The organism is Duganella violaceipulchra, assembly GCF_019166075.1.
Classification (GTDB): domain Bacteria; phylum Pseudomonadota; class Gammaproteobacteria; order Burkholderiales; family Burkholderiaceae_D; genus Rugamonas; species Rugamonas violaceipulchra.
Map to the genome: position 1 here is coordinate 55403 of NZ_JAHTGR010000008.1, position 57671 is coordinate 113073.

A 57671-nucleotide genomic window follows, 5' to 3' on the forward strand; every position below is an offset into this window, starting at 1 on the left:
CCTTACCCAGCGGCTGCGCACGCATGCGCAGGTTTTCCTTCGCCTTCGCCAGCACCCAGGGATGGGAAGTGAGTTTGCTGTTAAAACTCTCTTCCGCAGCTTGCAACTCCGCACCCGGATTGATGCGCACGCCGCGTCCCACATTCATGTAGCTGCCGGACAGGCCGCCCCAGTCTGCCCGCTCAAGAAATTCATCGACACGGTCACCGTATTTGTTTGACGAAATATTACTATTGTCGCCAGCAATGACATAATGGCGCGGCGTATCCATCTCGTCCTCGCTCATGCCGTTCGCGACAAGGATCGCGGCGGCGGCCCGCGACCGCTCGAACTGCGGGGGTGTGCCGGACGCGACTAGCAGGCGCTCGCCCGCATAATTTAGCAGCGCCTGAGCACGCTCCCGCCAATCATTCCCGACCAGCCGTTCGTGCAATACGCCTGCCTGACGCAACTCAGTGGCAAATGCGGAGATGGGATCGTTAGCTGCACTAGCTTCGTGCAAGGTATCGAAAAGCGACAATAACGCCTGCGTGTAGGCCGTCGGCCCTCGTTGATCCCACGGGTTGACGCCGTCCTTATTCCAGCGCGCCAAGTGATCCGCCATCCATCGTAGCGGAACTACGTCATTCAGCTCGACGCGTGCCCCTACACGAGGCACCACCTGCTGATCGTACGTCTGTCGCAGCTTGGCGGTTGTGGTCAACTCAACGCCGCTCGATTGTGCCAGATGCAAAGCGAACATCAGGCGCGGATGGATCGGATAGTCGCGCCCATCGGGCTTCCAGGCGGATTCGATCCGCTTGAACTCGCCCAGCAGTTTTTGCTCGCTCTCGAAAGACGCCGGAACGGTACGGCCCTGAAATTTCAGTATTCGAATCACGGCGGAAGCGAGGGAGTGCTCCGGCGTACCTACGCGGTATTGCGTACTTTCCCCCATCTCCCTGAATTTTTCCTGGACAAACTGGTGCCGCTGCTGGGGAGTCAACGTCTGAAGCATGGGAAACTGGGTGATATCCACAGAACTCAGCAGCTCGTCGAATGTTTTCCCCAAAGCGTTGCGGAAGGAAAAGCCGTCGAAAAATGCCGTGGTTTGGGTTGGCTGAACGGGTGCAAACAACTTGCCTAACACCTGCTGCTTTTCCCAATCCGGACGCAAGGCCTGCAGGAAACGCGCGCGGAGCTGTTCCAAAACCGGCGGCGCAGCAGTGCTGCCATTGCCAGGCGTATCACTGCCCTGCAACTGATGATATAACAACGCGGCTTCATCCAACAGGCTCTCATCCCGCAGGGCTAGCACATTCTGGGTGCTCTCAAACCCAGGCGGAATGGTTTGGCGATGATGCTTGAAGACGGCCTGGAGCAACCGGCTGGGGCTGCTCGCGAAAGACTGGGCTTTCGCCCGGTCAACCCAGCCGTCCAGCCCGTCCGCCAGCAACTGTAGGTAGCCTGCATCGCCGGTGTCATCGCTCTGGGTAATGTCAAGCACGACGGGATCCGAAGACATAGCCGGGGCTGGCAGTGCCGAGCGTCGTTGCCGATGCGTTCCTGCTGCTTGGGCTGCGGACTCGCCCCGCGCTTCATCCAGTGCGGCGTGAGACTTGGCAACGACAATATTCCGTATAGCGCTTGCCGTTCCTCCCTTGAGGTCTGACGGCGGCGCGGCCGGGTTGACGGGCGGCCCCGCAGGTTTGGGGGCGGTCTTGGCTTCCCGCCGAAATTGGTCGCGGTATCCCCAGGAATACGCATTGAAGGAAAAAGACCCCACCGGATGCTGGGTCGGGACTGGCGAGGCCAGCAACCTATCCACACCAGCGCCGCGTGCTACAACATGCAGCGCCAATCTCCCTGCGGAACGGAAGGGCGGGGTTTGCGCTCCAGGCAACCTGGACTGACTGTCGATCACAGCCTGCCGGTCCTTGAGCATAGCCTGGACGGCGGGATCTTGCGCCAGCACGGCCTTGAAAGTGGAGTCCCCCAGCGACGGCGTCAATTCCCTGGTGGCCTGCCTCGTCGATGCGCGCTTGGCGGCGGCGGCAAAGCCCCAGTGGTCGTAGGCAAACTTACTCTGAGCAGCATTTTCCGGGTCTGGCGCTGCGGACGGTTGAGCAGGAAGTGGAACATCGGCACCCAACGGCACATCGGCAACGACATTGGGTCTGCCAAGCTCTGCTTTAGTGCCGGTATTCATTGTCGGAGTCAAGTTTATATCGATCTTCATTCTTTGACCTTTGTTGACAAGCTTCATCGCGACATGCGAGGTTTTGCTTGGGAAAGGGAATCGAGCGATTCCCGGACGATACGTCTGAAGTGGCGGTTCGTCCACAAACCAGTGTCAAGCCGGCCGAAATAAGTTCATACAATACTCGGCAATGCCGATCGAACTGAATGCGGGATCAACATCACTATATGGCCATATGTGGGCGCCCATCGTGCTCATGATACGAATGGAGAATCGATATGCGCGCTTCACGGCCACACCTCAACCTGCATCTGGACTTACCGCCGATTCAAACGGGAATCCAAACTCAAACACCGGCGCAACCGGCCTGGCAAGCGGCCACAGACCACTTGCTCGCGAAACAGGACGAACTTCGCGACGAGATGCGAAAGATGGATGAGTTCGTATTCAGGCGCGAGTGCAATGCGCCAACGTATGACGATGGTCGTCTGGCCGGATTCATCCAGGAGAAATGTGGACATAGATTGAGCAATCCAGGTGCCGATGCCTTCATCCACGTTCGTCGAACCGGCGGCGGGCAGCCCGATCAATACGCCGGCGATAAGATCCATATCAGCGTCCGTCCGGAGCAACTGCCAGCGGCATTCAGTGCCGTAGCCCCGCTGCTATTTTCCATGGATAGCCCGATAGATAGCTGGAAAGTCACCGACATGGAGCGCTGCTCCCGGCAGTCGCGACTCTATCGAGGGGCGCAATTTACCCTTTACATCAAACCGCAGGGAGCGGAGTGCCGTTACGAAGCGGAGGGGCTCAAGAAGCTCCAGGATTTCGTGCAAAACCTGGAAACGGCATTGCTGGAGTCCGGCGTGCCCGCCGGCCGGCGTCCCGATTCCGATGTGTCGGCGCCGGGCTGGCAATATGCGTCTTACCGCAATGAATACTCCAGCGATCGCGAAGGCGGAGAAGCTCAGCAGCGCCGACAGCGCGAGGAGCCCTTCTTCAAATTGATATCGAATTCGGCCGGTCCCAGCCATCCGCTGCTCGAACGTTATGCGCAAGAATTCACCTTACCTTTTAACCACAAGACCTACGAAAACAGGGACTTGCTCAAGACCGCCAACAGTGCCGGCGAGCGCGCCTACCATTTGTATGACCGCGGCCAAAATCGATTCGTCGAACTATTCAACTATGCAGGGACGGACAACAAATCGAACGCCGCTGAAAAAATGGGCCAGGGCGCATACGGTGGCGTGTACGCACGCAAGAACCCCAACGCCCACTCTTTGGTGGTCAAGCATTTGAAGGAGCCGGTTCCGGACTGGGAGCGCATGAACCAGGTATTTTTGAAAGTGAAACAGCTGCCCGAAGCGCTCCAGAAGCATTTTAATGTGCCTGTATTCGCGTCTTCGACGAAACAGCTCTTACAAAAAGTGAACGGACTCAACCTGTTCCAGTTGTACGAATCCAGCGACTCCTCGATGCGCGACAAATTCAGGCACCAGCTTCCTGCCAACATCTTTGACGAGGGGAAAATGCGCGAGCTCTTCCATCGAATGAACGAGGCATTAACCCGGGTCGACTTCAGGCACGGTGACATCGGGAACCAGAACATCATGTACGACGTTTCAAGCGACTGCCTGGTATTGGTGGACTTCGACGCCGTGCGCGCCGAAGGCCATCCCCTGTCCAATCAGGCGGACAATATCAAGGACATGAACAACGTCGAGCGCTACTCCCTGATCTGCGCGGCAAAGCGCAGGGCGCCATCGACGGCCCGGACCGGCCAGTAAGCCGGTCCCCGTCTGGCTTAGCAAGCGTTCAGGACTCGGCCGTCTGCAAACGCCACAACTTGGCGTACTGCCCTTCATTACCCAGCAGCTCCTCATGCCGCCCCAGTTCGACCACGCGGCCATCCTCCATCACCAGAATCGCGTCGGCGTGACGGATGGTGTTGAGCCGGTGCGCAATGCTGATGACCGTGCGCCCGGCCGTGATCTCCGGCAAACGGCGCATGATCGCGGCCTCGGACTCATAGTCGAGCGCGCTGGTGGCCTCGTCCAGGATCAGTATCCGTGGATCGGTCAGCAACGCGCGTGCCAGCGCCACCCGCTGGCGCTGGCCGCCCGACAGGTTGCAGCCACGCTCGCCGACATCGGTCTCAAAACCCTGCGGCAGCGCGGCGATGAAGGCGTCGGCGCCAGCCAGGCTGGCGGCGGCGCGGACTTCCTCATCGCTGGCGCCCGGTTTGCACAGACGGATGTTGTCGGCGATGGAACCGGCCAGCAGCACGCTCTCCTGGGGCACGATGCTCATCTGACGGCGCAGCTCGACCGGATCGGCGATCGCGATATCGCCGCCATCGATCAGGATCTGCCCCTGCTGCGGCGTGTACAGGCGCTGCAGCAGGCGCACCAGCGTCGATTTGCCCGAGCCGGAGCCGCCGGTAACGCCGATGAAACGGCCTGCTTCGATGTCGACATTCAAGCCCTTCAACACTTCCTCGCTGTCGGCGCCGTAACGGAAGCGCACCTGCCGGAACGCGACCTTGCCATCCAGCGTCTGCAAAGCGCCAACGCCCTCGCCGGCCGCCTCGGCAGGTTCATCGAGAATATCGCCGACCCGCCGCAACGCGATCTGGGTGTGCTGGAAATCCTGCCAGATCTGCGCCAGGCGCAGGATCGGCTCCACCACATGGCCAGCCCACAAGTTGAAGGCGACCAGCTCGCCAACGCTCATCTTGCCGGCCAATACGGCGTGCACACCGAACCACAACATCAGGGCGGAGGTGCTCTTTTGCAGGAAGCCGATCCCCTGGCCGACGGCAATGCCCATGAGCTTGGTGGCGAACTGCCCGCGCAGATAGGCCGCCAGGCGGCGCTCCCACTGGGCCGCGACGCGCTCCTCGACGGCGCTGGTCTTGATGGTCTCGACGCCGCTCACCGCCTCCATCAGGAAGGCGTTGGCTTCGGCGTTGCGTTCGTAGGCGCTCAATGCGCGTTCGCGCAGCAAGGGGCCAATCACCATCCACAACACAAAGCACAACAGCAGGGACAAGGCCAGCACCCCGGTCAACACCGCGGAATAACACAGCATCACCGCCAGGAAGATGACGACAAACACCATGTCGAGCAACAAGGTCAAGCCCGAACCAGTCAGGAACTGGCGCACATGGTCCATCTCGCGGATGCGGGCGATGATCGCCCCGGCTTGGCGGTGACGGAAGTAGCTCAGTGGCAGAGCCATCAGGTGGCCATAAACCCGACCCTCCAGTTCCGCATTGATCTTGCTGGCCAGATTGCCATACAACCAGCTGCGTATGAAACCATACAGCGGCTCGAACAGCGCCAGCGCCAGCAGGCCGATCCCCAAGACCTGCAGGCTATCGATGCCGCGGCTCACCAGCACCTTGTCGACCACGCTGGAAAAGAACAAGGGACTAACCAGCGCGATCAATTGCAGCACCAGCGACACCAGCAACACCCAGACGAACTGGCTGCGGTGGCGCTGCAACGACGGCAGGAACCAGCGCAGCCCGAACGGCACCCGCCCGGCGGGATTGCGGGCCTCCCCCAGCAGCAGCACCGTGCCGTCGTGCATGGCATGCAGCTCGGCCAGCGTGAGCCGGCACTCGCGTCCCTGCGCCGGCATCCACAGCGTGGCGCTCTCCGCCTCGACCGCCAGCAATACCACGAAACCGAGCCGGGTTCCAAGCAACGCCGGGGTCGGCAAGGTGGCCAGATCGGCGCGACGATACAGCGCGACCCGGGCGCGCAGGCCGATCCAGTGCGCCAGCCGGCACAGCTCGCCGACGTCGGCCTGTCCATCGGTCCGGCCCAGCCGGTGGGCCAGCCGGCGCGGGGCGACCGCGACATCGAAGTGTTCAGCCGCGCGCGCCAGCGCCAGCAAGCCGGGATCCATCATGGGGTTGGGCAAGTTCGTGTTCATGTTAACGCTCCCGCATCGCCGTGGCTTGATACTCGCGCACCGGACTCAGTAAATAATCGATCACGCGCCGCGTGTCGGTCTTGACTTCGGCGACCACGCTCATGCCGGGCTGCAGCGGCATGCGCCGGCCATCGACCATGATGTAATCCTGCGTCAACCGCACGCGCGCCGGGAACACATAACCCAGCCGCTCGTCCTTGACGGCGTCGTGCGAGACAAACGACAGGGTGGCCGGCACCGTGCCATAGCGGCTATACGGAAAGGCATCGACCTTGACGGCGACCGGCTGGCCAGGCACGGTAAAGCCGACGTCCTGGTTAAGCAGGTTCACTTCCGCCTCCAGTTCGGTGGCATCCGGCACCACGATCATCAGCACCTGCGCCGGCGTCACCACGCCGCCGACGGTGTGCACCGCCAACTGTTGCACCACGCCGTCGACCGGCGAACGCAGGCTTTGCAGGTCCTGCCGTTCCACGGCCTTGGCCAGTTTCTGCTGCAGATCGATGATCGCGTTATTGGCTTGGGTCAGCTTGTCGGCGTAGTCGCGCCGGGTCTGCGCCAGATAGGTTCGCTTGCGGTCGGCGAGGTTCAACTCCTGTGCCCTCAGCACTTTCTGCTGCGCGCTCTGCTGCACCTGCCGCTGCTCGATGTCCAATTGCTCCTTGTCCTTTTCCAGCAAGCCCACGCGCGACACCATGCCCTGCTCTTCCAGCTTGCGCAGCGAATTCATGCGGGTGGCCACGTTGGTATGCACCTTGTCGAGCGAATCGAGGTCGCGGACGGTCGCCTGCTGGTTCGCGGTGTTGACCTGGATTTCCGATTCCAGATCCTGCATGCGCGCGCGCAGCACCTGCCATTCGTCGGCAAGATGGAGACGGGTGTTCGCCACCTGCGCCGGATCGGCCCCATCAGGCGGCACGAAGGCGGCGATCGGGTCATTCGCCAGCAGGGCGAGAAAGCGGCTTTTTTCCAATTGATTGAAAGCCAGTTGCTCATGCAGGCGCACCGTGTCGGCGCCGGCGCCGACCAGCTTCAAATCAAGCAGGACCTGGCCCGCCTTGACGCGCTGGCCATCGCCGACCCGGATCGCCACCACTTCCGCCTGCTCCAGCGGCTGGATGACCTTGGAACGCGAGGAGGCGATCACCTGGCCGGCGGCGCTGGCGTGGATGTCCAGCCGGCCGACTATCGCCCACACCAGCGCCAGCAACAGCAACAAGGCCAGCGACAGCGCGACGCCGCGCGCCCATGGTGAAGCGGGCCGGTGCAGGATTTCCAGGTGGCCCGGCAAAAATTCATAAGAGCTGTCGGGCCGCGCGCGGTCGCCAGCGTTCCTGAGACGGTCCGCCCATGCGGCGCAGAATGTTTTAAGCTTCATGTTCGTTCTCCGTAGAAAAATCTTGTTGCAAGCGCCACAGGCGGCGGTAAGTGGCGCCCTTGGCCAGCAATTCGGCGTGGCTGCCGCTTTCAATTACTTTGCCGCCTTCCAGCACCGCGATGCGGTCGCAGTCGCGGATCGTCGACAGGCGGTGCGCAACGATCAGCACCGTGCGCCCGCGCGCGATGTCGGGCATGTTGTCGCGGATGACCTGCTGCGACTCCTCGTCGAGCGCGCTGGTGGCCTCGTCGAAAATCAGGATGGCGGGATCGCTCAGCAGCGCGCGGGCTATCGCCAGCCGCTGTCGCTGGCCGCCGGACAGCGAACTGCCCCCTTCGGCCAATACGGTGTCGTACCCCATGGGCAGCTTCAGGATGAAATCGTGGGCGCCGGCCAGTTGCGCGGCGCGCATGACGTCTTCCAGCGGCGTGGCCGGCTCGCGCAACGCGATGTTGTCGCGCACGCTGCGGTGGAACAGGAAGTTTTCCTGCAACACCACGCCTATGCGTTGCCGCAACTGGCTCGGATTCAAGCCGCTCAGCGGCTGGCCATCGATGTATATTTCGCCCTGCTGCGGCAAATAGAGCTTCTGCACCAGCTTGGTCAGGGTCGACTTGCCGGAGCCGGACGGCCCGACGATGCCCAGCGTCTGGCCGGCAGGAATGGTCAGCGAAACGCCGTCGAGCGCCGGCGCCAACTCGGGCCGGTAGCGGAACGCGACGTCGCGCAACTCGATCTCGCCGCGCAGGCGCCCGGACAGCGCCAGGCTGCCGGCGTCCTGTTCGACGGGCAGGTTGAGCATCTCGCCGAGGCGATCGACCGCGACCCGCGCCTGTATGAATTGCTGCCACAGGTCGACCAGGCGGGTCACCGGCTGGCTGGCCTGGCTGGCCAGCATGTTGAAGGCGATGAGTTGTCCGACCGTCAGTCTGAGTTGCATCACTTCGTGCGCCCCCAGCCAAAGGATCAGCACCGAAACGACCTTTTGCACCCATTGCACCGACTGGCTGATCAGCACCTGCCGGGTCTGCGCTGAAAAACCGCTGGCCACCTGGTCGCGCGTGGTTTCTTCCCAGCGGCGGCTCATGCGCGGCTCCACCGCCAAGCCCTTGATGGTCTCCACCGCCGCCAGCGACTCGGCCAGCAGCGAGGCGCTGCGGGCGCCGTGCAGAAACATGGTCTCGATGCGCGCCTGCAGGCCCGGCGTGGCGCGCCAGGCGATCAGCGCATACAGCGGCAGCGAGAGCAGCAACAGGCAGGTCAGCTTGGGCGACAGCAGCGCCATCACGCCCAGCAGCACCAGCGTAAACACCAGGTCCACACTCAGTCCCATCGCGGCGCCGGTCAGGAATTCGCGGATGGTGTCGGCCTCGCGGACGCGCGAGACGATGGCGCCGACCTGGCGGCTGCGGAAATAGGCCAGCGGCAGTCCCAGCAGATGGCGTACCAGGTCGCCCCCCAGGCGCTCGTCGATGCGCGTCGAGGTATGGCTCAGCAGATATTCCCGCAGGCCCTTCAGCAAGGCTTCGACCAGCGCGGCCAACACCAGGCCGAGCACGATCACATCCAGCGTCGCCAGTGCATTATGCACCAGCACCTTGTCCATCACCACCTGGAAGGCCAGCGGCGGCAGCAGGGCCAGGAACTGCAGCAGAAAGGAAAACAGCAGCACTTCGCCGAGCAGTCGCCGGTGCCGCGCGAACGCCGGCACAAACCAGCTCAGGTCGAAACGCAGTGCGGCGCCGGCCAGGCACAACACCTCGCCGCGCCAATCGGCCTCCAGCTCGGCCAGGGGCATCACCATCGGCCCGGCCTGGCCTGGCGATTGGATCAGCGCCTGGGTCTGATCCATCCTGGCCAACACGGCGAAACCGCCGTCGCCACGCCGGTAGGCGCACGGCAGCATGTCCGGCCTCAGTTTGCGCCAGCCCAGCTTTTTCAGGCGCAGCTTGACTTGATTGCGGCGGCCGAAGTCGGCCAGCTCGGCGGCGAGCACGCGGCCCGCCTGCGGTTCGGCAGCCAGTGCTTCGACGCCCGCCAGATCGAGCAGGCAGGTGGCGCAGTACAGGGCTGATGCGACCTCGTCTGAGGTGTCGGGTATCATAAATTCATTCCGAAAAAAGTGCGGCGATTGCGCGCGGTGCGTCAAGGAATTCAGGGCGATCGAGGCGCAGTTCGCCTGCGGCCTCGCCCTTCAGTGGTATAGAGGGATGTTATATCGGCATTGCTGCGGCGAAATGTTTGGTGCCGTTTTATCAGACCAAGTTACCGCAATGACGCGCCCAGGTGTCCCCGCCCAACGAGACCGGCCTGGCGCCCGCCGGTTTTTCGGATCATTTTGCCGCCGCGACCGGTCCGGCGCGCCGGCCGTCCTCGCTCTTGGCCTTGACCACCAAGGCATCCAGCACCGCGATCATGGCGTGCTGCGCCTGCGCCTCGCTGTGCCCCGCCCCCCAGGTCAACGACGGCGACGTCATGTACCTGCCATCGACCACGACGCTGGGCGCGCCACGGATCTTGTAGGTGCTGGCTAACTCCATGGCGCGTCGAATTCTCGACTGGACCGCAAAGGAATTGAAAAATTCCCCATACGCCGCTTTGTCGACGCCGAACCTGCCCACGAATTCAAGCAGCGCCTCGTCCTCGCCGAGGGGAATGCGCTCCACCTGGACCGCGCTGAAAATTTTATCGTGGATCGCGTCGAGCTTGCCCATCGCCTCCAGCGTCACGTAGGCATGCGCCTGCGGGTCAGCGGGGTCGCCTGCCAGGTACACGCGGCGGAAGGAAATCTTGTCTCCCTGCTTTTTGACCCAGTCGGCCAGCAATGGCTCAAGCGTGTAGCAGTGCCGGCAGTGATACATAAAAAATTCAACCACCTCGACTTTTGCGCCGATGCCGGCGCGGCTGGGCGCGAAGGCCTTCAGCGTCAGATAGTCGACACCGTTTTTCGGTTCGGTGGCCCAGGCGCCGGAGACGGTAGCCGCCAGGGTGACGGCGGCGAGCAGAAAACGCATAATAATCCTTGATCGTAAATGTGGTGGTAGAGGCCGCGAGGAGAACTCCTCCCGGAAGCGGCCGATGCCCTTACCGGGCTTTCATGAAACGGGCGGTGGTCGCCCACCGCCCGTCGGCTACGTCAGGTCATGTTCCCGGCCTACGCCAGGCCAGAACCCGGTCGCACCGATTGCAACGGCGAGGCCAGCAATATGTCCGCAGGCGCGGACCGCACATCCACCGCCTTGCCGACGGCGCCATCCTGCACGAAGACACTCATCGTCTGCGCCAACTGCCCCCGGTTTGCCTGCGGCCAAGCGGCGGCGGCCAGCGGCAGCTCGGTCTGGTCCTGGGCACTTTTCACATCCCATACCTTGCCCTGTTCGTCGGTGCCGAGCAATTTTCCGGTCTGCGCGTTGTAGCGCCCCGACACCTGATGACCGCCCTTGATCGGCATGCCGACAACGTCGAACTCGATGGTGCCTAAGCTCTTGGCGGTCCGCACCATGCCGTCCAGTGTCGCCCTCGGGTTGTGCTGGAAATAGACGGCGCCGTAACCCAGCATGGCCGGGTCCTGGCCGGCGCCCAGGCGCCAGCGGATGCCGCGCTCGTCGGCTCCGGTCACCGCTCCTTGCTGGCCATCGTAGCGGCCGGACAGGATGTGACCGTCCATGAGCACGATGCCGGCCACGTCGAAAGCGCTGGTCGCGTATCTTTCAGCGCAATCCGCCAGATTCGGCAGAACGACATGCGTCTTGTTCTTCGCGACGCCATCGTCCAGCGCTTTTTGGCTGGCGGCGAGCTGCGCACGCACGTCCTTCTGCGCGGCATCCACGACAAAATAGTGATCGGCGCCGCGGCTCCTCAGCGCATCCAGGGCGGCCACGACGTTGCCTTGGTAGCCGCGCCCGGCGCGGCCGATGCCCAACTGGTCGCCGACCGCGTGCACCACGGCGTCGACCGCCTCGGCATCCTTGCAAGCGCTTACCCAGGCGCCGAACTTGGCGAAGTCGATCTGCTCCATTGCCGCGCTGACGCGCGTGTCGCGCTCGACCCGCGCACGCAAAGGCGACAAGTCGACCGCCATGCCTGGTTGCACGTGCGCCGCCATCCAGTTGGCGTCGACCGCCAGCAATTGGGTCTTGCCGTCCTTGATCCGCACCGACAGCCCCTCGTCGAGGTTGACCACGTAGGTATCGACCCCGTCCAGCGCAGGCAAGCGCAAGCGCCCCAGTTGCGCCTCGCTGATGCCACCGTCCAGGCCGACGACATTGCCCTCGCGCGCCACATGCCGGACAACCAGGCCGGCGGGATCGGCCGAGCCGTCGTCGGCGAACAGCATCTCCTTGTCCGGATCGAACAGGTAGCTCCGCTTCCCCGCTGTATCGTAGCCAACGTACTGCACCGCCGCCGCGCGCTCCGAGGTGAACGTGCCGTTCGTCCGGCTGTACCAACTATAGCTGGCATGCTCGCCTTGGCCGTTCCGCACGTGCACCACGTCGCCGCCCTGCGCGTAACCATACTTGTCCAGCAGTCCCTTCAGGCCGGCGCCATGGTCCGCCTCGCCCCTGCGGACCTCCAGCAATTCGATGTCGGCCCGGTCCGCAGGGTTCAGACGCAAGGTCATGCCGTCGTCGGTTTCCACCACGATCGCCGCGCCGCGCCGGAACGCCGAAGTCAGCTTAGGCAGATTTTCATACTGCGCATCGGCAGTTCGCGCCTGCGCGAGCGCCGTCAGCGAATCAGCCTGGTCGAGCGGCGCGGTGGACAGCAGTTGGCCGCGTGCGGCGTCGAACAACCACGCCTTGCCATCGCTGATGCCCAGGTAGTTGAGCATGCCGCCGGCGGCGGATTTCCCCACCACCAGTTTTTGCGCGGCCACGTCGTACCAGGCCGATACCGGCGTGCCCTGCGCGTCCTGCACGCCCACCAGCACCAGTACGCTCGCCTTGCCTGCCGCCAGCTTTTTCAGCGCCGGCCACATGCCTGCGCCTTGCGGCAGCTTGCTCATGTCCGCGCCGAGCAAGGTGGCCTCCTGCGGCGGGGTCACGACATAGATCGCACCGTCCTTGGTCCCGCCAGTGAACATCCGGGTCTGTTGGTTGTAACGGCCGCTCAGCAATTGGCCGTCCGGCAGCGCCAGGCCATCTATTACGAACTCCGCCGCACCATCGACCGCGGCCGTGTGCGCCATCTGCGCCAGCGTGGCCTGGGGATGCTGCTTGAAATAGTCGGCGCCAAAGCCCAGCATGATCGGGCCGCCATCCATGCCGACTTCCCAAACGGCGCCCTGCCCGTCGACGCAGGACAGTTTCGCTGTCGTCGCATCGTAATGGCCGGACATGGTCCGTCCGCCCTTCAACGGCATGCCGAGCACATCGAATCCATTCGCGTCATACGCGTTGGCAATTGCCAGCATCGCCTTCAGGCTAGTCCCGGCGGACTGGAAGTAGTCCGAGTCAAAGCCCAGCATGACCGGGCTCCGGCCACGCTGGGCTTCCCAAATGAGTCCTTGCGCGTCAGTCCCGACCAACTTCCCGGTCTTTGCGCTGTAGTGGCCGGACACCGGCTTACCCTCGATCGGCAACCCGGCGACGTCGAATTCATCCGCGCCATACCGGCTGGCGGCCGCCGCGACCACGCTATCGAGCGTGGCGTGAGGATTCAGTTTGAAATAGGCGGCGCCAAAGCCCGCCAGCGACGGCGTCAGGGTCGGCGACATCGTGACGATGGCCCCGTACGAATCGGTGCAGCTCAGTTGTCCGGTCTTGCCGCTGTAATGGCCAGATGCGGTGCCGCCATCCTTCAGCGGGATATCGACCACGTCGAATTCGTCGGCGCCGCCAAACGCCTTGGCGCTTGTCACCATGCCATCCAGCGTGGGCTGGGGATTCAGCTTGAAGTAGGCCGCGCCAAAGCCCAGCAGGGTCGGCGCCAGGGTATTCGACATTGCAACGATGGCCCCGTGGGTATCGGTCCCGATCAATTTCCTGGTCGTTGCATCGTAGTGGGCGGACGCCGTGCTGGCGCCGCCGATCGGTATCTCGATCGCGTCGAAATCGCCGAGGCCGTGCGCCTTGGCCAAGGCCACCATGCCGGCCAGTGTCGGCCGCGCAGGAGGCTTGAAATATGCGGAGCTAAACCCCAGCATAGCCGGAGCCCGCTCCGATGTGATCTTCCAAACAATCCCGTCCTCGTCGGGACCGACCAATTCCCTGGTAGTCGCATTGTAGTGCCCGGACATCGGGCGGCCATCCTTGCGGGGCATGCCGCCCACATCGAAATCGCTGACGTCATAGCCCTTGGCCATCGCCGCCATGTCGGCGAGCGTGGCCTTGGGATTTTTCTTGAAATAATCGACGCCAAAACCCACCAGGGTCAGGGTGAGGTCCTCCGCGATCTTAACGGCCGCCCCCTGCTCGTCGATGCCACTCAGCTCGCCGAGCTTCGCGTCGTAGCAGGCGGACACGGTGTGTTCGCCCTTGGCGGGCAAGTCCCAGACCTGAAAATCACCCAGGCCGCCCTGCCTGGCCGCCGCCACCAAGGCACTCAACGTGCGGTGAGGATGTTCCCTGAAGTAGGGGGCGGCAAAGCCCAACATGGTCGAGGAATTGAAACGGCTAACTGAAGCATACTTAACTTCCCGGATAATCCCGTGCTCGTCGACACCGATCATTTTCTGCTGTTGCGCATCGTAGTGGCCGGACATCGTGTGGCTGCCGTCAATCGGCATGTCGAGAACAATGAAATCCTTTTCGCCATAGTTAGAAGCCTCGCCCGCCAACGTCTTCAGCGTGGCCTTTGGATTGCGTTTGAAATATTCGCTGCCAAAACCCAGCAAGGTCGGGACCAGGTCCCCCGTCACCTTGACCTTGAGCATGACGCCCAAACTATCGGTCCCGCTCACCTCGCCTGCCGCTGAGTCATAGCGGCCGGACAAGGTATTGCTGACGAGGGAGGGCTGAGAGCCCGAGACATTGTCACCGGAGACCTCGCGCCCCTTGATCGGCATGCCGCTCACATCGAAATCTTTTACACCATACTTGTTGGCAGCTGCCACCATCTGGGAGAATGTCGCGCCCGGGTTCTTAGTGAACCATTCAGCGCTCAGAGCTGCGCCCACCATTTTTTGCTCCTTGAAATCCGCAGTCCTTATCACACCGTCTTTTTGCATCACCCTCACGATCGTGCTGTCAGGGTACTTAATGGAAACGGTCTCGCCGCCGACGTTCAGTGAGTGGTCAGAGACGGATATCTCTTCGCTCAGCTTATCGCTCGGCATGAGCGTCCAACTTGAGTGGCTGTGGCTGTTACTGTCGCCGTCCTCTGACAAGGTGACACCGCCGTAAGTGCTCAACGTCAGTCCATACGAGCCGCCGCCGCCGGTGATGTTGTAGTTCATGGACCAATCCAACGAATGATAGGCTTCGGCAGTGGGTACTTCGCCTGTCATATGCGCCATATCCGGCATGACCAGTTGTTGCGAGACCTTGCCCATCACCACCTTGACCGTGCTGTTGGCATATGCACGCTTCAAATTCTCATACTTTGTGCCGCCGTGGTGCGTGACGAATTTAATGGTCTCGCCATTCGCCTTCTTTTTGCCGTTGATACCTTCGATGGCCGTACTCTTGCTGCCGAAGGCCGTACCGGAAGTGAAATAGCCAAGGCAAATCGGCATGTAAGGCAAGACGACCACATCGCTAGACTTATCCAGATCCACAGTTTGACTCTTGATGCCAAACCCCTCCCACAGGTCAAAGACTCCGCCCGTGCCGTGAGTCGCGTCGAACTCATCCACCAAGCCGTTGAGGCCGCCGCCCTTACTCATCTCATGCATGCGGTTCGTACCGAAGGTGACCTTGCCATTTTTCAGATCGAGCGTGTCGATCACCACACCTGTCTGCGGCACCAGGATGCTGTGCTTGTCGTCGCTCCAGTTGTAGCCGGCGCTTTCATAGCCTTCTTTAGCTCGATTAAAGTAATCGTTGATCTTATCGGTGTGCTCAGCCTTTCCCATCCATTGCTTGGCCAGTGCGCCGATGCCGATGCCGAGGCCGGCGAGCGGAACGGCGAGGGCGCTGATGACGCCGGCCGCCGTCGCGGCGCCAGCCAGGTCCGCCGCGAACGCAGCTCCGCCCATCGCCACCGTGGTGAGATCGTTCCCCAGACGGGTACCGTACTCGACCTTTTCCTCCAGTGTTTTGGCATTGACGATCTCATAGATGTCGAAGCCGGTGTTAGCGCCATCCAGCAACAGACCGCCCACTTCGAGCGCTTTCGACAGGTTGCCGGCGACGCTGAGCAACCGTTCGCCCTCGGTCAGCGCGCCCACCATTTCACCCACTTTGACGATATCCTGCAGGCCGGCCACGCCGGTTCTGGTGAAGCCGACGTAGCTGTGCGCTTTCAATTCTGCGGAAAGGTCCTCATCTGTTTCCGTGAGTTTCTTGATGATCTCCTGAAGGGCCAGTCCTGCGAACAGGCCCTCGGCGCCGCTAAAGCTGCCCTCGATCTCGACCTCGACTGGATGGAATTTCCCCTCCCCGTCCACTGTATAGGCGCCCTTCATCTGCGCCGGCAAGCCTTCGACATAGTCCAACGCGCTACCCAACTCGTCGGAACCCACCTTTACAGTCTTGACTTGATGTCCGGGCGAGTTCATGTCGAGGAAGCTGATTTCCCGCTTCGCCCCGTCATAGCTGCCGAACAGCGGCACATAGCGCTTCGCATCCAGCCCCGATTGCCTCATCAGATCGCCCAGGCCCTTGCCCAACGCGTCGGCCTGGCGCTGCGCCTCCAGCTCGGCGCGCACGCCGGCCTCGGCAAACTGGGGGGGCAGCGGCGGCGCCGTCCCCGGGCGCGGCCCGGACAAGGAAAGGGGCGCTATCGTCTTTCCACCCAAGCTGGTTTCATCATGGCTGTTCATTCTGCACAACTCCTAATTTAATGAAGTGAGGTAACAAGATCTGGCGCGCGATATGCATAGGCGGCTCCAGGCCAGGACGAAGGCGCAACGCCGATGACGCGGCAACGGCGACTGTCCGGTCCCGTACGAAGTGTATTGAAAGGAAAATGCATGGCGATTGTCCGATCCATTACTCGGACCGAATTACCCTTGCCGCCGGCACCAGCCGACTGGGCCGGCGCGCTCACGCCCTGCCGGCGATTGCCCGGGGGCGAACGTAAAAACGGGCGGTGGCCGCCCGCCGCCCGCAGGCTACTTGACCACCGCATACAGCAGACCAGCCAGAAGGATCAGCTCAAGCTGCTGCTTGGCCGAATGGATTGCAGTGGCTGGGCCAGGAAGCCAGCCGCCGAGGCGGGCGACGCGGCCGCCGCCTTGCCGGCAATGCCGTCCTGCACGAAGGCGCTCATCGCCTGGCCCGGTTCATTTGCGCCACCGCGTTGAGATCGCTGGGGTAGGTCATTGGAGGTTGATTGCTGAAGCGCTTGCCCATATTCAGGCTATTGTCACTTTTCACATCCCACACGTTGCCATATTTATCATTCTCCAACAGGCCAGGAAATATTGCAGGGATTCGGACAGATCCTTGGCGGCCACCTTCACGACTTTCACCTGGTGGCCGGCCGACCCGGTATCCAGAAAACTCAATTCCTTCGTTTCTTCGTCATAGCTGCCGAACAGCGGTACATAGCGCTTCGCGTCCAGCCCCGATTGCCTCATCAGGTCGCCCAGGCCCTTGCCCAGCGCGTCGGTCTGGCGTTGCGCCTCCAGCTCGGCGCACACGCCGGCCTCGGCAAACTGGGGGGGAGGCAGCGGCGTCATCGTCCCCGGGCGCGGCCCGGACAAGGAAAGGGGCGCGATCGTCTTTCCACCCAAACTAGTTTCATCATGGCTGTTCATTCTGCACAACTCCTAATTTAATAAAGTGAGGCAACAAGATCTGGCGTTCGATATGTATTGGCGGCGCCAAGCCAGGACGAAGGGGCAACACCGTTGACGCAGCAATGAAAACTGCCCGGTCCCGAACGCAGTGTATGGAAAGGAAAATACATGGCGATTGTCCGATCCATTACTCAGACCGAATTACCCTTGCAATCGGCACCAGCCGAGTCGGCCGGCGCGCTCACGCCCAGCCGGGGAGTGCCCGGGGCCGAACGTGAAAACGGGCGGCGGTCGCCCACCGCCCGCAGGCTACATCAGACCAGACAGAAGGATCAGCTCAGGCTGCTGCTTGGTCGAATGGATTGCAATGGCTGGGCCAGGAACCCGGCCGCCGAGGCGGGCGACGCGGCCGCCGCCTTGCCGGCGACGCCGTCCTGCACGAAGGCGCTCATCGCCTGGGCCAGTTGGCCCCGGCTTGTTTGCGGAGCGGCGACGTCAGAAAGACCGACCGCGGCAAGCACCGACGGCGTACTCTGCGTCAGGACGCCTTTCACATCCCATACTTTGCCCTGCTCATCGGTGCCGAGCAGTTTTCCAGTCTGGGCATTGTAGCGGCCGGACACCGTATGACCGCCCGCGATCGGCATACCTACCACGTCGAACTCGCCAGCGCCCAAACCCTTCGCCTCCGTCACCATGTCCGCCAGCGTGACTTGGGGATGCTGCTTGAAATACATGCTGCCGAACCCCTTCATGGCTTGGTCCACGACATACTGGTTTTCATGTGTGTGTTCCTCAGCGCCTGCGCTTAGCGTCCAGCTAATGCCGCGCTGATCGGTTCCGGTTACGCTGCCCGTCTTCCCGTCGTAGCGACCGGACAGGATGTAACCGCCCTTGAGCGGGACCCCATCCACATCAAAATCGCTGGTTTCGAATTTCTTGGCAGCAGCCGCCAGATTCGACAGTAGGTCAGAATTTATGTGGTGCACGGCCGCGTCTACCTCGGAGTGAGCGCAGTGGTCTTTCAGGCTTTGCGCAGCATTACGGAAGACGACATCGAGCTCGACGCTATCGCCACTCCCCCCACTCAGAAGATCATTCAAGCCCGTCTCGTAAGCTTCCTCGCTGACACCGACGGGAATCCTCATGTTAAGGCCAGACGCATCACCGAAAGCATGGTAGACCACCTCGGCAATCTCGGCGTCCTTGGGATCCAAGGTGAGCGACGACATCCAATTCCTTATCTCGCTAACCTTCAGGTTTTCATGGGGACCAATAGTACGACGAAAATCAATCATTTTGTCGGCGGCGTTCTCCATGACATCGTTATGCCATGCCTTCGCATACTGCGCCATCCAGGTCGAGCCGGCCTGCAGCAGCTCGGTCTTTCCATCCTTGATCCTGAACGACAACCCCTCGTCGGTGCCAACCACATAGGTGTCCACGCCGTCAAGCTTGGGCAGTTGCAGTTTATCCAGCTGATTCGCGCTCACGCCGCCGTCCAGGCCCAGCACATTGCCCTCGCGCACGACATGCTTGGCGACGATACCAACCGGGTTGGCCGAGCTGTCGTCCGCGAACAGCATGCCCTTGGTCGGATCGAACAGGTAGCTGCGCTTGCTCGTCGAGTCGTAGCCCACATATTGCACGGCCGCGTCGCGTTCCGAGGTGAAGCTATCGCTCTTTCGGTTGTACCAGCTGTACGTGGCATGTTCTCCCTTGTCGCTGCGCACATGTATCGTCTCGTCGTTGTGCGCGTAGCCGTACTTGGAGTCCAGCAGAGCCTTCAGTCCGGCGCCGTGATCCGTCGCGTTCCTGGTCACCTCCAGCACATTGATATCGGCGGGATCCGCTGGATTCAGGCTCAGCGTCACGTCATCGCTGGTCTGCACCACGATGGTCGCGCCCGAGCGGGTCGCCGAAACCAGCTTGGGCAGATTGGCGTACTGCGCCTCGGCCACCGGCACCTGTTTGAGCGCGTCGAGCGAGTCCGTCTTGTCGATTGGCGCGGTCGACAGCAACTGGCCGTGGTCGGCGTCGAACAGCCACGCCTTGCCCTTATGGACGCCCAGGTAACTGAGCGCCGCATCGGTGGGACTTTTACCCACCACCAGCTTTTGCACGGCCGGATCATACCAGGCCGACACCGGCTTGCCGTTCGTATCCGTCACGCCCAGCAAGGTGAGCACGCTGGCTTTCCCTGCTGCCAGCTTCATCAGTGTCGGCAGCATGGCCGCGCCCTGCGGCAGCGCCGCCAGATTCGCGCCCACCAACATGGGTTGCCGCCGCCCATCCAGCACATAGATCGCTCCGTCCTTGGTTTCACCTGTGATCAGTCCGCTCTGCGCACTGTAGCGACCGCTCAGCAACTGTCCATCCGCCATCGGCATGCCGTCCACATCGAACGCCTCCGCACCGTACTCCTTGGCCTTGGCCAACATCGTATCGAACGCGACCCCCGACGTTTTGAAGTATGGCGCGCCAAAGCCGCGCATGGCCGGGTTCTGATTAGGCTTGACCTCCCAAATTAGCCCATCCTGGTCGACCCCGAGCAACGTCTCAGCATTCGCGCTGTAATGTCCAGAGATCGCATGGCCGTCCTTGCCTGGCATACCGAACACATCGAAGCTACTGACGCCCCAAGCCTTGGCGAGCGCCGCCAAGTTGTCCAGCGTAGCATGAGGATTTGTCTTGAAATAGTCAGCGCCAACACCCAGCAGAGTCGGAGTAAGATTTTCCGCGATCTTGAAGATCGCACCACTCGGGTCGGTACCGATCAGTTCCCCGATCCCGCTGTGTAAGGAGTAGCGGCCGGATATCGTCAGGTTATCTCCGATCGGTAGGTTTAACACCTCGAGATCTCCTCCGTCAAGGTCATCGGCTGGCTTTAGCATCTCGCTCAACTGACTCAAGGGGTGAGCCTTGAAATAGATGCCCGTAAAGCCGATTATTTTGGTCGAACCGTTGGTCACCTCCCAGATGCGGCCTAGCTCGTCAGTGCCGCTCAATTCCTGACTCTGCCCATTATAGTGGCCAGACAGTGTATGGCCGCCCTTTAGCGGCATGCCGCTGACGCCGAAGTCTCGGGCATCGTAGTTAGCAGCCTCCGCCACTAAATTCATCACCGTGGCTGCGGGATTGCGCTTGAAATAGTCGACACCGAAACCCTGCAGGGTCGGGGAAAAATCTTCTGCGATCTTGACAAGCGCGCCGTGCGAGTCGATTCCGTTCAGTACGCCGCTCTTCGCGTCGTAGCAGGCGGACACGGTGCGCCCGCCCTTGACCGGCAAGTCCCATGCCTGGAAATCACCCAGGCCAATCTGCTTGGCCGCCGCCACCAAAGCACTCAACGTGAGGTTGGGATGTTCCTTGAAGTAGGGGCCAGCAAAGCCCCGCATAATCGAGAAATTAGCATAAGCACTCCCAGACAAACCGAGGGGGCACGCAACTTCCCAGATAAGTCCGTGCTCGTCAACACCAGTTAATTTCTGCTCCTGCGCATCGTAGTGGCCGGACATCGTGAGGCTGCCGTCAATCGGCATGTCGCAAACGTCGAAATCCTTGGCGTCATAGTTAGCGGCCTCGTCCGCCAAAGTCTTCAGCGTGGCCTTGGGATTGCGCTTGAAATATTCGCTGCCAAAACCCAGCAGGGTCGGGACCAGCTGCCCGGGCAAGATCGCGACAAGGTCCTCGGCCAAGACAGAGTCCGCCTTCACCTTGAGCATGACGCCAAAACTGTCGATGCCGCTCACTTCACCTGTCGCTGAGTCATAGTGGCCGGACAAGGTATTACTGGCGCGCGGTGGGTTCGACAAACCGTGGATATTATCACCGGGGACATCACGTCCACCGATCGGCATGCCGCTCACATCGAAATCTGTTACACCATACTTGTTGGCGGCTGCCACCATCTGGGAGAATGTCGCACCTGGGTTCTTAGTGAACCATTCAGAGCTCAGAGCTGCGCCCACCATTTTTTGTTGCGCGAAGTCCGCAGTTTGCACCACGCCATCTTGTAGCATCACCCTCACGGTTGTACGGTCAGGGCACTTAATGGAGATCGACTCGCCGCCGACCGTCAGGGAGCGGCCACCGACGACGACCTCGTCGCCCATTTTTTCGCCCGGCATCAGTATCCAACTCGACTTGCTATCCGCCTTTTCGTTCAGCGTGACGCCACCGTACGTGCTCAGCGACAGGCTATAGCTCCCGCCACCGCCCGTGATCTGGTAATTCATCGTCCAATCGTTGGTGGAATGATCGCCGCCGTCATGCGAGGGATAGTCACCATGCTCGTGTTCGCCGGAAGGCATGATCAGTTGCTTCTGATCCTTGCCCATCACCACCTCGACCGTCGTATCGAAGAACCGACGGCTCAGCTTTTGATACGTTTCGAGGCCGTTCCTAGTCTTAAATTCAATCACATCGCCATTGTCTGTGAGCTTGTTCTTGTCAATCTCCTCGATGGATTTGGCACGCCCGGTGCTATCCGCCGTGTACGTAAAATCACCTTTGGTGGTCGGCATGTAAGGCAATACCACCGCGTCGCTATTGTCCCGCAGCCACACGGAATGGGTGACACCAAAACCTTCATGCAAATCGAAGACTCGGCCGGAGAGATGCTTGAAGCCGCCACTGTTCAGCGTCACCTGGTCCATGGTGTTGCCGCCGAAGGTGACATAGCCGGCGCCGTCTGTGAAGTCGAGCTTGCTGATCACCACGCCCACCTGAGGCATCAAGACGTTTTTCTTATCATCACTCCAATCGTAGCCACCCTTCTCGTAGCCTGCCTTGGCCTTGTCGAAGTAATTGTTGATCGCCTTCATCTCCTTGGAATTCTTCATAGCCTGTTCAACCAGCGCGCCGATGCCGATGCCGAGACCGGCGAGCGGAACGGCGAGGGCGCTGATGACGCCGGCCGCCGTCGCGGCGCCAGCCAGGTCCGCCGCGAACGCCGCGCCGCCCATCGCCACCGTGGTGAGATCGTTCCCCAGACGGGTACCATACTCGACCTTTTCCTCCAGTGTTTTGGCATTGGCGATCTCATAGATGTCGAAGCCGGTGTTAGCGCCATCCAGCAACAGACCGCCCACTTCGAGCGCTTTCGACAGGTTGCCGGCGACGCTGAGCAACCGTTCGCCCTCGGTCAGCGCGCCCACCATTTCACCCACTTTGACGATATCCTGCAGGCCGGCCACGCCGGTTCTGGTGAAGCCGACGTAGCTGTGCGCTTTCAACGCAGCGGAAGCGTCCTCATCTGTTTCCGTGAGTTTCTTGATGATCTCCTGAAGGGCCAGTCCTGCGAACAGGCCCTCGGCGCCGCTAAAGCTGCCCTCGATCTCGACCTCGACTGGATGGAATTTCCCGTCCCCGTCCACTGTATAGGCGCCCTTCATCTGCGCCGGCAAGCCTTCGACATAGTCCAGCGCGCCACTCAATTCGTCGGAAAACACTTTCACGGTCTTGACTTCATATCCGGGCGAGTTCATGTCGAGGAAGCTGATTTCCCGCTTCGCTCCGTCATAGCTGCCAAACAGCGGCACATAACGCCCCGACCTGAGGCCCGATTGTTCCATCAGTTCACCCAAGCCCTTGCCCAAGGCGTCAGCCTGGCGCTGAGCCACCAGTTCGGCCCGCACCGCAGCCTCAGCAAGCGCAGGATCCCAGGCAACCGGTGCTGGGGGGGCCGGGCGAGGGACCGGCGCCGCCCCAATAGAATTCTCAATAAGGCCATTTTCACTATGATTGTTCATTCTGCAAAACTCCTAGTTAACGAAGTAAAAGATACCCGGCGCTGGATATGTTGCTTGCGGCGCCATATAAAACGGATGGGAGACGCTGTCGTTTTCAGCTATATGGTTTTCCCTGTCCTGAGTTAATTCTAGGGAAGAGAAAAGGCACGGCAATTATTCTCTCTATTAATCAGACCGAATTACGCTGTATGCATCCGAACTTTCAGATACTGGCCGGCGCAGGGATGCATGGTGGAGTTAAAAGACTTTTTCGCAATATTTCCAATTTCATCAGCCGCTACTTAAAGGAAAATACTATGTAGAATATCAATGGAATGGCGATGGGATAATAATTTAAGCCGATCAGGAAATATTATTCGTGACTGTTCAGCCGCTATGGCGGCAATAAAAAGGTTGTAAACAGTTCCAGACACGTTCATCATGCCGGCATGGCAAAGAAACCAACGGCTCCCGACCTTTCCTCCTCTCGCACGAGGAGAAGGACACGCTCATTTTGAGTTTGCTTGTGCGCCTGGACGCGCTGGAGTCGAAGGTGAACAAGACCAGCCAGAATTCGAGCAAACCGCCGTCGTCCGATGGACTGGCCAAGAAGACGAGTTCGTTGCGCGAGCCGTCGCATGCGCTGTCACAGCGCGCTGCCACTGGAGCAGGCTGAGGTCGCCGAACGGCGCCGGATCATCGATGTGCCCAGCACGGTGTTCGACGTCATCGAACACCGTACGCTGGCGATGACTTGTCGCTGCGGCCAGACCCACGTGAGCAGCTTTCCCTCCGACGTGACCGAACTGGTGCAGTACGGTCCTAATGTACGCGCGCTGGGCGTGCATCTGACCCAGGGCCAAATGCTGCCATACGCACGCGCCGCCGAATTGATCCACGATGTCTATGGTCTCTCGATCTCGCCGGCCACGCTGCTGGCGTGGCCGGCCGAAGCGCGCGCGGCCCTGCAAACGACGGCGGACCGCATTGCCGACCAGTTGCATGCCGCGCCGGTCCTGAACGCCGACGAATCGGGCCTGCGCGTGGCCGGCAAACTACACTGGTTGCACATCGCCGCCAGCGACACGCTGACATGGTACGGCGTGCACGCCAAGCGGGGCATGGCGGCCATCGAGGCACATGGGATCCTACCCAACCGCCTTGGCGTGTTGGTACATGATTGCTGGGCACCGTACTGGCGGCTTGATGATTCGGTCCATGCCTTATGTAATGCCCACTTGTTGCGCGAACTGGTTTATGTGAAGGAGGTCACCGGCGAGCAATGGCCCGAGTCGATGATGCAATTGCTGCTCGGCGCCAACCGGGTCTGCACGGCAGCGCGGCTGCCAACAGCGTACGCTCGATGCAAGCGATGTTGCCGCCTTCCGCACTGTCTACGACGCCCTGGTGCGTGAAGGTGAAGCGATCCATCCTTAAACCAAACAACAACCGGGGCAGCGCGGCCGTGGTAAGCAAAGCGTCGCGGCCAATTTTCTACGTCGCTTCTGCCTACACGCCGACGCCGTCCTGCGCTTCATCAGCAACCCGGCTGTGCCGTTCACCAACAACGTTGGTGAACGCGCCGTGCGCATGCCCAAGGTCAAACAGAAAATCTCCGGCTGCTTCCGCACGCTCGCCGGTGCCTAGCATTTCTGCGTCATCCGCTCGTGCCTCGACACGCTACGCAAGCAAGGGCACGGCATGCTCACCGTCCTGCAACGCGCCTTCACCGGCAATCCTATCCAGCTAACTGCTTAGCTGCTGAACAGTCACTATTATTCCAAGTATTCCCGGGTTGCCGGGTATGGTCATGCAAGTGTGCTTGGCATATATTCCAAATCCCTATTAAATTGTGCCTGCCAGGCTCAGTCGTATGCATCGTCTGGTGAGCCAGACGGTAACTTGGTCTGACAAATCGCGCTCCCTCCGCTTCCATCATCACATCGCCACTATGATTTCACCTGTGCCGCTGCGAGTCAGGGCATTCGCCCCCCTCCAGCAATAGACGCGCTCCAGTCCGCCGAGGCGTCGTAGACCAGGCAGAACAATATGAACGCAAATACCCCAGACATCACCGCTATCAGCATGCCGCGATCGCGCCACGCCACCATCCTGCCGTGCGGGCCGCGATCGGCGCACGCAACGCTGCCACCGTTCGCCCTCGACAGCAAGACCACCCAGGAACAAGAAATCGCGCACCTGACCAAGGAGACGCAGGCAAGCCAGGACATGGCCATCCTGGCGCTGGCCGCGCTGGCCGAAATCCGGGACGACGAGACCGGCAGCCATATTCTGCGCACCCAGCTGTATATCCGCTCCCTGGCGGAGCGGCTGCGCGACCATCCACGCTTCGTCGGATTCTTCACGCCAGAAAATATCGCGCTGTTGTACAAGTCCGCGCCGCTGCACGATATCGGCAAAGTCGGCATTCCGGACAGCATCCTGCGCAAGCCGGGACGTCTCGACGCGGATGAATTCGAGATCATGAAGACCCATACCACGCTCGGTTACGAGGTGCTGGCGCAGGCGGAGACGCGGCTGGGCAAAGCCGCCCCTTTCCTGATTTTCGCAAAAGAGATCTCCCAATCACACCATGAGAAATGGGATGGCAGCGGCTATCCGCAGGGTCTCGTCGGCGATGCGATCCCGATTTCCGCCCGCCTGATGGCGCTGGCCGATGTGTACGACGCCTTGATCAGCCGGCGCGTCTACAAGGAGCCGTTTTCCCATGAGGATGCGGTCGCCATGATCGCGCGTGGGCGGGGGCAGCACTTCGATCCGGACATGGTGGACGCATTCCTGTCGATTCAGGAAGACTGGCGCATGATCGCCGCGCACCACGCCGACCAGGCGCTTGCCACGCCTTAAGCCTGTGCGGCATAACGGGCATGGAGCCCCGCTTACGCCGCCGGCTGCCCGCCCGCCGCTGCCTCCGGCGCCTGGTAACGGCCCCAGCGCTCCAGACAGTTCGCCAGCATCTGCCGCGTCAGCGGTTTGCACAGATAGTCGTCCATGCCCGCCGCCAGGCAAGCGTCGTTGTCGTCCTTCGACGCATTGGCGCTGATTGCCACAATCAGGGTGCGCGGCAAGCCGAGCTCCGCCTCCGCCGTCCTGATCGCCCGCGTCAGGGCGTAACCATCCATGCCAGGCATGTGGCAGTCCGCCAGCACAATGGCAGGCTGGCGGGCGCGCCATTGGCGCAAGCCGTCCTCGCCGTCCACCGCGGTCCGGGCAGAAAAGCCGAGCTTGATGATCTGTCTGGACATGATGTCGCGATTGACCTCATGGTCCTCGCACAACAGCACATCGCCCGACAGCGGCTGGATCCGCACCACCTTCGCGGAGCCCTCGGCTGGCGGCGCCTTGCGCGGCGCGGAAACACCCAACATGTCGGCGGCCTCACGCATGAATTCAGCGGGAGTGGAGATGGTCACCGGCGGCCGTCCCGCCACCTCGAGCCGCACCCCTGCGAGGCCGACCTCCGCCACCAGCAGCGTCGCCGACGCCCTGTCCGTCGACCGCATCCCCATCTTCAACAACCACGCGCGCAGCGCCTTGCGCATCAGTGGCGAGGCGACCGTCACATGGGCGCTATTGCCCGTCAAATTCGGCCACAAGGTGGCTTGCCCGTCCCACACTATCGGAATCTCAACCGCCACCGTGGTGCCAGCGCCGAGCGCGCTGACCACGCCCACCTGGCCGCCCATTTTCTCGGCCAGTTGCTTGACGATGGATAGCCCCAGTCCGGTTCCGCTGCGGCCTGCATTACCCGCGGCCTGCTCCTGCTGAAAGGGGGTGAATAGCCGGGACTGAAATTCCTGCGACATGCCGCCACCGGTATCGATCACCCGCATTTGCAGGTGCGGCACGCCGCGCCGGAGATGATTGCGTAACTCGACCAGCACCTCGCCCTGTCTGGTGAAGCGGATGGCGTTGCTGACCAGATTGGCCAGCACCTGCGTCAGGCGAACGGCATCGCCGAGCACACGACGGTCAAAATGTGGCATCACGGCGACGCTAAGGCGGACCTCCTGCTCCAGCGCCGCAGGCCTAAACAAGGTCGCGATATGAGCGGCCACCTCATACAGGTCGAACGGCGCCTGGTCCAGCACCAGCGCACCGGCCTCGATTTTGGAGTAGTCAAGCACATCGTTGAGCACCCGCAGCAGCAAGCGCGCCGACTGATCCGCCACCCTCAGAAAACGGTGCTGCTGTTCGTCAAGCGCGGTGTCTTGCAAGAGGTCGATGACGCCGATCACGCCATTCATCGGCGTGCGGATCTCATGGCTCATGGTGGCCAAAAATATCGATTTGGCGTGATCGGCCGTCTCGGCCTGCCTGCGTGCCACGATGGCGTCCGCACGCGCCAGTTCGGCCTGGTACCTGGCATCCTCCGCGCCGCGTCGCGCTACCCGGATGCGGTGATTGATCCAGCTCAGCGAGACCACGATGACGACCACGGCCGCCGCGATCAGCAGCGCGCTCCAAAGCACCTTGCGTTTATCATACCCCACCGATACCAGGGGCTGATGATCGACCTGCGCCAACTCGGCCAGCTCCTCGGCGCTGTAGGTGCCGATAAGACGGTTGAGCATATCGCACAAGATCGCGTGGTCGGCGGGCATGCCGAAACCTATATATTCCACCCCCGTTTTCCCTGCCGTAATATGCAGGCGCCCGCTATAAAACTGACTGATCACATCGGCTGCGGCCGACAGATTGACATAGGCCGCGTCGGCTCTGCCGGCGACAACCGAGGCCAGCGCTTCGGCCGTCGCGGCGCTGGGAATGATTTCGCGGCTCGTCCAGTTTTCGCCGCTTTGAACGCTCAGCAGGCGCCATGGCACGCCCGCCACGCGTCTTATTACACTGCTATCGTCAGGCTTGCGCACCCACCCCCATGAGCTGTGAGCATAGGCGGAGGACTCCAGCATGCCACGCCGGGCCGAGCCGGTGGTAGACGAAGGAATGATGTCGATACCGCCCCGCTCCAGCAGCTCTTGCGGGATATCGTACTTCGACAGGATAACTGCCTCGACGCGTATCCCGGCCCGCAACGCGAAGCGGCGGAGGATTTCTGTGCCGGGGCCGTGCCAGTTCTGATCGCCATCCAGATAATCGTAGGATGTACTAAAGCCCGGTATGCCCATTTTCAAGATCGGGTGGGTGGCGAGCCAGGCCCGCTCTTCCGCGCTGAAGATCAGCTGGTGGCGCTCGACATCCTGTCGGCGCTCCATCCAGCGCTGGTAAATATCGGCTCGCACCTGCACCGGCAGTTCGTCCAAGCCGGAGGACAGCAATTCGATTGTATGCCGGTCGTCCGGCCGGGTAAGAAAATGCAAGGAGCGATGTATGCCCGGTAGTTGCACGGCCTGTAAAAAACCCATGCCTTTTTTCTGGATTTCCGAGACACCCGCGAAATAATGCCCGAAATACGCATCGGCATGACCATCCGCCACCGCCTGGACCGCCGCACTTGCGGTGGGCAACAGCACTGGCACGGCTTGGGGAGACAATTGTTGCAGGTAGCTGCGCCACGCGTCGCCGACCAGCGCCACCCTCCGCCCACGCAAGCTGGCCAGCACGTCCGTCGCAGGGGCGCCACGCGCCTGGACTACGCCGCTCGGCACGTCCACGTAGCCGGCCGATACCCAATAAGTCCGCCGGCGTTCCGGTGAATCCAGCATGTTGGACATCACGTCGATTTCGCCGTGCTGGAGTCCATACAGGGCGGCCTCGGGCGAGGCGTAGTGGATGTACTGAAGAATGCCATTGCCCCGCGTCGACAACACGGCCCGCAGGGTGTCGGGCCCTACCCCCTGATGTACGCCGAAGGCATCGACGTATTGCAGCAAGAACTGCTCGCCTTGCTTAACAAAGCCAATTTTCAGCGTGCGCGGTTCGGACACAGACGCGGCATGGGAGCTGAACGGCAGACCTGCCAGTAAGAGCCCGGCGACGAGCAGAACAATATTCCATGCCAGGTAGCGGCGCAAGGCGAGCATATGGCTGAACAGGGAGGTGGTGGCCAACGTTAAACACATGCAAAGCCATCCTGCGAAAAGGGGAGATATTCCATCATACAACACAGTGGACAGCCGCCCCGACAGATCAAGCACGGTAATTCGGTCCGACAAATCCCCACCGTAGTCCCACTATGACTATCCGGCCGTTAACGTGACAGGCAAGATGCATGATTCTCAGCTTTCCACCACATTGGAGCTTGCCCGATGCCACACCATGAAACGTTGCTGGATCTGGATGAGCTACGGGATATTTATGACCAGGCGGCTATGCACGCGTTGCTCAGGCAGGTGCGACAGTACCTGGTGGCCGATCGAGAAATCTTGCGCGCGGCCGTGTCCAACCCCGCCGTCCCGCCCTGCCGCAGGACGGCCCATCGGCTCAAGAGCATGCTCATGTTCCTGTGCGGGGAGCTTTGGCGGAACGATTTCGAGCACCTGGAGTGCGCGGTGGCGAGCGCAGACCAGGGCGCCATCGTGGCCGCGTTGGCGCGTCTGGAGAGGCGCTTCAGTCAAGTCGACGCGGAACTCGTCAACGCACTTGCCGTGCCATTCTGATGCGCGGCGCAAGCTGGCGGGCTTCCCCTGGGGTAAATCAGTCCTAGATTTTCCCGTCTGACGATGCACACGCTGCCGCTTGCCGCACACTTAAGCAAACACCCTCTCGCGCAGCGATGCTTTCTACCTTTATCTCAAAACGGAAACCCATGCAAAACGCAGTCAGAGTCGCCGCCATCTTGCCGGTTTGTGCCGTCCTGCTCGGCTGCGGCGCGGGGGGGGATGACAATAAGGCGGTCGGCTATGCCGGTCCGGACGAGATCGCCCAAACTATGCGGCAAACCGCACCGCAGTCCGGTCCCCAGCGGCTCGCCGACGGCGTCTGGCTCGGAACCGACGCCGACGGCAGGCCCGCTTTTGCGCTGGTGTCGGGTCAGAACGCGGTCAAGGACGAGGATAGGCAGCTGTTCTATCTGGCCGTCGGGACTGGTACCGGCAATTACGTGCCAACGCATACCGGTTTTGCCACGTCGAAAAATGGCGACATCTGGGCCGACCATATCATGGCATTCACCGATCTGGTGCATTTAGGTGTGCGCGGCCATGTCAGTATTTCTAGCAAGCTGAACAGCGAGATCTATTTCCATGATACGAGCGCCACCATGACCAAATACATCCTCAGCTATAGCAATGAAAACTATCGTATTTCCGGATTCGACAAGTTGCAGGGAAACTACTCGAACGCGGCGCAAACGCCCCATGGCCGACCGGCCTGCCGGCGCTGCGGCACGCAGTTCGTGAAAATCGATCAGCACGGCTCGCTTGCTGGCCGCATCGCGGGCTGCTCCTTGAACGGCACGCTCAGCGTTATCGACCGTGGCAGAAATCTGTACCGGTTGAATTTGAACGTCAAATCTGACAGCGCCGCCAGCAGCTGCCTCGTGGGCAGCCGCACCACGGACGAGGTGCACTTGACGGGATTGGCAGCGCTGGCGCCCCTGCAGGACGGCCCTGCTCCCCGCCTCGTCTTTTCCACGGCCACTTCATTACCGGGCGGCGCAATGGCGATGGTGGCTGGCGCCATCCCTAAACAATAGCGTCAATGACGCAGCTGACCGAAAGCCAGCTGCGATAGTTCACGTCTACAGCCGGGTGGGAACGTCGTCCTCGGCGCCCGCATCGAGCGCGGCGCGCAAACCAGCGCTCAGTTGTTCCTCGCGCCGATGTTCGGCCCGGATCACAGCGTGCAGTGCCGCGCCCTCCCTGGGCGCCGCCGACTGCAATGCCAGCCATACCGAACGCGCCATCGGTACCGGAGCCATGGCGGCGATGCCGGCCTTGATGTCGCGCAAAGGACGGCTGGCCCGCTCTATCTTTTCGGCGGCCGCCGCCAGGTCACCCGTAAAATTAATTGGCGCACCGCCGGCGCGCGGATGCGGTGGCACGCCTTTGACGTGGGCACCGTCCCGTTTGAGGGTCGTTATGACGTCGCCCCCAAGCACCGCCGTGATCGTGTGCAGGTCCAGGCCATGCGCGCCGAACGTTGCGCTGGTACGCATCAACCCGGGGTGTGCGCCCACCACTGACGTCGCCAAGTTGGCCGCCACAGAAGACGGCACAAACAGGCCGGGATTGATCGACGACAGCAACAGGCCCGCTTGCGCGCCGCCCATACCGACCTTGCCCAATTCGGGCACACTCACATGACTGGTGATGGCCGCACCGCCAAAACCTCCCAGCACAGAAAATGGCAGTTGAATGGCGCCGGCGACCAGCTTGGCGCCTACCTGCATGGCGGCCAGTCCACTCGGCGTGAGGGTCCTCCGTCTTTCGACCTGGGCGCTGCCATAGTCCTGCAACCAGTGCTGATATATCCGCGACTTGTCCGCGACCTGCCCGGTGTCGCCGGCCAGATATTTCCGATGGTCGTCGACCAGCGCGGCGATCCGGCCTTCGCGCTTATGAATTTCTCGGTTTTCCGCCGCGATGGCTTTTCTCAGTGAGGCAGGCTCGCGGTCGCCATTGTTTTGTGCGCATAGATGGGCCAAGAAGTTGCCGGACGTTTCAGGGCCGACGGCAAGTGTCCCCGCTGCCCGCAAGCGCCCCTCAAGCTCCGCAAGCTGAGTGGCGATCGCGGGGGCGCCATGCGGGTACAGGAAAAACGCCATCAGATTGGTCCAATCGGCATGGGAAAGCAGCAATGGCGGCAAGGCGTGCGAGGTTGCCGCCTCCATCACATGCTGCAGAGTTTCCGACAGGCGGGCGACCAGAACAGGACCGGCGTGGTCCAGCGCCAACTGCCCCTGCGCTAAGTCCAGCTGGTGTTTATCCCAGGCTAGCCGGTGCTGTTTGACCTCATATATTCCGCCCAGGGGATCGGCCCCGGCCTGCGCGGGCGCGCCCACGTAGGCCCGCGCCGTGTCTATCCTGGCGTCATATGTCGCGATGCGCGCGTGGTCCGCAGCCAGATCTGCAAGGCCCTGTGCCGCCCGGCTCACATCGGCGTTCGCCTTTTCGAAATCAAGCACATCCCGCAGATCGCGATGGGACGCGGCGTCCGTTCCAGCGCGCAGCAAGGCGCCAATGCTCAGGCGGCCAATTTGGAAACGGCTCTCGGCATTTTTCACAAACTCGTCCTGCACGCGCTTCTTAACAACAGCATTGAGTCCGTTGCGGCTCAATGCCACGAGACTGGGCCGAGACCATCGGATGGTGTCGGCTATCTGCTCCACCGACTGCAGGGTCCCTGCCGGATTCGCCAATCGACTGACATACCCGACGGCGGCGGCGTCCTCGGCCATGCTTTTCACCAGGTGGTGGGTGGCCAGTCGCACCGCCTTGTCTATCACCGGGGCGATCACCGCCTGCGTGATCGCCCCGGCCAGTATGCCGGCTACCCCACCGCCGGCGCCGGCAACGGCAAAGGTCACCGGCAGCGTCACTAACGCGCCGCCGATCAAAGCGCCGGCAGTACCGGCCACGGCGCCCACGCGGTTCGCGGCGGCGGACCGATCGGACACGTAGTCGGTATAGACGGCCCGACTCAGTTCATCGGTAAGTTGGCGGAACGGCGCCGACTCCCAGCCGATCTGCCTAGCGACCAATCCCTCGGACAGCAACTGCATGCCGTCGGCCAATGCCGCAACGCCATCAATCGACGATAGAGTGGCAAGCACGGCGGCGCGCCCTTGCTCCGGCTCGATGGCGTGGGCCACTGCGTCGGCTTGCCGGCGCAGCATCGCCGCCGCGTCAGCGCCGACGGCGACGGCATGGTCGGCGCTCTTTGCCATGAACGACACGAGGGCGGAAAATTTTTCGGCGGGAGCAACCTGCCCCACGCCAAAATTGGGGCCGATACCGGACAACGCCGTCAGGGCGTGCTCCGTTGCGCCGGACTTGACCGCCGCGTCGCCGGGCGCCTGTCTGAGCACCGCCAATTGCCGCTGCAAGGTGCCTTTGATGTTCAACAACACGTCGAAATAAGCGGCGTGCTGCGCCAGGAAGGCGGCAGCATTGTCGGCGTCGGGAAACAGGCGGCGCACAAAGCCCAATCGCTCCACGCCGGCGGCGACCATCGGCGCAAGAATGCCCTCCATCCGCGCCTCATCGATGCCCGCCATGACACGGTCGAGGCTGCCATCGACACGGAGGATCTTTCGTACCTCTCTGCTCGATTCTATGGCCAGGCTTTTGTCGAGCGTCGAACCGTTAGCCGCCGGCAGCATAGCGTCTTGAAAACGCCGCTCACCGGCGGCGTTCGCCGCAGTCTCGACGCCGTCGAAACTGATGGCAGCCTGGACGGCGATGCCGGCGACCGCACGCGCCACCCCCAGTCCTGAGCGAGCCAGCCCCTGGTGGGGGCCGGGGATGAAGGCGTTCAGCAAGCCGAGCCAACCCAGAGCCGCCCTGGCCTGTGCACCACCCTGATCGAGCGCGTGCACGAAGTCCTGGCTCATATGCTCCATTAGTCGCTGCTGGTCGGGCGCCAAGCCGATGGTCCGGATATGATTGTCGCGCAATATACCTTTCGACGCGTCGAGGATCAAACGGTCGAACTCCTTGCCAAAATCGGTTGCGCTGTGCAGCGTCGCCCCCCCTATCTTCAACCGCAGGCCCAGGGTGCTCCAGCGGTAACCGGGATCGACGTCCTGGCCGTCGGCCACCTTGTGGACCAGCCCCGACACCTGCTCCCTGAGCAGCTTTGCTGCGGCATGCAAGACTTCGGCGTGCGCCTGGACAACGTCGCGGCGCGGCCGCATTTGTTCGTCCGCCATGCGAATGGCAAAATCGGCGATCAGACGCATTCTTTCCAGCGGCGTGCCGACAGCCGTCAGTTTGGCTCGTGTTGCGCCCGTTTGCTCGACATGCGCCGCCAGCGCCTCCACCTCGGCGACCGACGGCGCTCTGCCCTGCCCTTCAGCGAATTGGCGGATACCTTCATCCAAGATATGAAAGGCCGCCTGGATGTCACCGCGCATCATCCCGCTCAGGGCGCTGGAGGAGTGACCAGCATTGAACATGGCAGCGATAATATCGCCGCGGTCGTCCGGTTTGGCGCCCTGGATCAGGCCGCGCCCGAAGTCGCCAACGGCATGGGTGATCGCGGCGCCCGCGTGTGGCGCGAAAATGGAGGAGATTTGCGCGCGGATCTCTTTCGCGTTCTCCAGCACAATGTCGTTATAGCGCGTAAAAATGGCTTCGCCCATCCGCTGCTTGATGCTGTCCGCGCTCGCGCCGGCAGGCAGCGCGGTGTCGGTATCCGGGACATTCAGGGCCAGCCAAACCGAGGCCGGCATCCGGTCGATCTCCGGCCGCCTACCAACAGCTCCCTCCAGCGTGGTGCGGATCTTGTGCTCCAGATGCTGCACGCTGACGGCTGCGTCGGTGTATCGCTCGTTCAATTTGGTCATGCCGAACTCCAGGTGGTATAGCGTGGGTGTGTTGAGGTAACGTGGTCGTCGTCGCCCCGGGGACTAGTGCGAAGCAGGAAGGGAATAGTTCTGCGATGCGGCACCGCGCACCTGAAATCGGGCTTGCCCTGTCCCATGGGTGCAATGCAGCGAACCAAATGTTCGCGGAAAATCACTCACAGGCATGAACACCTTTCCTACACCCGCGCCCGAACGCGCCCGCTACGTCCCGCACCAACGCCACAGCGAAATTTCGCCGGCTACCGACGTCGCCGAACTGCACTACCTGGACGCCCTTTTCAAGATCCGATCCGGCACGAACGCCGCAGCGTGGTTCGTTGCCCCGTCGGCTATGCACGGTGTCCTGGCTGCGCCAAGCGCCCCCCGATGAGCGGCGCACCCCGCCGCTGGCGCCACGAGGCCGCGGCCATCGCTGGAGAGCTGGTGCCCAAGGGCGGACGGGCCGACGTGGCGGCCGCCGCCATCGTGGTCGCCATCGTACTGGCCATGCTGTTGCCGCTGCCGCCTTGGCTGCTCGACATCCTCATCGCCATCAATATGTGCGTGGCCTGCCTGATGGTCGTGCTGGTGGTGCAGGTGAAAGACTCGGTCAGCCTGAGTACATTCCCTGCCCTGCTGCTGATCACAACCCTGTTCCGTGTCGCACTCAGCGTCGCCAGCACGCGTCTGATTCTGCTGGAGGCCGAGGCGGGGCATATTATCGAGGCCTTCGGCGAGGTCGTTGTCGGCGGCAACCTGGTGGTCGGCCTGGTCGTGTTCCTGATCCTCACCGTGGTCCAGTTCCTTGTCATCACCAAAGGCTCGGAGCGCGTGGCCGAAGTCGGGGCTCGTTTCACGCTCGATGCGATGCCGGGCAAACAACTGGCGATCGACATGGAATTCAAGGGCGGCTCGATGACAGCCGACGAGGCACGGCAAAAACGCGCGCTGCTCGGTCAAGAGAGCCAGTTCTTCGGCGCCATGGACGGCGCCATGAAGTTCGTCAAGGGCGACGCCATCGCAGGCATCGTCATCATGCTCACTAACATGATAGGCGGCTTGGCCATCGGCATGCTGCAGCGCGACATGCCGGGCGCGGAGGCGATGCGGGTGTATTCCGTGCTCACCATCGGGGATGGCCTGGTGGCACAGGTCCCCGCCCTGTTGATGTCACTGACGGCAGGCCTGCTGGTGACCCGCGTCGCCGGCGGCGAAGACGGCGGGCGCAACGTCGGCAAGGAAGTGGCCAGCCAACTAGCCGCGCATCCCAAGGCCTGGGTTACGGCCAGCGTTGCGATGCTGGTGTTCGGCCTACTCCCTGGCATGCCCACGGTCGTGTTTGCCGCGCTGGCGGGCGGTGCACTGGCGCTCGGACTCGGCATTATCCACCGACGCCAAAAAAACACCGCGGACGCCGCCGCCGGTCTTGCTGCCGAGGTGCCCGAATTGCGCGAATTCGAAGTCGTGCGCCACTTCCTGGTGCGCATCGCGCCCCACGTCGATGCCGAGCGCGGCCAACAGATCATCAATCTCGCCCGGCTGGCGCGTAACGAACTCGTCAGCCAATACGGCATGGTCACCCCCCCCGTTCACGCTGACACGGGCGCGCCTGTGGCCGATGCCGATTTCGAATTTTGTCATGACGAGGTGCGCGTCTTCAGCGCGCGCCTGCACGAAGACTTGCTGACTGCGCTGTGCCAACCGCGACAGGTCGAAGCGCTGGACCTGGCACACGGGCTCGCCGAAGAAGTCGCCGAGTGGGACGGACGGGTGCGCGCATGGCTGACGTTAGAGCAGGCCGAGGCGCTCGCATTGCCGGCCGCCGCAGTACAAACGTATTGGGCATACCTGCACTCATTGTTCAGGTCCGCCATCGTCAAGGCAGGACCGCGCTACTTCGGCATCGAGCAGGCGCAAAAACTGAGCCGTTGGATCGCTTCGCGCACGCCGGACCTGGCCAAGGAACTGGAGCGCAGCGTACCGCTGGCGCGCCTGGCCGACGTCATGCAGCGCCTGCTCGGCGAGCAGGTCAGCGTGCGCAACGTGGACGCGATCACGGAGACGCTGGTCGAATGGGGCCCGCGCGAGCGCGATCCCGCCGTCTTGTACGAATGCGTGCGCGCCGCGCTGGCGCGCGAAATTTGCGATGCACACGCCAGCGGCAAACAATTAAGCGCCCTGATGCTGGACGCCGAGCTGGAAGCCGCGTTGCGCTCGGCGGTTCGACAAACCGCATATGGCGACTGGCTGGCGCTCGACGTCCGAGCCAGCGAGGCGCTGGTCGACGAGTTCGCCGCGGCACTGACGGCTGCGGCGACGCTGCCGAGCCCGATTCTACTGTGCCCGCCCGACCTGCGGCCACACGCCCGCCACCTGCTGCGCGAGCGCTTCAACGAATTGCCCGTGCTGTCCACGGCGGAAGTGCCGCCCGACTATCGGATCAAAGTGCTGAGCGTGGTCAGCTGGCCGGACGCGGCCGGACCCCTCGACGCCGAGTACGCGACATGAGCACAGCATATCCGACACTCGGACCAGACGGACTGGAACTGCGCGTCCTGACTGGCTTGCACGCGGGCGCGGCGCTGCCGCTCGACTCACAGGCCGTGCTGCTGGGGAGCGATGAGGCTTGCGATGTCATCCTGCTGGACCCCGATATCCTGCCGCGGCATATGCGCCTGCTGCCCTCCGACGGCCACTGGCTGCTCGAATCGGCCACCCCGGCCTACGACAGGCTGGGCCAGGAGGTGGCGGGGGGGGCACCCATGTTGGCCGGCGAGCCGCTGCGTGTCGGAGGCACCTGGGTCGCCCTGTTCGCTCGCGCCGCCCCATGGGACGACAGTGCAGTTCCAGCGTGGGCTGAAGCCGCGACACCCGCCGCACCGCGACTGCGGCGCCGATGGCCGCCGGCCTTGTTCGCGCTATCGGCTCTGCTAGCCTTGCTCGCAGCGGGCGCGGGGCTGTTGTCCTGGTCGGTGCGAGCGCCGGTCACGTCCGCCTGCGCGGCGGAACCAGCCCCTATCGTCGGTGCCGACGCCCCCGTCGCCGACGCTGAAGGCGTGCGCAAAGAGGCGGTCCGGGTATTAGGCGAACGGGCCTTGCTGGACCTGGTCAGCATCGTCTACGACGCCGAACACCTGTCCCTGGAGGCCCAGCTGGACGAGGCGGAAACCCGGCGCTTCGACGGCGCGCTAGCGGCGTTGCACCGTAGCCTGGGCTCGGCCGTGGCCATCGACGTCAAGCTGGTGCCGATGGCCGTCACCCCGCCGTTTGAGGTAAGGGAAATCGTCAGCGGGCCAGGCGCACACGTCACGCTGGCAAACGGTCAAGTCATCTATGAGGGCGGTAGCGCCGGTGGCTACCGTCTGCTGGCCATCCACCCAGGGAAGCTGCTGTTCTCTGGTAGACGGCAAATCGAGTTGCCATGGTAGGCCGGCGTTCCTCCAGCCTGTGGCGCGACACCGCCACTGCCCAGGTGACGGCGTCGCTGGCCGCTTTTACCCGGACGACGCTGGTATGCTCCTTGGGGAAAGTGCAACGCGTGCTGGGCACGCTAGTGGAAGGGGTCGTGCCGAATGTCTGCATCGGCGAGCAATGCGAGCTGTTCCATCCTGATCGCCCGCAGCAAATACGCCGCGCCGAGGTGGTGGGGTTCAATGAAACGACCACCTTGCTCTCCCCGTTGAGCACGCTGGACGGCTTGTCTGCGGGCTACTTGATACGCCCCTTGCGCAGCGCACACCGCGTTGCCATTGGCCCCGCCCTGCTAGGGCGTTTGCTGGACGGCTTCGGTCAGCCCCTGGACGGCTTGCCCGCGCTCGACGCCGCCGCACCCGACTTGCGGCTACGCGCAGTCATCGCCGACGCACCATCGCCCGGCGACCGGCCGCGCATCGACACCGTCTTTCCCACCGGCGTGCGCAGCGTCGACACTATGCTCACCATAGGCAAGGGCCAGCGCGTCGGCATCTTCGCGGCGCCTGGCTGCGGCAAGACCACGCTGATGGCCGCCATCGGCCGCGGCAGCCAGATCGACGCACTGGTGCTGGGTCTGATAGGAGAGCGCGGCCGCGAGGTACGCGAATTCACCGAGCACGAGCTCGATCCCGAGCTGTTAAGCCGCACTGTCATCGTCTGCGCCACCTCCGATCGCCCGCCGATCGAGCGCGTGCGAGCCGCCTTTACCGCCACCGCCATCGCTGAGGGTCTGCGCGACAGCGGCTTGAACGTCTTGCTGATGATAGACTCGTTAACCCGGCTGGCGCGGGCACAGCGCGAGATCGGGCTGGCTGCGGGCGAAGCACCGGCCCGTGCCGGTTTCCCCCCTTCTGTTTACGCCATGCTGCCGCGCCTGATCGAGCGGGCTGGCAAAACAAACAAGGGTGCCATCACCGCCATTTACACTGTGTTATTGGACGGTGACATTAAGTCGGACCCCATCAGTGAGGAAGCCGTGTCGCTGCTCGACGGCCACATCCTGCTCTCACGCAAACTGGCCGAGCAGGGGCACTACCCGGCCATTGACGTGCTGCCCAGCATCAGCCGCGTTATGGCCGGCATTATCCCGCACGAACACCTCCGTGCCTCCGCCCGCCTTCGTCAAATACTTGCCCGCTACCGCGAAGTCGAACTCCTGATCCGTCTGGGCGAATACCGCGAAGGGCTCGACCCCGAAATGGACCAAGTGGTGAAGACCCACCCGAAGGTGATCGATTTCCTCCAACAAGACACCCGCATCGGCGCCAACTGGCACGACAGCGTCGAGCGCATGTTGCAGCTGGCCGGTGGCTAGGGCGCCATGCTGACACGTTCGGCACGGCGCATTCCGGCGGAGTTCCCGGAGGACATCGCTGCGGCAGAGTCAGACCTGCCCTCCCTCCGGGAAATACAGCGCCTCCAATTGCTGCGCGGACTGGCTGCGGCCACCGAGGTCGCGGCGGCGCGGCGTACCTGCGCACTTGCCAGGCAATGCACCGAGCGGCTCGAACAATCCTTGTCACAGCGGCGGAATGAGGTGCAACAGGCGCGCCGGAAACACGCCTGCGACAAGCTGGCGCAGCCGGCCTCGATCAGCGCGTTAACGCTCTGGCGCCACAACGAGTTCGCCATGCTAGGTGAGCTGACCCGCCACAGCGACGAACTGCACCGACAACGCGACGCAGCGCGGCAAGCGCAAGAACAACTGGACGAGCTTATCCTGCGCCATCGCCGGATCGAGTCGCGCCGGGAAAAATACACCCAGCTAATCGAAGAACTCGACAGCGCGCGCTGAGTGGCGCCCTCGGGCGCGTTAGCCGTCGCTGCGAACGCCCGGTCCAATAGGACTGGTCCGGGATATCGACGGCGGCCCAGAAGCATTTCGGCACCGTGGTCTAATTCGCGCGACGCAACCCGGCGTGCAAATTCACAACTTGACAGCGCGCCGTCGCCAGCGGTCCATCGACCGCACTAGCGGCGGTGTCACCACCATCACAGAAAAACTTATTCAACGGAAATCAAAGCATGGACGCGGAGCTCGATAGCAAGCAACAGCAGGTGATGGCCTATATACGACAAATTGCGCGCATGGCCTCAAGCGACTCCAGTCGGCTAAGGCGCTTTCTTTGGCGTTACGAGCGTACCTCAGATAACCAGGATGACATTATCCAGGACGCCATACTCGAAGCGCTCCGCTGCCGCCACCACTACCTGGCCTTGGGTTCAGTCCAGACCTGGTTCTACGGCGTCCTCGCCAACGTCGCGCGCAACCATGTGGCGCGTCGGGTGAAGCAGTCGCTGCGCACGGACAGCCTGGACCTGTGGCAGGATTCCGTGGAACACGCGGCGGAGGCGGAGCAACTACTCGACAGCGGCGAGCAGGGGCCCGAGCAGGAGGCCGAGTTCCGCCAGCTTGCCGCGCGCCTGTTCGTCGCTGCCAAGCAGCTCCCCCCCGATCTGCGCACGACGCTGGAGCTGGTTTGCCTCGACGGCCACTCCTATCACAGTGCGGCCAGCATGCTGCTCATTCCGGTCGGTACGGTGCGTTCCAGGATCAACCGCGCGCGCCAATTGTTACGGCGTAAACTGGACGTCCCCGCCAGTTGAACTTCCTCTCGCCACCAAGCCGACACTTTATATCGGCACCACCATGGAGATCCGGCCACGCTCGCCACAGCCGAAAATACCTCAAACACTACTCAACGGGCCGCTGCCGCTAAGTGCTGCACGGTCCTATCGATTAACGGATTATTAACGGTACTAAAGGACTAATATGACAGGATATCTGGAAGGGAAAGATGTGATGGGAGTAGCCCCGGTGGTCAGTGCCACCACGACACATAAGGTAAGCGTATCCGCTTCAGGCATGGCTAGCGAGAAGCCACCTGCTGTAAAAACCATTACTCTGCCGCTGCTAAGCGCCATGCGCACCGCTGGTGACCGTATCGCCATGCTTACGGTCTACGATGCGAGTTTCGCTTCACTGATGGACCGCTGCGGAGTCGAAGTGCTGTTAATTGGTGATTCGCTTGGTATGGCTTGTCAGGGCCACAATTCAACGCTTCCGGTGACGGTCGCCGACATCGCGTACCACACGGCCGCAGTCCGCCGCGGTGCCGACTCCGCGATGGTGCTGGCCGACCTGCCGTTCGGTAGCTACGCAACGCCGGAAGAGGCATACCGCAACGCGGTAATTCTGATGCAGGCGGGCGCTCAGATGATCAAAATCGAAGGCGGCGCCTGGATTGCGGATACCGTTAAGTTCCTGCGTACCCGCGCCGTGCCCGTCTGCGCCCATGTCGGATTAATGCCGCAATCGGTGCACCAAATGGGTGGTTACAAGGTTCAAGGAAAAACCGCTGAAAGCGCCGAGAGACTTAAGGCCGACGCTCTGGCGCTACAGGTGGCCGGTGCTGAAATTATAGTTCTAGAGGCGATTCCAGCCAAGTTAGGTAAGGAGATGACTGAGCTGCTCTCCATACCGACCATAGGAATCGGCGCCGGCCCCGACTGCTCAGGCCAAGTATTGGTAATGCACGATATGCTAGGCATCTTTCCTGGTAAAAAAGCTCGCTTTGTGAAAAATTTTATGAGCGGCCGGAACGATATCGCCGGCGCCGTGACAGCATATGTCGCAGAGGTTAAATCCGGAATCTTTCCAGGACCAGATCATTGCTTCTAGCTCACTAAAGTGGACCCGTCAGTCAAGACACTCTGCCAGCTGTTCAGTGTGGTGATTTTATCGCACGCAGGCGTCTGCGGCAGCGAGGATGCGCAGCTTCTCGGCCTTGGAAAAGGCACGACGTTTGGCGCTGGGAACAACCTCTGGATCAGGGCGTTGGGCTTCGACAGACGATGCGTTGAGGATGTCTTGCTGGGCTGCTTACGCGCGGGCTGCGCGGCGTCAAGCTGGGCATCTCGGATGCCCATGAAGGGCTCATGGCGGCCGTTGCCAAGGTCATAAACGCGAGCTGGCAGCGCTGCCGCGGCATTTCTTGCGCAACGCCTTGGTGCACGCCAACAAAGGCGTGCGAAATTGCCCAAGCTGGCCGACATGATGGACGCCGCTGAGCAAGACGTGCTGGCCTATATGACATTCCCGAGGACGCATCGGGTCCAGCTGCGCCCCCCCTTGGAGCGACTAAACGCCGAGGTCAAGCGGCGCACCGACGTCGTCGCCATCTTCCCCAACGAGCGCACCATCATCCGCTTGGTCGGCGCTGTCTTGTTGGAGTAGAACGATGAATGGTCTCTGCAGCGGCGTTACATGCAGCTCGATGGCTTGCAGTCACTCTATGAAACACAGCCGACGCGACTTTCCGCCGTGATCAGCTGAGCGGAAGTCCAGCCTTCCAGGAATCATAACTCTGGGGACACAATCGGCATCCCAGAGTTATTTTGTCGCTTAGGCGCTGTCCCGACCTGGATGTCGCCGGACTCACGGGATCCAGGCATGGCTATACTTTCCCGATAGCGAAGGCTGGACAGCGCAGGCAGCCAAAATCAGCCGTGCTCGTTTAGCATAGGGAAAGCGCGCTGGTGCCAGACCGGGTAGGCCGCCGGTACTTCGCTTGCCGCGTCAAGGCGGCAGATTTGATCCGCATTCAGCTCCCAACCAATGCTCCCGATATTGTCGATAAGTTGCGCCTCGTCGCGAGCGCCAATGATCACGCTCGACACGGTCGTCCGTCGGAGCAGCCAGTTCAAGGCCACTTGGGGAATGGTCTTGCCAACCTCCCCAGCGATGGCATCGAGTACATCGACGATGCGGAACAGGCGCTCTTGCTCAAATAACGGAATGTTGCCGACGGCATCATGGCCGCGCGTACCAGGTTTTGCCGCCTGGCCGCGCCGAATCTTGCCGGTCAAATTCCCCGAACCCAGAGGACTCCAGACCACGGCACCCACCCCCTGATCTGCCGCAAGCGGCATCAGTTCCCATTCGTAGTCACGGTTCAGAAGGGAGTAGTAGACCTGATGCGCCACATGACGTGCGTAACCGCGGCGGTCCGATACGGCGAGTGACTTCATCATGTGCCAACCGGAGAAATTGGAACCACCGATATAGCGCACCTTTCCGGAACGCACCAACTGGTCCAGCGTGGCCATGGTTTCTTCCAGCGGCGTGTTGTAATCCTGGCCATGCATCTGTAGCAGATCAATATGGTCAACACCGAGGCGCAGTAGCGATTTATCGACCGCGTCGAGCAGATGTTGCCGCGAGGAGCCATAATCGTTGGCTCCGTCGCCGCAAGGGAAGGTGGTTTTCGTTGAGATCAGCAGGCGGTTGCGCTTACCCTTGATCGCCTTCCCCAGTATCTGCTCGGCCAGGCCGGCGGAATAATAGTCCGCACTGTCGAACATGGAGACGCCATGATCGAGACAAACGTCGATCAGCCGGCTGGCAGCGGCGCTATCGGTACTGCCCCAGGCCTTGAAAAACTCACTGCCGCCGCCGAAAGTGGCGGTGCCAAAACTGAGGGCCGGCACGCGCAGGCCGGAATTACCGAGACGTCGATGTTCCATATTTGATTCTCCAATACTGTACAGGCTATACACCTTCGATTTGCTTGAAATGCTACGCCAGTGACCTGACTCGGAGCGGCGTGTGCGGTCCGCGCGTCAATTGTTGAACCGGCAGCGGGAGTATTGCAGGAACAGACAATCCCATAGCAGGAGGGGGCATAACTAAGACCGTTTTACCGCAGACGGACGCGGGCGGTGCGGCGTCAAACTGGTCATCTCAGACGCGCATGAAGGACTCAAGGCGGCCATCGTCAAGGGGCTGAAGGCGAACTGGCCGGCACGACTGTCAGCTGTCATTAACCTGGCGCGAGCCCAACTTCCCGGGAATCACAACTCATACACCACCTCTGCGGGACACGATCTTGACGGCAGGTCCCGCCTTTCTTTTGGTCTGAAAAAAGTGGCCGCAACCTTCCTGGTCCGACGCCCCCAGATAGGCTGTCTCGTCGCGCATCCCTTGCATGGACTGGCATCAACTTCATCAGGTTCGGCTATAGAAGCTGGCTGTCGTGAAATGAAAGAAAGTATTCTCAATGAAATCACATCTCCTCGCCGCGCTCTCCGCGCTGATGCTCTCGGCTTGCGGAGGCGGTCATCTGATCCCGTCCTCCGCAGTCGACGTGGATGCACTGGCCAATAAGTGCTTCGCAGAAAATGGACGGCGCTTCAATGCGGTCATGCTCTGCAGCAAAAAGGCGAACGACCAGGCTGCCCTCTCTTATCGACCGACCGGCACCACGATGCTGGGCGAGGTCCAGGTTCGCAGTTACCGCCTGGACAGCCAGCGTTGGCAAGCCGGCGATGTCAGTCCATCCGACTGGCACCATTGCGTCGAGCTGTACCAACCACCTCATCCACGCCGCGAACGTGCGCTCCTGGTGATCAGCAATGGCGTCAACACCGGCACGGCAAGTTTTCCGGTCCGGGCCTCCAGCGACTTTTCGGCGCAAGCCCTTGCCGAGTTGGCTAGCAAGACCAACTCGATCATCGTCACCGTCAGCGACGTCCCCAACCAGTTTCTGACCTTCGCCGACTCGCCCACCCCACGCCGCGAGGATGACGCCGTCGCGCACTCCTGGCAACGCTTCCTGGCCAATCCTGAGCAACGTCCATTCGCTTCGCTCCATATTCCGATGATGGTGGCCGCTGTCAAGGCGATGGATCTGGCGCAAGCGGAACTGGTCCAGTTTGGCATTCGGAGCTTCATCGCCACCGGCGCATCCAAGCGGGGATGGACCACCTGGCATACGGCCCTGGTCGACAGCCGAATCGATGCGATGGTACCGTTCGTTATCGACATCCTCAATACCAAGGTGATCTTCGAGCACACCAAGAAAGTCTACGGTGGCAGTTGGCCGCTGGCTTTAAAACCCTATGCGGACGATGGTGTCATCGCGGCGATCGGAACCCCGGCCTTCGACAAACTGATGGAAATCGAGGACCCGCTGCGCTATCAGGCCGCGCGCTATGCGGCCCGAATGGCCATTCCCAAGTATCTGATCAATACCAGCGGCGACAGCTTCTTCACGCCCGACAACGCAGCGCTGTACTTCGATCAGCTGCCGGGCCCCAAAGTGCTCTGGAGCGTTCCAAATGCCGATCATTTCCAGGTCCTCGACGTGGCGCAACAAGCCTTGATTAACTTCACCAACCGCATACAGAGCGGCATCGCCTTGCCCGTCGTAAGCGAGACCTTGTCTGGCACCAGCGGCGCGCCCACCTCGCTGACGCTCGCCTTCAACGAACCGGCGACGAAGATCACGCGCTGGGTCGCCATCAACCCAGCGGCGCGCGATTTCAGGGCCGCTTGCGGCGTGAAATATGCACCGTCCGAGGTCAAAGCCGACGCCGACGGCAAGGTTCGGTTGGATCTTGCCACGCCGCCGAGCGGTTGGTCTGCGACCTTTGCGGAAATCCAATTTGCCGATGGCTTTACAGCCACCAGCAAGGTGTATGTGACACCGAACGGGCAGTACCCGCAAGTGGCGCCAACCGCCGGTACGGGCGCCTGCCAGACGTTTCCTTGATACGTCGCGGAGCGCGGCGCCACATTGGAGGGTTAGGGGGCGCATGCAATTAAATCGCTCCGGAAATGAGGTTCCCTCTGTTTTTCGTCTTCCTGTTGGCGCTGCTCCAATACTGACCCACCGTGCCGATCGAAAAATACCCCAGGGCGGGGCGCTGCGTTTTTGAGTAGCGGCTGTGGATAAGTGTACCAAATAAAGAAGGAGAATTCGTGGAGGGCGTAGCCCGGAACGAATTCCCCTTCTTCTTGATTACCTCACTTAACGACATAAACGATTTATCCCATTATATTGCTTTCCTTCATTTCCCTCCCGGGCCAGCGCTACCCGGAACCGTATCGCCAGTTTTACGTTTCTGTTCCCGTGCCTTGATTCTGCCTTTGGCCGCCATGCTGCTGTGTTGGAAACGGTACGATTCATTACCCGTCTCCACGATATGGCAGTGGTGGGTGAGCCGGTCGAGCAATGCCGTGGTCATCTTGGCGTCGCCGAACACGTTCGACCACTCGGCGAAGCTCAGGTTGATGGTGATAACGACGCTGGTGTGCTCGTACAATTTCGACCGCAGGTGAAACAGCAAGGCGCCGCCGGCCTGGCTGAAGGGTAGATACCCGAGCTCGTCAAGAATGACCAGCTCTATGCGCAGCAACGACAGCGCCAGCCTACCCGCCTTGCCGTCGCGCTTCTCGCGTTCGAGCACATTGACCAGGTCGACGGTGGAGTAAAAGCGCACCCGCTTGCCCTTGGAGGCGATGCCAGACACGGCGATGGCCATGGCCAGACGGGTCTTGCCTATGCCAGGGCCGCCAATGAGCACGACGTTCTGGGCCGTATCGGCGAACGACAGCGTAGCGAGCTGGCGCACCAGGGGTTCATCGACCTTGGCCGACGCGAAGTCGAACCCGGCCAGATCGCGGTGCAGTGGAAACTTGGCCGCGAACATCTGGTGGCTGACCGAGCGCATAGCCCGGTCGGTGTTCTCGGCTTGCAGCAGATGCTCGACCAGCCATTGCGACGCGGCGAGCGCGCTGTCGCCCTGTCCCGTCAGATCAACCCAGGCGCTGGCCATACCGTGCAAACGCAGTTCCTTGAGTTCGGTGGCGACGTCACGCATGATCGGCCCCCACCACGTCGGCGACAGCGCCGCTGGCGCGCAGGCTGCCATAACGGCCGGTGTTGGCGACCGGCGCCTCCTTCAGCTGTAGAGTAGTCTCCACCGATGCCGGGACCGGGCTGGCATTGAGCCGCGCCAGCACGTTCTCGACATGCTCGGCGCTCTGGACGCCGGACTCGACGACCAGTTCGACCGCCACCAGCACGGCTGCCAGCCCCGCGGTGGGTACAGCGGCGAGCACCTGCGCCATCACCCTATCGCCGCCGGCGTGGCGCATCAGGCCCTATTTGAGATGGATCAGCGGCGCAGGCATGTCAGTGAAGGGCGCGCCATTGCGCAGCGCCCCCCGGCTTGCGCTGCACCAGCGGCATGTAATGCTCCCAATCGTAGCGGACCTGGCCACGCTCGGCGACACGCTCATGGCTGGCGACGACAGAAACCCCACCCGGGTAAAGGCGCGTGCTCACCATCTGGCCTGCCAGTTCGCATGGCACCGAGTAGCGGTTGCGGCTCACCGTCACCAGGCAGGTGCTCGACACCCGCGCCGGCCTTTCCACGTAGCCGTCGAACGGCGTCGGCATCGGCATCGGCATCGGCATCGGCATCATCTGCGACGGCTCCTGTTCGAGCATATCGGCCACGCTCAGGGCCGGGTACTCCGGATGGCGCAACTCGCCCCACAGCGCGCGGCAGCGCTGGCCGAGCCACACGTTCAACTCAATGAAGGAGGCGAACTGGCGGGTCTGCGCCTCGATCCAGATGCGCCGGCGGTTGTCCTGCACGTTCTTCTCGACCACGCCCTTTCCCCAGCCCGAGGCGACGTTGCAGAAGTCGGCATCGAACAGGTAGTGGGCGCACATGACGGCGAAGCGCGCGTTGACGATGCGCCCCCTGCCCTTGTTGACCTTGTTGACCTTGTTGACCTTGTCGACCTTGTTGACCTTGTTGACCTTGTCGACCTTGTCGACCGCCGTTTTTATATTGTCATAGATGCCCCGGCGCGGTACACCGCCTAGCCGCTTCGATATCTCGTGCAGCGACAGCTTGTCGCGAAGATGCATGCGTCGAACCAATGCCTATGGCTGGGTCAGTTTTCGGTCGGCGCCAACATCCGTAGTTGAAGATCATAAAAAAGAGAAGCAAGTGCTTACCATCGTCGATAGTGCGCCATGTCTTGGGCTGAGTTCGAAAAATTTCCAGGGTTGGTTTGGATCTGCCTCGTTACCGAATACAGCAGCGTGACGGCGGCGCCGATCAGGCCACCCGATAACACGTTCTCGATGCGCAGCAGGCCGATGCCAAAGCCATGCCCGGCGAAGACCGCCGCCACCACACACAGCATGCTGCGAATGAAAATGGCCAGGCGATAATCGCGGCAGGCGGCGCGCGAGACGGCCACGCCCAACAGGCAAACGGCAGGCAGCATGCCGCCGTGGCGCGTGGCGTCCGGCAGCAGCAGCAAAATCAGCCAGGACAGCGCCGCGCCGATAGCCACGCCCGCGCATACCCCGGCCGCCCGGTCGCCGGATTTGCGCCACGACGAAATTACCGATCCGGTCGCCACGCTGGCCGTCGACCAGATCAGCCATTCACCATCGGCCAGATGGAAGCAATGCACCGCGGCGGCACCCAGGAACACCGAAACAAGCCGGGTGATCGCCGCATCCATCGCCGCCCGATCGACGGTGTCGCGCGCCGCGCGCGCCCCCTGCGGCACCCGCCCGCGCCACCAGGCGAACGCCATGGGCGGCACCAAGGCCAAGCCATACCAAGACAGGAGATGGCGGTAGCCAGCCGCGACACCGGCCGGGCTGACGTCGAAGGCCATGCACGAATAGAGCGCCGACATGAAAGCGAAGTCACCCAGCGACCGCCATGCCCCGCCGAAGCGACCGAGCCAGGCCGCCAGGGCGGCGGACCCGGCACACAGAAGAGCGAAGCTCCATGGACTGGGCAGAGCAAGGCAGAACAGCTTGATCAAGCCGGCAATCACCAATCCGTGCACGAGGACCAGCGCTGACGGCGGGCGCGCCTGATCGGCCACGATCTGCAACAAGACGCCGATGAAGCCGGCCTTCAGGCAAAACGGATCGCCTGTGGCGACAAAGCAGGCGATCGCCGGCAGCAAGACCAGGGCCGAGCGGCCCAGTGGCGGCATCTCGAATCGGTCTCGCAATAAGGTTGTCAACCGCGCGTGCACCGCCAGCTCCGGCTCAGCACGGCACTGCGCGCAGCACGTCCAGGGTGCGCACGTCGGCGACGCTGGCCAACGCGCCGGACAAGGTGCGCTCGTGGCGCTCGACGCTGGCTGACGCGCAACAGTCGGCCAATACCGTGACGCCATAATCGCGGTCGTGCGCTTCGCGCGCCGTCGACTCGATGGCGTGACAGGTGGAAACGCCGGCCAATATCAAATGGCCTATGCGCTGGGCCCGCAACAACGATTCCAACTCGGTGTTGTAGAACGCGCCGACGCGGGGCTTCACAATGACCAGCTCGTCGGCACGCACGTCGAGCGCGTCGTGGAAGTAGGTGCCCCAGGTGTCCAGCTGCAGCGCGCCATGCCTCGCCGCCTGCCCAAAAATGGGCGAGCGCTCCGGACAATTCGCATAGCTTGCCGGGAATCCGACTTTGACGTGGGCCACCAGCATGCCTTGGGCGCGAGCCCAGGCCAGCGCCTGATTGCAACGCTCCAGCACGCCGTGCCCGGCCACCATGGCCGCGCAGCTTGCGATCTTGCCATCGCGGTGAACAATGTCGTTGATAAAGTCGATGGTGAGGAACAGGGAAGACGATGGCTTCATGATGGAACCTTCAAAAAAGGGCTGCCCAAGGGCGGCAGCGAATGATCTATTGCCATCAGTATGCCTCCGAAGGACGAGCCTGGGGCTGCGTGGCCCGAATTCTCGGACCGGACGAAGGGGCCGCGCCGGCCTAAGGATTCGACCGTCTGCAAACGCCACAATTCAGCGTACTTGCCACCGACTTCCAGCAGTTCGTCATGCGACCCCTGCTCCACGACGCGGCCATCCTCCATCACCAGGATGCAATCGGCGTAGCGAATGGTGTTGAGCCGGTGCGCGATGCTGATGACCGTACGCCCGGCGGTAATCTCCGGCAGGCGGCGCATGATCGCGGCCTCGGACTCGTAGTCCAGCGCGCTGGTGGCCTCGTCCAGGATCAGGATGCGCGGGTCCGTCAGCAGGGCCCGCGCCAGCGCGACGCGCTGCCGCTGGCCGCCCGACAGGCTGCCGCCGCGTTCGCCGACTTCGGTGCCGTCGCCCTGCGGCGGCGGCCTCGGCAGGCTCATCAAGGATGCCGCCCACACATATCGTCAGCGAGATGCCGTCGAGTGCTGGCGGCAGTTCGGGCCGGTAGTGGAAGGCGACATCGCGCAGCTCGATCTCGCCGCGTAAACGCTGCGCCAACTCGGCGCTGCCGGCATCTTGCTCAACGGCAGGTTCAGCATGTCGCCAAGGCGGTCAACGGCGACCCGGGCCTGGACGAACTGCTGCCACAAGTCGACCAAGCGTGTCAGCGGCCGACTGGCCTGACCGGCCAGCGATCAGTTGAACGACCGTCAATCTGAGCTGCATCACCTCATGTGCGCCCAGCCATAAGATCAGCACGGAGACGACCTTCTGCACCAATTGCACCGACTGGCTGATCAGCACTTGCCGGTTCTGCGCGGCAAAGCCACTGGCGACCTGGTCGCGCATGGTCTCTTCCCAGCGCCGGCCCATGCGTGGCTCAACCGCCAGGCCTTTGATGGTTTCCACCGCCGCCAGCGACTCGGCCAGCAGCGAAGCGCTGCGGGAGCCGTGCAGGAACATCGTTTCGATGCGCTTTTGCAGACCGGGCGTACCACGCCAGGCGATCAAACCGTACAGGGGCAGCGACACCAGCAGCAAACAGGTCAACTTGGGTGAGAGCAGCCCCATCACCGCCAGCAGCACCACCGTAAACACCAGGTCCACGCTTAAACCCGTCGCTGCGCCGGTCAGGAATTCGCGGACGGTCGACCTCGCGCACGCGCGAGACGATCGCGCCGACCTGGCGACTGCGGAAATAGGCCAGCGGCAGACCCAGCAGGTGCCGCACCAGTCCACCGCCCCAGGCGCGCGTCGATTCGGGTCGACGTGTGGCTCAGCAGATACTCGCGCAGCCCCTTCAGCACCGACTCGACCAGCGCGGCCAGCACCAGGCCCAGCACGATCACATCAAGCAATTGTTTTTCGCATAGTTTCCTCAAAGATTCTATTATCTATTATTTCACAGAATCTTGGAATCCCGGCCAATTTGCTCGAATAACCGCCAAGATGGCCACTACTACGATGTTGTGCGTTCGTAATGGCGGTCAGCGCCCCTCAGTTCTAAGAATTGCTGTTCGCCTGCCAGCCACCACCCAACACCTTGTATAGCGTGACGGCGTTGCTTGACATACTCAGACGTGCGCTAATCAATCCTTGCTGCGCGGCATACAATGCACGCTGCGACACGAGTTCATTCTGGTAGGATTCAGCCCCCTTCCGGTAGCGTTCCTCGTGGATGTGGAAGCTCTTGGCTGCGGCCTGCGTCAGTTGCTGTTGCGAGGCCAGCCGCTCGTCGAGCGTGCCACGCTGAGCCAGCGCGTCGGCCACTTCCCGGAAAGCGCCTTGGATCGACTTCTCATACCGCGCCAATGCGATGTCCCGCTCCATCTTGGCGATGTTCAAGTTGGCGCGGTTGACGCCACCGTCGAAAATGGGCAGGCTGATCTGCGGCAGAAAATTCCAGGTCGAGGAGCCGGGCTGGAACAGCCCGGACAGACCACCGCTGGCGCTGCCACCCGAGGCCGTCAACGACATACTGGGGAAGAAGGCGGCGCGCGCCGCGCCGATATTGGCATTGGCAGCACGCAGGGTCCGCTCAGCCTCCAACACGTCCGGGCGCCGCAACAGTACTGCGGACGGCATGTCGTCCGGAATCGCAGCCAGTTGGGTGACCGCCCCGAATTCTCCATTCGGCAACCAGGCCGCCGGCAGCGCGCCGCCCGCCAGCAAGGTAAGCGCGTTCAAATCCATCGCCACCTGGGCAGTGTAAGCTGCCATGTCGTTGCGCGCCGTTTCCACGCTAGTCTGCGACTCGTACATGGCCAGACCGGAGGCGGTGCCGGCCTCGAAGCGGCGCTTGCTCAACGCATAGCTGATCTGCTGACTCTTCAACGTATCGGCCGCCAAGGCAAGCCGCTGCTGATCGGCGATCAGCGTCAAATAGCTGTTGGCCACTTCTGCCACCAAGCTGATCTGCTGGGCGCGGCGCGCTTCCTCAGTACCCAGGTATCGCTGCATTTCAGCTTCAGACAAGCTGCGCAGCTTACCAAAGAAATCCAGCTCATAGGACGGCACTATCAGACCGCCGCTGTACTGATGGTCGATGCCGCCCTCGCCGTGCGCGGCGCCCGGTCTGTGTCCCGCACTCTCACTCAGCGCGCCAGACAGCTTCGGCAGCTGCGCCGCGTGTTCAATCCCATACCGGGCGCGCGCCTTCTCGACGTTAAGCGCCGACACCCGCAGGTCGCGGTTATTGAGCAAGGCCAGAGCGATCACCTGGCGCAGGCGTTCGTCGGCGAAGTAATCGCGCCAGGCGACGTCAGCCACCGCGCGTTGGCCGGCGGCGGCCGGACCTGACTTGGATGCCCCGCCGGAAGACCAGGATGCCGCGACCGGCGCGATCGGGCGTTCATATATGGGCGCAAGGCTACAGCCGGCCAGCAGCGCCAACGCGGCCAGACAAAATATCGTTTTTTCCATTTTATTTCGCTTTCGCAATTGCAATGTCGGCGAGCGTGGCGGCCGGTTTGACGGCGAAATACCCGCGCACCAGCACAAAGAACACCGGCACAAAGAAGATGCCCAGGAAGGTGGCGGAAAGCATCCCGCCCAATACCCCGATACCGATCGCGTTCTGGCTGCCAGCGCCGGCGCCATGACTGATCGCCAGCGGCAGCACGCCGAGACCAAAGGCGATCGAGGTCATTAAAATAGGACGCAGGCGCAGACGCGCAGCCTGCAGAGCCGCTTCGCTCAGGGCAACGCCCCGGTCTTGCAGCTCCTTGGCGAATTCCACAATCAGAATCGCATTCTTGGCCGCCAGACCGACCACGGTCAACAAGCCGACCTGGAAGTAGACGTCGTTCGACAGGTGGAACACCCACGTTCCCAGCACCGCACCGAGCACCCCTAGCGGCACCACCAACAACACCGAGACTGGAATCGACCAGCTCTCGTAAAGAGCGGCCAGGCAGAGAAATACGATCAGCAGCGACAAGACATACAACTGGGTGGTTTGCGAGCCTGCGGCGCGCTCCTCGCTCGACAATCCGGTCCATTCAAAACCGATGCCCGGCGGCAGCTGGGCCACTAACTTCTCGACTTCTGCCATTGCCACGCCCGAGCTAAGGCCTGGCGCCGGCATACCCTGCACTTCGACCGAAGGCAGGCCGTTATAACGCTCCAGGCGCGGCGAGGCGTAAATCCACTGGCCGCTGGCGAAGGCGGAAAACGGCACCATCTCTCCGCTAGCGTTGCGTACAAACCATTTGCCCAGGTCTTCCGGCATCATGCGCGAATCGGGCTGGCCTTGCACGAACACCTTCTTTACGCGGCCACGGTCGACAAAGTCGTTGACGTAAGCACTACCCCATGCAGTGCTGAGCACTTTGTTGACATCGGCGATACTCAGCCCCAGGGCCACGGCTTTCTGCTGATCGATGTTAATCTTGTATTGAGGTGTGTCATCCTGGCCGTTGGGACGGACACCTACCAGCAGCGGATTTTTTGATGCCATACCCAGCAGTTGGTTGCGCGCGGCCATCAGGGCATCGTGGCCCAGGCCGCCTTGATCGAGCAGTTGCAGGTCGAAGCCGCTGGCGTTCCCCAACTCCATCACCGCCGGCGGCGCGAAGGCGAACACCATCGCGTCCTTCATCTGCGAGAATGCACGCGTCGCCTTCCCCACCACAGCCGGCACGCTCAGCGCTGCGCCCTTGCGCTGGTCCCAGTCCTTCAGACGCACAAACGCAATGCCGGCGTTCTGGCCATTGCCGCCGAAACTGAAGCCGGCCACAGTAAACACCGAGGCAACTGCCTCTTTTTGCTCGACCAAGAAATGATGTTCAACCTGTTCGATCACTTTCAGCGTACGTTGCTGAGTCGCGCCGGTCGGCAGTTGCACCTGGGTGTACAGCACGCCCTGATCCTCGGCTGGCAAGAAGGAAGTCGGCAGGCGCATGAACACCAGCGCCAGCGCGCCCAGCAAAATGGCGTATAGCACCATCGCACGGCCGCCACGTCGCAGCAACGCGCCGACCCATCCCTGATAACGCTCGCTGCCACGTTCGAAGCTGCGGTTGAACCAGCCAAAGAAACCGGTATTAGCCATATGCTGGCCCCGTGCGACAGGCTTCAGAATAGTGGCGCACAGTGCCGGTGTAAACACCATCGCAACGATTACCGACAGCACCATCGCCGAGACAATGGTGATCGAGAACTGCCGGTAGATCACACCGGTCGAGCCGCCAAAGAAAGCCATCGGCACGAACACGGCGGACAGCACCATGGCGATGCCGACCAGGGCGCCGCTGATCTGGCGCATCGATTTGCGGGTCGCCTCGATCGGCGATACGCCCTCCTCACTCATTACGCGCTCGACATTTTCCACCACCACGATGGCGTCGTCGACCAACAGGCCGATCGCCAGCACCATGGCGAACATGGTCAGGGTGTTGATCGAATAACCCAAAGCAGCCAGCACACCGAAGGTTCCCAGCAATACGACCGGGACCGCCAGCGTCGGAATCAGCGTGGCGCGGAAGTTTTGCAGGAACAGATACATCACAAAGAAGACCAGCACGACGGCCTCGGCCAGGGTCTTAACCACTTCCTCGATCGACAGCTTGACAAAGGGTGTGGTGTCAAACGCCATCAAGGCCTTCATCCCGGCCGGGAACTGCTTGCTCAGCGCATCGACCTTCTTCTTAACGGCATCAGCCGTGTCGAGAGCATTGGCACCGGTTGCCAGCTTGATGGCCAAGCCGGTGGCGGCATTGCCGTTGTAGCGCGCCACGTTGTTGTAACCCTCGCTGCCCAACTCAATGCGCGCGACGTCGCGCAGATGCACGGTGGCGCCGCTGGCGGCCGTCTTCAGCAGGATGGCGCCGAATTGGTCGGAGGTCTGCAGACGGCTTTGCGATGTGACGGTGGCGTTGAGTTGCTGGCCGGCCGCGGCAGGCAAGCCACCAAGTTGACCGGCCGATACTTCGGTGTTCTGAGCGGCAATGGCGGCGGTCACATCGGCCGGCGTCAGCTGAAAGCTTTGCAGCTTGGCTGGGTCGAGCCATATACGCATGGCGTACTGCGAGCCGAACAACGATACCTCGCCTACCCCCTCCACCCGGCTGAGTGGATCGATCACATTGGAGACCACATAATCGCCCAGGTCGGCCTTCTTCATGCTACCGTCCTCGGACACGAAACCGAGCACCATCAGGAAGTTCTTGGTCGCTTTCGATACCACCAGTCCCTGCTGGGTGACAGCGGCGGGCAACAGCGGTGTAGCCAATTGAAGCTTATTCTGCACCTGGACCTGGGCGATGTCCGGATTGATGCCGCTGTTGAAAGTCAGCGTGATGCTGACACCCCCAGCGGAATCGCTCGACGATGACATATAGCGCAAGCCATCGATGCCTTTCATTTTCTGTTCAATCACCTGCGTTACCGCGTCCTCAACCGTCTTGGCCGAGGCGCCAGGATAGCTGCCGATGATCGAGATCGACGGTGGCGCGATATTGGGATATTGCGATACCGGCAAGCCATGGATCGCAATCACGCCCGCGAGCATGATCACTATCGCGACTACCCATGCAAAGATAGGACGGTCAATAAAAAATCGGGCCATTGCTATTCTCCTCAATTAATGGGTATTTTTTTCATTGCGCGGAATGGCGCCTCCGGCGCCATTCGCCACCGCCTCGACACCTGTCTTGGCCACGCTGGCGTGAGCACCCGGCCGCACTTTCTGCAAGCCCTCGACGATCACGCGGTCGCCGGCGGCCAAGCCGGATTTGACCAACCATTTATCGCCCCGGGTATCGCCAGTGATCAGGACGCGCTGTTCAACCTTGCCATCTCGGTTAAGGACCAGCGCGGTCGCCTCGCCCTTTGCGTTACGAGACACACCCTGCTGGGGAACCGCGATGCCTTTTTCATCAATACCAGTGTCGAGCACCGCTCGTACGAACATGCCGGGCAACAATTCATGCTTCGGATTCGGGAACAGCGCGCGCAAGGTCACGTTGCCTGTGCCAGTGTCCACGCTGACGTCGGAAAACTGCAGCTTGCCGCTCTCGGCATACTTACTGCCATCGCCCAGCAGCAAATGGACGCGGGCTTGGCCTCCCGCCTGTTTCAACTCGCCGCACTCCAGCGTATGCTTGAGGCGCAGTAATTCGGCGCTGGTCTGGGTCAGGTCGACATAGATCGGATCGAGCTGCTGTACCGTGGCCAAGGCACCGGCCTGGTTGGCGGTCACCAAGGCTCCCGGCGTTACGCTGGAGCGGCCGATACGCCCACCAATGGGCGCGCTGACCTTGGTGTAACGCAGATTGATGTTGGCCAAATCGAGCGCAGCGGTCGCCAATTCAACGTCAGCCTTAGCTTGCTCATTAGCGGCCACCGCGTCGTCGTATTCTTGACGGCTGACGCCATCGATCGCGACAAGCTCCTTATAACGCGCCAGTTTTGGTCCAGTGGCGAGCAGGTTGGCGCGGGCCCTGGCCAGCACCGCATTGGCCGAGTTGACGGCGGCCTGATAACTGGCCGCGTCGATCTGATATAGCGAGCTGCCGGGTTTAACGTCGCCCCCCTCAATAAACAAGCGTTTTTCGATCAGGCCGCCAACCTGAGGGCGAACCTCGGCTACTTGATAGGCGGCGGTGCGCCCGGGTAGTTCGGTGCTTAAGTTCAGCACCTCGGGAACGACGGTGAATACGCCGACCTCCGCCACCTTAGCCTGCGGCGTCGGCACCTTGGATTTGGAACAACCTGCGGTGATCGCAGTTGCGCACAGCAGGACGATCGTTCCCGCACTCTTTACGGACGACTTGAAGTAAAATGGTTTCATCGAGGACTTTAGGACCTTCTAAAAAGTTAACGGTGTCAAGAAAAGGAACGTTGGTAAAAATGAACGGTCCGGCTATTGGAATCGCAAAAATCTCCCGGTTAACCTAGTTACGGTCATGGATAGGGAAGCTGACTTCAAGCATAGAAGAAAGGCAGTGGAGAGTTGCCGTTCGAGGCAGTTATTCAGACCAATTCACACGCACACATTAAATATGTTGGCTCCCTGCCAACCAAAGCGGACGGTTTTGTCGCGTTAGCAGACAGCAGGGTGATCGGGTAAACTGCGACCGGAGCGTGTCAATGATTTTGAAACACCTGGTTGAATCGGCGAGAGTCTAAGTCTCGTTTTTCAGGCAGCCTTTTTCTCCATGGTTGGTGGGTTGATCCAAGCAGCCGTCGGCAGCTTCTGCGGCTGCGGCATGCGATGTTTGAAACGGTTCGGCGTGCGCTGGAAGGCGCCGGCCAGCGTGGCTTGTCGTTGCTTGTGTACTTCGGTCGCGCGGCCGGTGTGGACGCTCTCAGGCGTCATCATGCCGATACCGGAATGGCGGTGCTGCTGGTTGTACCAAGTGAAGAACTGGACGCAGTGGACGCGAGCGTCAGCGAGCGAGCCAAAGCGCGCCGGGAAGCCCGGCTGGTACTTCATGGTCTTGAACTGAGCCTCCGAGTACGGGTTGTCGTCTGAGATGTATGGCCGACTGTGCGACTTGGTAATGCCCAAGTCCGACAGCAGCGTGGCCACCGGCTTGGAGCGCATGCTGCTGCCCCGGTCGGCATGCAAAGTCAACGCGCCCGGGGCGATGTATTCTTTGGCGGCGGTGTCGGCAATGAGCTGCTCGGCCAACTCGGCGGTCTCCTGCTCGG

32 protein-coding genes and 4 pseudogenes (2 of these 36 running past the window's edge) are annotated in these 57671 nt (G+C 61.9%); 15 read left to right on the forward strand and 21 right to left on the reverse strand.

The features are described 5' to 3' along the window. Nucleotides 1-2245, reverse strand: the 5' portion of a protein-coding gene (locus tag KVP70_RS16125) for a PipA/GogA/GtgA family type III secretion system effector (protein ID WP_217943240.1). Its footprint begins 2111 nt before the window's first position; the window shows 2245 of its 4356 coding nt (coding positions 1-2245); its start codon is at nucleotides 2243-2245; its stop codon lies beyond the left edge, outside the window. Nucleotides 2246-2457: 212 nt separating this feature from the next. On the opposite strand from KVP70_RS16125, the gene ospF reads away from it, so the two are divergent. Beyond that, the gene (gene ospF / locus KVP70_RS16130) at nucleotides 2458-3969 is read left to right on the forward strand and encodes a type III secretion system effector phosphothreonine lyase (RefSeq protein WP_217943241.1); all 1512 of its coding nucleotides are present in this window, start codon (nucleotides 2458-2460) and stop codon (nucleotides 3967-3969) included. Nucleotides 3970-3997: 28 nt separating this feature from the next. On the opposite strand, the gene KVP70_RS16135 is transcribed toward ospF, so the two are convergent. From KVP70_RS16135 to KVP70_RS16165, 7 genes are all read right to left on the reverse strand, one after another. Beyond that, the gene (locus KVP70_RS16135) at nucleotides 3998-6124 is read right to left on the reverse strand and encodes a type I secretion system permease/ATPase (protein WP_217943242.1); all 2127 of its coding nucleotides are present in this window, start codon (nucleotides 6122-6124) and stop codon (nucleotides 3998-4000) included. A gap of 1 nt (nucleotide 6125) precedes the next feature. Then, nucleotides 6126-7502 (reverse strand): HlyD family type I secretion periplasmic adaptor subunit, encoded by a 1377-nt coding sequence (locus KVP70_RS16140; protein ID WP_217943243.1) that lies wholly within the window; start codon nucleotides 7500-7502, stop codon nucleotides 6126-6128. Further along, nucleotides 7492-9606, reverse strand: a complete 2115-nt coding sequence (locus KVP70_RS16145) for a peptidase domain-containing ABC transporter (RefSeq protein WP_217943244.1) — start codon at nucleotides 9604-9606, stop codon at nucleotides 7492-7494. The genes KVP70_RS16140 and KVP70_RS16145 overlap by 11 nt, the downstream gene beginning before the upstream one ends. Before the next feature lie 229 nt (nucleotides 9607-9835). Continuing rightward, a complete protein-coding gene (locus KVP70_RS16150; RefSeq protein WP_217943245.1) occupies nucleotides 9836-10516 on the reverse strand; it encodes a thiol:disulfide interchange protein DsbA/DsbL in 681 nt (226 codons plus the stop codon). A gap of 140 nt (nucleotides 10517-10656) precedes the next feature. Further along, entirely contained in the window at nucleotides 10657-16425 is a 5769-nt protein-coding gene (locus KVP70_RS16155; protein WP_217943246.1) for a TcdA/TcdB pore-forming domain-containing protein, read from the reverse strand. 552 nt (nucleotides 16426-16977) lie between these two features. Then, a complete protein-coding gene (locus tag KVP70_RS16160) occupies nucleotides 16978-17364 on the reverse strand; it encodes a hypothetical protein (protein WP_217943247.1) in 387 nt (128 codons plus the stop codon). Nucleotides 17365-17678: 314 nt separating this feature from the next. Next, on the reverse strand, nucleotides 17679-23099 hold the full coding sequence (locus KVP70_RS16165; RefSeq protein ID WP_217943248.1) for a TcdA/TcdB pore-forming domain-containing protein: 5421 nt from the start codon (nucleotides 23097-23099) through the stop codon (nucleotides 17679-17681). 532 nt (nucleotides 23100-23631) lie between these two features. Between KVP70_RS16165 and KVP70_RS34335 the strand changes: the two genes are divergently transcribed. The 4 genes and pseudogenes from KVP70_RS34335 to KVP70_RS16175 form a co-directional block, all read left to right on the forward strand. Then, nucleotides 23632-23754: a hypothetical protein gene (locus KVP70_RS34335; protein WP_416053870.1), complete on the forward strand. Its 123-nt coding sequence runs from the start codon at nucleotides 23632-23634 to the stop codon at nucleotides 23752-23754. Beyond that, nucleotides 23717-24493 carry an IS66 family transposase gene (locus KVP70_RS34655; RefSeq protein WP_255575825.1) on the forward strand — a complete coding sequence of 259 codons (777 nt, stop codon included), beginning with the start codon at nucleotides 23717-23719 and terminating at the stop codon, nucleotides 24491-24493. Before KVP70_RS34335 ends, KVP70_RS34655 begins: the two co-directional genes overlap by 38 nt. A gap of 109 nt (nucleotides 24494-24602) precedes the next feature. Next, nucleotides 24603-24725 (forward strand): annotated as a pseudogene (locus tag KVP70_RS34660) (IS66 family transposase); the annotation flags it as partial. Between the two features lie 507 nt (nucleotides 24726-25232). Then, a pseudogene (locus KVP70_RS16175) lies at nucleotides 25233-25946 on the forward strand (HD-GYP domain-containing protein); the annotation flags it as partial. 32 nt (nucleotides 25947-25978) lie between these two features. On the opposite strand, the gene KVP70_RS16180 reads toward KVP70_RS16175, so the two are convergent. Continuing rightward, complete coding sequence (locus tag KVP70_RS16180; RefSeq protein ID WP_217943250.1) at nucleotides 25979-29110, reverse strand: ATP-binding protein; 3132 nt, start codon at nucleotides 29108-29110, stop codon at nucleotides 25979-25981. 198 nt (nucleotides 29111-29308) lie between these two features. On the opposite strand from KVP70_RS16180, the gene KVP70_RS16185 reads away from it, so the two are divergent. Together KVP70_RS16185 and KVP70_RS16190 are read left to right on the forward strand one after the other, a co-directional pair. Further along, nucleotides 29309-29659, forward strand: a complete 351-nt coding sequence (locus tag KVP70_RS16185; RefSeq protein ID WP_217943251.1) for a hypothetical protein — start codon at nucleotides 29309-29311, stop codon at nucleotides 29657-29659. 149 nt (nucleotides 29660-29808) lie between these two features. Further along, on the forward strand, nucleotides 29809-30696 hold the full coding sequence (locus KVP70_RS16190; protein WP_217943252.1) for a hypothetical protein: 888 nt from the start codon (nucleotides 29809-29811) through the stop codon (nucleotides 30694-30696). A gap of 45 nt (nucleotides 30697-30741) precedes the next feature. Here KVP70_RS16190 and KVP70_RS16195 read toward each other — a convergent pair whose 3' ends face one another. Next, complete coding sequence (locus KVP70_RS16195; protein WP_217943253.1) at nucleotides 30742-34509, reverse strand: hypothetical protein; 3768 nt, start codon at nucleotides 34507-34509, stop codon at nucleotides 30742-30744. 387 nt (nucleotides 34510-34896) lie between these two features. Here KVP70_RS16195 and sctV point away from each other — a divergent pair, with 387 nt between their 5' ends. From sctV to KVP70_RS16230, 7 genes and pseudogenes are all read left to right on the forward strand, one after another. Beyond that, the gene (gene sctV, locus KVP70_RS16200) at nucleotides 34897-37017 is read left to right on the forward strand and encodes a type III secretion system export apparatus subunit SctV (protein WP_217943254.1); all 2121 of its coding nucleotides are present in this window, start codon (nucleotides 34897-34899) and stop codon (nucleotides 37015-37017) included. Continuing rightward, complete coding sequence (locus KVP70_RS16205; protein ID WP_217943255.1) at nucleotides 37014-37937, forward strand: FHA domain-containing protein; 924 nt, start codon at nucleotides 37014-37016, stop codon at nucleotides 37935-37937. Before sctV ends, KVP70_RS16205 begins: the two co-directional genes overlap by 4 nt. Beyond that, nucleotides 37931-39298 carry a FliI/YscN family ATPase gene (locus KVP70_RS16210; protein WP_217943256.1) on the forward strand — a complete coding sequence of 456 codons (1368 nt, stop codon included), beginning with the start codon at nucleotides 37931-37933 and terminating at the stop codon, nucleotides 39296-39298. Before KVP70_RS16205 ends, KVP70_RS16210 begins: the two co-directional genes overlap by 7 nt. Nucleotides 39299-39304: 6 nt before the next feature. Further along, a complete protein-coding gene (locus KVP70_RS16215; RefSeq protein ID WP_217943257.1) occupies nucleotides 39305-39778 on the forward strand; it encodes a hypothetical protein in 474 nt (157 codons plus the stop codon). A 230-nt stretch (nucleotides 39779-40008) separates the two neighbouring features. Next, on the forward strand, nucleotides 40009-40590 hold the full coding sequence (locus tag KVP70_RS16220; RefSeq protein WP_217943258.1) for an RNA polymerase sigma factor: 582 nt from the start codon (nucleotides 40009-40011) through the stop codon (nucleotides 40588-40590). Nucleotides 40591-40786: 196 nt separating this feature from the next. Then, the gene (gene panB / locus KVP70_RS16225) at nucleotides 40787-41665 is read left to right on the forward strand and encodes a 3-methyl-2-oxobutanoate hydroxymethyltransferase (RefSeq protein WP_217943459.1); all 879 of its coding nucleotides are present in this window, start codon (nucleotides 40787-40789) and stop codon (nucleotides 41663-41665) included. Between the two features lie 188 nt (nucleotides 41666-41853). Continuing rightward, a pseudogene (locus KVP70_RS16230) lies at nucleotides 41854-42319 on the forward strand (transposase); the annotation flags it as partial. 167 nt (nucleotides 42320-42486) lie between these two features. Here the strand turns inward: KVP70_RS16230 and KVP70_RS16235 are convergent. Further along, nucleotides 42487-43509 (reverse strand): aldo/keto reductase, encoded by a 1023-nt coding sequence (locus KVP70_RS16235; RefSeq protein WP_217943259.1) that lies wholly within the window; start codon nucleotides 43507-43509, stop codon nucleotides 42487-42489. A 533-nt stretch (nucleotides 43510-44042) separates the two neighbouring features. Between KVP70_RS16235 and KVP70_RS16245 the strand changes: the two genes are divergently transcribed. After that, a complete protein-coding gene (locus KVP70_RS16245; RefSeq protein WP_217943260.1) occupies nucleotides 44043-45536 on the forward strand; it encodes a PhoPQ-activated protein PqaA family protein in 1494 nt (497 codons plus the stop codon). Nucleotides 45537-45834: 298 nt separating this feature from the next. Here KVP70_RS16245 and istB read toward each other — a convergent pair whose 3' ends face one another. From istB to KVP70_RS16295, 10 genes and pseudogenes are all read right to left on the reverse strand, one after another. Further along, the gene (gene istB / locus KVP70_RS16250; protein ID WP_217943261.1) at nucleotides 45835-46647 is read right to left on the reverse strand and encodes an IS21-like element helper ATPase IstB; all 813 of its coding nucleotides are present in this window, start codon (nucleotides 46645-46647) and stop codon (nucleotides 45835-45837) included. Beyond that, nucleotides 46640-47663, reverse strand: a pseudogene (locus KVP70_RS16255) (Mu transposase domain-containing protein); the annotation flags it as partial. The gene istB and the pseudogene KVP70_RS16255, both read right to left, overlap by 8 nt. 131 nt (nucleotides 47664-47794) lie before the next feature. Continuing rightward, on the reverse strand, nucleotides 47795-48805 hold the full coding sequence (locus KVP70_RS16260; RefSeq protein ID WP_217943262.1) for an FUSC family protein: 1011 nt from the start codon (nucleotides 48803-48805) through the stop codon (nucleotides 47795-47797). A 55-nt stretch (nucleotides 48806-48860) separates the two neighbouring features. Then, a complete protein-coding gene (locus tag KVP70_RS16265) occupies nucleotides 48861-49451 on the reverse strand; it encodes a cysteine hydrolase family protein (RefSeq protein ID WP_217943263.1) in 591 nt (196 codons plus the stop codon). Further along, nucleotides 49448-49957, reverse strand: a complete 510-nt coding sequence (locus tag KVP70_RS34880; RefSeq protein ID WP_217943264.1) for an ATP-binding cassette domain-containing protein — start codon at nucleotides 49955-49957, stop codon at nucleotides 49448-49450. The genes KVP70_RS16265 and KVP70_RS34880 overlap by 4 nt, the downstream gene beginning before the upstream one ends. A gap of 172 nt (nucleotides 49958-50129) precedes the next feature. Beyond that, nucleotides 50130-50756 (reverse strand): ABC transporter transmembrane domain-containing protein, encoded by a 627-nt coding sequence (locus tag KVP70_RS16275; protein ID WP_217943265.1) that lies wholly within the window; start codon nucleotides 50754-50756, stop codon nucleotides 50130-50132. Between the two features lie 264 nt (nucleotides 50757-51020). Next, nucleotides 51021-52439, reverse strand: a complete 1419-nt coding sequence (locus KVP70_RS16280; protein WP_217943266.1) for an efflux transporter outer membrane subunit — start codon at nucleotides 52437-52439, stop codon at nucleotides 51021-51023. Between the two features lies 1 nt (nucleotide 52440). Continuing rightward, a complete protein-coding gene (locus KVP70_RS16285; protein WP_217943267.1) occupies nucleotides 52441-55584 on the reverse strand; it encodes an efflux RND transporter permease subunit in 3144 nt (1047 codons plus the stop codon). A gap of 15 nt (nucleotides 55585-55599) precedes the next feature. Further along, nucleotides 55600-56808 (reverse strand): efflux RND transporter periplasmic adaptor subunit, encoded by a 1209-nt coding sequence (locus KVP70_RS16290; RefSeq protein WP_217943268.1) that lies wholly within the window; start codon nucleotides 56806-56808, stop codon nucleotides 55600-55602. 348 nt (nucleotides 56809-57156) lie between these two features. Continuing rightward, the gene (locus tag KVP70_RS16295; protein ID WP_416053865.1) for an IS3 family transposase occupies nucleotides 57157-57671 on the reverse strand; it runs 963 nt beyond the window's last position. Within the gene, nucleotides 57157-57671 belong to an annotated coding region that runs on past the window's edge; the region does not span the whole gene.

Coding starts and splice junctions, on each gene's coding strand:
- ospF (WP_217943241.1), top strand. CDS start 2,458: ATGCGCGCTTCACGGCCACACCTCAACCTGCATCTGGACTTACCGCCG.
- KVP70_RS16135 (WP_217943242.1), bottom strand. CDS start 6,124: ATGAACACGAACTTGCCCAACCCCATGATGGATCCCGGCTTGCTGGCG.
- KVP70_RS16140 (WP_217943243.1), bottom strand. CDS start 7,502: ATGAAGCTTAAAACATTCTGCGCCGCATGGGCGGACCGTCTCAGGAAC.
- KVP70_RS16145 (WP_217943244.1), bottom strand. CDS start 9,606: ATGATACCCGACACCTCAGACGAGGTCGCATCAGCCCTGTACTGCGCC.
- KVP70_RS16150 (WP_217943245.1), bottom strand. CDS start 10,516: ATGCGTTTTCTGCTCGCCGCCGTCACCCTGGCGGCTACCGTCTCCGGC.
- KVP70_RS16155 (WP_217943246.1), bottom strand. CDS start 16,425: ATGAACAGCCATGATGAAACCAGCTTGGGTGGAAAGACGATAGCGCCC.
- KVP70_RS16160 (WP_217943247.1), bottom strand. CDS start 17,364: ATGAACAGCCATGATGAAACTAGTTTGGGTGGAAAGACGATCGCGCCC.
- KVP70_RS16165 (WP_217943248.1), bottom strand. CDS start 23,099: ATGAACAATCATAGTGAAAATGGCCTTATTGAGAATTCTATTGGGGCG.
- KVP70_RS34655 (WP_255575825.1), top strand. CDS start 23,717: ATGCGCTGTCACAGCGCGCTGCCACTGGAGCAGGCTGAGGTCGCCGAA.
- KVP70_RS16185 (WP_217943251.1), top strand. CDS start 29,309: ATGCCACACCATGAAACGTTGCTGGATCTGGATGAGCTACGGGATATT.
- KVP70_RS16190 (WP_217943252.1), top strand. CDS start 29,809: ATGCAAAACGCAGTCAGAGTCGCCGCCATCTTGCCGGTTTGTGCCGTC.
- KVP70_RS16195 (WP_217943253.1), bottom strand. CDS start 34,509: ATGACCAAATTGAACGAGCGATACACCGACGCAGCCGTCAGCGTGCAG.
- sctV (WP_217943254.1), top strand. CDS start 34,897: ATGAGCGGCGCACCCCGCCGCTGGCGCCACGAGGCCGCGGCCATCGCT.
- KVP70_RS16205 (WP_217943255.1), top strand. CDS start 37,014: ATGAGCACAGCATATCCGACACTCGGACCAGACGGACTGGAACTGCGC.
- KVP70_RS16210 (WP_217943256.1), top strand. CDS start 37,931: ATGGTAGGCCGGCGTTCCTCCAGCCTGTGGCGCGACACCGCCACTGCC.
- KVP70_RS16215 (WP_217943257.1), top strand. CDS start 39,305: ATGCTGACACGTTCGGCACGGCGCATTCCGGCGGAGTTCCCGGAGGAC.
- KVP70_RS16220 (WP_217943258.1), top strand. CDS start 40,009: ATGGACGCGGAGCTCGATAGCAAGCAACAGCAGGTGATGGCCTATATA.
- panB (WP_217943459.1), top strand. CDS start 40,787: ATGGGAGTAGCCCCGGTGGTCAGTGCCACCACGACACATAAGGTAAGC.
- KVP70_RS16235 (WP_217943259.1), bottom strand. CDS start 43,509: ATGGAACATCGACGTCTCGGTAATTCCGGCCTGCGCGTGCCGGCCCTC.
- KVP70_RS16245 (WP_217943260.1), top strand. CDS start 44,043: ATGAAATCACATCTCCTCGCCGCGCTCTCCGCGCTGATGCTCTCGGCT.
- istB (WP_217943261.1), bottom strand. CDS start 46,647: ATGCGTGACGTCGCCACCGAACTCAAGGAACTGCGTTTGCACGGTATG.
- KVP70_RS16260 (WP_217943262.1), bottom strand. CDS start 48,805: ATGCCGCCACTGGGCCGCTCGGCCCTGGTCTTGCTGCCGGCGATCGCC.
- KVP70_RS16265 (WP_217943263.1), bottom strand. CDS start 49,451: ATGAAGCCATCGTCTTCCCTGTTCCTCACCATCGACTTTATCAACGAC.
- KVP70_RS34880 (WP_217943264.1), bottom strand. CDS start 49,957: ATGAGCCTGCCGAGGCCGCCGCCGCAGGGCGACGGCACCGAAGTCGGC.
- KVP70_RS16280 (WP_217943266.1), bottom strand. CDS start 52,439: ATGGAAAAAACGATATTTTGTCTGGCCGCGTTGGCGCTGCTGGCCGGC.
- KVP70_RS16285 (WP_217943267.1), bottom strand. CDS start 55,584: ATGGCCCGATTTTTTATTGACCGTCCTATCTTTGCATGGGTAGTCGCG.
- KVP70_RS16290 (WP_217943268.1), bottom strand. CDS start 56,808: ATGAAACCATTTTACTTCAAGTCGTCCGTAAAGAGTGCGGGAACGATC.